Source organism: Streptomyces arenae (assembly GCF_022343545.1).
In the GTDB taxonomy this organism is placed as follows: domain Bacteria; phylum Actinomycetota; class Actinomycetes; order Streptomycetales; family Streptomycetaceae; genus Streptomyces; species Streptomyces humi.
This window is the reverse complement of sequence record NZ_JAKQYH010000088.1, coordinates 1-57,671: the sequence shown is the minus strand read 5'-3', so window position 1 is coordinate 57,671 and position 57,671 is coordinate 1. Positions and strand designations below refer to the sequence as shown.

At 66.3% G+C, this 57,671-nt stretch carries 41 protein-coding genes and 6 pseudogenes (1 of these 47 running past the window's edge); 25 read left to right on the top strand and 22 right to left on the bottom strand.

Annotation, left to right across the window (positions count from 1 at the left end):
• The 3 genes in view from MB828_RS41005 to MB828_RS40995 are tightly spaced (at most 20 nt apart) and all read right to left on the bottom strand, a layout consistent with a single transcriptional unit that may run on beyond the window.
• On the bottom strand, positions 1-97 hold the start of the coding sequence (locus MB828_RS41005) for an ATP-binding protein (protein WP_301652602.1). 1,361 nt of this gene lie to the left of the window's left edge; only the first 97 of its 1,458 coding nucleotides appear in the window; the start codon lies at positions 95-97; its stop codon lies beyond the left edge, outside the window.
• Positions 94-1,758 carry an FAD-dependent oxidoreductase gene (locus MB828_RS41000; protein WP_301652601.1) on the bottom strand — a complete coding sequence of 555 codons (1,665 nt, stop codon included), beginning with the start codon at positions 1,756-1,758 and terminating at the stop codon, positions 94-96. The genes MB828_RS41005 and MB828_RS41000 overlap by 4 nt, the downstream gene beginning before the upstream one ends.
• A gap of 20 nt (positions 1,759-1,778) precedes the next feature.
• A complete protein-coding gene (locus MB828_RS40995; RefSeq protein WP_301652600.1) occupies positions 1,779-2,039 on the bottom strand; it encodes a UBP-type zinc finger domain-containing protein in 261 nt (86 codons plus the stop codon).
• 201 nt (positions 2,040-2,240) lie between these two features.
• On the opposite strand from MB828_RS40995, the gene MB828_RS40990 reads away from it, so the two are divergent.
• From MB828_RS40990 to MB828_RS40980, 3 genes are all read left to right on the top strand, one after another.
• Positions 2,241-3,176, top strand: a complete 936-nt coding sequence (locus MB828_RS40990; protein ID WP_301652599.1) for an NADP-dependent oxidoreductase — start codon at positions 2,241-2,243, stop codon at positions 3,174-3,176.
• A gap of 122 nt (positions 3,177-3,298) precedes the next feature.
• Positions 3,299-3,490, top strand: coding sequence for a hypothetical protein (locus tag MB828_RS40985; RefSeq protein WP_301652598.1), 192 nt, complete (start codon positions 3,299-3,301; stop codon positions 3,488-3,490).
• 44 nt (positions 3,491-3,534) lie between these two features.
• Entirely contained in the window at positions 3,535-3,660 is a 126-nt protein-coding gene (locus MB828_RS40980; RefSeq protein WP_301652597.1) for a hypothetical protein, read from the top strand.
• A gap of 164 nt (positions 3,661-3,824) precedes the next feature.
• On the opposite strand, the gene MB828_RS40975 is transcribed toward MB828_RS40980, so the two are convergent.
• On the bottom strand, positions 3,825-4,370 hold the full coding sequence (locus tag MB828_RS40975; RefSeq protein ID WP_301652596.1) for a TetR family transcriptional regulator: 546 nt from the start codon (positions 4,368-4,370) through the stop codon (positions 3,825-3,827).
• A gap of 349 nt (positions 4,371-4,719) precedes the next feature.
• Here MB828_RS40975 and MB828_RS40970 point away from each other — a divergent pair, with 349 nt between their 5' ends.
• The 5 genes from MB828_RS40970 (at position 4,720) to MB828_RS40950 (ending at position 8,321) form a co-directional block, all read left to right on the top strand.
• Positions 4,720-5,595 carry an SDR family NAD(P)-dependent oxidoreductase gene (locus MB828_RS40970; RefSeq protein ID WP_301652595.1) on the top strand — a complete coding sequence of 292 codons (876 nt, stop codon included), beginning with the start codon at positions 4,720-4,722 and terminating at the stop codon, positions 5,593-5,595.
• Between the two features lie 81 nt (positions 5,596-5,676).
• Positions 5,677-6,585, top strand: coding sequence for an MBL fold metallo-hydrolase (locus MB828_RS40965; protein WP_301652594.1), 909 nt, complete (start codon positions 5,677-5,679; stop codon positions 6,583-6,585).
• Positions 6,586-6,765: 180 nt separating this feature from the next.
• Complete coding sequence (locus tag MB828_RS40960; RefSeq protein WP_301652593.1) at positions 6,766-7,314, top strand: carboxymuconolactone decarboxylase family protein; 549 nt, start codon at positions 6,766-6,768, stop codon at positions 7,312-7,314.
• Positions 7,315-7,447: 133 nt separating this feature from the next.
• Positions 7,448-7,714: a hypothetical protein gene (locus MB828_RS40955; protein WP_301652592.1), complete on the top strand. Its 267-nt coding sequence runs from the start codon at positions 7,448-7,450 to the stop codon at positions 7,712-7,714.
• Positions 7,596-8,321 (top strand): transposase, encoded by a 726-nt coding sequence (locus tag MB828_RS40950; protein WP_301652591.1) that lies wholly within the window; start codon positions 7,596-7,598, stop codon positions 8,319-8,321. The genes MB828_RS40955 and MB828_RS40950 overlap by 119 nt, the downstream gene beginning before the upstream one ends.
• 687 nt (positions 8,322-9,008) lie before the next feature.
• Here the strand turns inward: MB828_RS40950 and MB828_RS40945 are convergent.
• Genes MB828_RS40945 through MB828_RS40925 form a run of 5 tightly spaced genes read right to left on the bottom strand, consistent with a single transcriptional unit; the run spans position 9,009 to position 17,900 of the window.
• Complete coding sequence (locus MB828_RS40945) at positions 9,009-9,242, bottom strand: acyl carrier protein (protein WP_301652590.1); 234 nt, start codon at positions 9,240-9,242, stop codon at positions 9,009-9,011.
• Positions 9,243-9,274: 32 nt separating this feature from the next.
• The gene (locus MB828_RS40940) at positions 9,275-10,321 is read right to left on the bottom strand and encodes a beta-ketoacyl-ACP synthase III (RefSeq protein WP_301652589.1); all 1,047 of its coding nucleotides are present in this window, start codon (positions 10,319-10,321) and stop codon (positions 9,275-9,277) included.
• Positions 10,322-10,330: 9 nt separating this feature from the next.
• The gene (locus MB828_RS40935) at positions 10,331-11,881 is read right to left on the bottom strand and encodes an FAD-dependent monooxygenase (protein ID WP_301652588.1); all 1,551 of its coding nucleotides are present in this window, start codon (positions 11,879-11,881) and stop codon (positions 10,331-10,333) included.
• Positions 11,878-14,733, bottom strand: coding sequence for a beta-ketoacyl synthase N-terminal-like domain-containing protein (locus MB828_RS40930; RefSeq protein ID WP_301652587.1), 2,856 nt, complete (start codon positions 14,731-14,733; stop codon positions 11,878-11,880). The genes MB828_RS40935 and MB828_RS40930 overlap by 4 nt, the downstream gene beginning before the upstream one ends.
• A 32-nt stretch (positions 14,734-14,765) precedes the next feature.
• The gene (locus MB828_RS40925; RefSeq protein ID WP_301652586.1) at positions 14,766-17,900 is read right to left on the bottom strand and encodes a non-ribosomal peptide synthetase; all 3,135 of its coding nucleotides are present in this window, start codon (positions 17,898-17,900) and stop codon (positions 14,766-14,768) included.
• A gap of 610 nt (positions 17,901-18,510) precedes the next feature.
• On the opposite strand from MB828_RS40925, the gene MB828_RS40920 reads away from it, so the two are divergent.
• Entirely contained in the window at positions 18,511-19,701 is a 1,191-nt protein-coding gene (locus MB828_RS40920) for an IS110 family transposase (protein ID WP_301652585.1), read from the top strand.
• Between the two features lie 33 nt (positions 19,702-19,734).
• On the opposite strand, the pseudogene MB828_RS47045 reads toward MB828_RS40920, so the two are convergent.
• A pseudogene (locus MB828_RS47045) lies at positions 19,735-19,956 on the bottom strand (IS982 family transposase); the annotation flags it as partial.
• On the opposite strand from MB828_RS47045, the gene MB828_RS40915 reads away from it, so the two are divergent.
• Entirely contained in the window at positions 19,957-20,547 is a 591-nt protein-coding gene (locus MB828_RS40915; protein WP_343236244.1) for a tyrosine-type recombinase/integrase, read from the top strand.
• A 515-nt stretch (positions 20,548-21,062) separates the two neighbouring features.
• Here the strand turns inward: MB828_RS40915 and MB828_RS40910 are convergent.
• From MB828_RS40910 to MB828_RS40880, 6 genes and pseudogenes are all read right to left on the bottom strand, one after another.
• The gene (locus MB828_RS40910) at positions 21,063-22,748 is read right to left on the bottom strand and encodes an ATP-binding SpoIIE family protein phosphatase (protein ID WP_301652584.1); all 1,686 of its coding nucleotides are present in this window, start codon (positions 22,746-22,748) and stop codon (positions 21,063-21,065) included.
• Between the two features lie 1,361 nt (positions 22,749-24,109).
• A pseudogene (locus tag MB828_RS40900) lies at positions 24,110-24,968 on the bottom strand (IS5 family transposase).
• 351 nt (positions 24,969-25,319) lie between these two features.
• On the bottom strand, positions 25,320-27,491 hold the full coding sequence (locus MB828_RS40895) for a xanthine dehydrogenase family protein molybdopterin-binding subunit (protein WP_301652583.1): 2,172 nt from the start codon (positions 27,489-27,491) through the stop codon (positions 25,320-25,322).
• Positions 27,491-28,489, bottom strand: coding sequence for an FAD binding domain-containing protein (locus MB828_RS40890; protein WP_301652582.1), 999 nt, complete (start codon positions 28,487-28,489; stop codon positions 27,491-27,493). Before MB828_RS40890 ends, MB828_RS40895 begins: the two co-directional genes overlap by 1 nt.
• A 3-nt stretch (positions 28,490-28,492) precedes the next feature.
• Positions 28,493-29,008 carry a (2Fe-2S)-binding protein gene (locus MB828_RS40885; RefSeq protein WP_301652581.1) on the bottom strand — a complete coding sequence of 172 codons (516 nt, stop codon included), beginning with the start codon at positions 29,006-29,008 and terminating at the stop codon, positions 28,493-28,495.
• Positions 29,005-30,168 (bottom strand): XdhC family protein, encoded by a 1,164-nt coding sequence (locus MB828_RS40880; protein WP_301652580.1) that lies wholly within the window; start codon positions 30,166-30,168, stop codon positions 29,005-29,007. Before MB828_RS40880 ends, MB828_RS40885 begins: the two co-directional genes overlap by 4 nt.
• 906 nt (positions 30,169-31,074) lie before the next feature.
• On the opposite strand from MB828_RS40880, the gene MB828_RS40875 reads away from it, so the two are divergent.
• The gene (locus tag MB828_RS40875) at positions 31,075-34,437 is read left to right on the top strand and encodes a discoidin domain-containing protein (protein ID WP_301652579.1); all 3,363 of its coding nucleotides are present in this window, start codon (positions 31,075-31,077) and stop codon (positions 34,435-34,437) included.
• A 73-nt stretch (positions 34,438-34,510) separates the two neighbouring features.
• Here MB828_RS40875 and MB828_RS47040 read toward each other — a convergent pair.
• Positions 34,511-35,599: pseudogene (locus MB828_RS47040) on the bottom strand (IS630 family transposase).
• Between the two features lie 354 nt (positions 35,600-35,953).
• On the opposite strand from MB828_RS47040, the gene MB828_RS40860 reads away from it, so the two are divergent.
• The 11 genes and pseudogenes from MB828_RS40860 (at position 35,954) to MB828_RS40810 (ending at position 50,745) form a co-directional block, all read left to right on the top strand.
• A complete protein-coding gene (locus MB828_RS40860; protein ID WP_301652577.1) occupies positions 35,954-36,127 on the top strand; it encodes a hypothetical protein in 174 nt (57 codons plus the stop codon).
• A 426-nt stretch (positions 36,128-36,553) separates the two neighbouring features.
• Positions 36,554-37,315 carry a DeoR/GlpR family DNA-binding transcription regulator gene (locus MB828_RS40855; RefSeq protein ID WP_301652576.1) on the top strand — a complete coding sequence of 254 codons (762 nt, stop codon included), beginning with the start codon at positions 36,554-36,556 and terminating at the stop codon, positions 37,313-37,315.
• A 147-nt stretch (positions 37,316-37,462) separates the two neighbouring features.
• Positions 37,463-38,827, top strand: a complete 1,365-nt coding sequence (locus tag MB828_RS40850) for an ABC transporter substrate-binding protein (protein WP_430381499.1) — start codon at positions 37,463-37,465, stop codon at positions 38,825-38,827.
• Positions 38,828-38,912: 85 nt separating this feature from the next.
• Positions 38,913-39,875, top strand: a complete 963-nt coding sequence (locus MB828_RS40845; protein WP_301652575.1) for a carbohydrate ABC transporter permease — start codon at positions 38,913-38,915, stop codon at positions 39,873-39,875.
• A complete protein-coding gene (locus MB828_RS40840; protein WP_301652574.1) occupies positions 39,875-40,732 on the top strand; it encodes a carbohydrate ABC transporter permease in 858 nt (285 codons plus the stop codon). Before MB828_RS40845 ends, MB828_RS40840 begins: the two co-directional genes overlap by 1 nt.
• Complete coding sequence (locus tag MB828_RS40835; RefSeq protein ID WP_301652573.1) at positions 40,729-41,718, top strand: zinc-dependent alcohol dehydrogenase family protein; 990 nt, start codon at positions 40,729-40,731, stop codon at positions 41,716-41,718. The genes MB828_RS40840 and MB828_RS40835 overlap by 4 nt, the downstream gene beginning before the upstream one ends.
• Positions 41,719-41,762: 44 nt before the next feature.
• Positions 41,763-42,764: a carbohydrate kinase family protein gene (locus tag MB828_RS40830; protein ID WP_301652572.1), complete on the top strand. Its 1,002-nt coding sequence runs from the start codon at positions 41,763-41,765 to the stop codon at positions 42,762-42,764.
• 204 nt (positions 42,765-42,968) lie between these two features.
• Entirely contained in the window at positions 42,969-45,236 is a 2,268-nt protein-coding gene (locus tag MB828_RS40825) for an ATP-binding protein (RefSeq protein ID WP_301652571.1), read from the top strand.
• A gap of 304 nt (positions 45,237-45,540) precedes the next feature.
• Positions 45,541-47,403 (top strand): LamG domain-containing protein, encoded by a 1,863-nt coding sequence (locus tag MB828_RS40820; RefSeq protein WP_301652570.1) that lies wholly within the window; start codon positions 45,541-45,543, stop codon positions 47,401-47,403.
• Positions 47,404-47,523: 120 nt separating this feature from the next.
• Complete coding sequence (locus MB828_RS40815; RefSeq protein WP_301652569.1) at positions 47,524-49,764, top strand: pectinesterase family protein; 2,241 nt, start codon at positions 47,524-47,526, stop codon at positions 49,762-49,764.
• 112 nt (positions 49,765-49,876) lie between these two features.
• A pseudogene (locus MB828_RS40810) lies at positions 49,877-50,745 on the top strand (LacI family DNA-binding transcriptional regulator).
• 245 nt (positions 50,746-50,990) lie between these two features.
• Here MB828_RS40810 and MB828_RS40805 read toward each other — a convergent pair.
• The 5 genes and pseudogenes from MB828_RS40805 to MB828_RS40785 all read right to left on the bottom strand — a co-directional run.
• Positions 50,991-51,125, bottom strand: a pseudogene (locus MB828_RS40805) (helix-turn-helix domain-containing protein); the annotation flags it as partial.
• Between the two features lie 125 nt (positions 51,126-51,250).
• Positions 51,251-52,021, bottom strand: coding sequence for a transposase family protein (locus MB828_RS40800; RefSeq protein ID WP_301652567.1), 771 nt, complete (start codon positions 52,019-52,021; stop codon positions 51,251-51,253).
• A 219-nt stretch (positions 52,022-52,240) separates the two neighbouring features.
• Entirely contained in the window at positions 52,241-53,050 is an 810-nt protein-coding gene (locus MB828_RS40795) for an aldo/keto reductase (protein ID WP_301652566.1), read from the bottom strand.
• 10 nt (positions 53,051-53,060) lie between these two features.
• On the bottom strand, positions 53,061-53,867 hold the full coding sequence (locus MB828_RS40790; RefSeq protein WP_301652565.1) for an aldo/keto reductase: 807 nt from the start codon (positions 53,865-53,867) through the stop codon (positions 53,061-53,063).
• A 13-nt stretch (positions 53,868-53,880) separates the two neighbouring features.
• The gene (locus tag MB828_RS40785; RefSeq protein WP_301652564.1) at positions 53,881-54,264 is read right to left on the bottom strand and encodes a hypothetical protein; all 384 of its coding nucleotides are present in this window, start codon (positions 54,262-54,264) and stop codon (positions 53,881-53,883) included.
• An 852-nt stretch (positions 54,265-55,116) separates the two neighbouring features.
• Here MB828_RS40785 and MB828_RS40780 point away from each other — a divergent pair.
• The 3 genes and pseudogenes from MB828_RS40780 to MB828_RS40770 all read left to right on the top strand — a co-directional run.
• Positions 55,117-55,578, top strand: a complete 462-nt coding sequence (locus tag MB828_RS40780) for a DUF4038 domain-containing protein (protein WP_343236237.1) — start codon at positions 55,117-55,119, stop codon at positions 55,576-55,578.
• 139 nt (positions 55,579-55,717) lie between these two features.
• On the top strand, positions 55,718-55,945 hold the full coding sequence (locus MB828_RS40775; protein WP_301652563.1) for a DUF5605 domain-containing protein: 228 nt from the start codon (positions 55,718-55,720) through the stop codon (positions 55,943-55,945).
• 989 nt (positions 55,946-56,934) lie between these two features.
• Positions 56,935-57,671 (top strand): annotated as a pseudogene (locus MB828_RS40770) (transketolase); the annotation flags it as partial.

Here is a 57,671-nt window from a genome sequence, read left to right as displayed (position 1 = left end):
CATCGTTCAGCGACTCGAACAGGAAGAGACTGCGCAGCTCTGTCGGAGACAGCCGCTCCCGATCCTCCCGGCTTTCGTCGCCCTGCCGCCCGCTCACTGCGTCTCCAGGTACTGGTGCACCAGGGATACGGCCATCGCGCCGTCGCCGACGGCGGACGCCACCCGCTTGACCGAGGAGGCCCGTGCGTCCCCGGCGGCGAACACGCCAGGCACGCTGGTCTCCAGGTGGTACGGGGCCCGCGTCAGTGGCCAGCCCACTGGCAGACGCCCGTCGGTCACGAGGTCCGTGCCGGTGAGAAGAAAGCCCTTCGCGTCTCGGGTGACCACCCCGTCCAGCCAGTCCGTGCCCGGCTGCGCGCCGATGAAGACGAACAGGTAGGAGGCGTCCACGGTCCGCGTGGCACCGGAGCGGTTGTCCCGCAGAGTAAGCCGCTCCAGGTGGCCGTCGCCCTCCGCGGCCACGACCTGGGTGCTCGAGTGCACCGTGATGTTGTCGACGGCGTTGATCTGGCTGATCAAGTAGCTCGACATCGAGCGGCTGAGGTCGTCGCCGCGGATCAGGATGTGCACCTGCCGCGCGTAGCGGGAGAAGTACACCGCAGCCTGCCCGGCGGAGTTGGCGCCTCCCACCACGTAGACGTCGTCGTCCGTGCAGCTGGGGGCCTCACTGCGGGCGGAGCCGTAGAAGACGCCGCAGCCGGTCAGCGCCTCCAGGCCGGGCGCCTCGAGACGCCGGTAGGACACTCCGGTGGCCAGGATCACGCTCTGCGCCGTGGTGGCGGATCCATCGTCGAAGCGCAGCATCCGCGCGGAGCCGGCCGGCTCCAGCGCCACCACCTCGCGGGTGCTGAGAATCTCCGCGCCGAACCTCACCGCCTGGCGCCGGGCCCGGTCGGTCAGCTGGGCGCCGGACACGCCGTCGGGGAATCCGAGGTAGTTCTCGATACGGCTGCTCTGCCCCGCCTGCCCGCCAGTCGCCCTTCGCTCCACCAGGACGGTGCGCAGTCCCTCGGACGCCCCGTAGACAGCCGCACCCAGGCCCGCCGGGCCGCCCCCTACCACCACCAGGTCGTAGAGCTCGGCGGCGGGTGCGGTGCTCAGCCCGACATGGGCGGCGAGGTCTGCCTCCGTCGGCCTGACCAAAGTCGTCCCGTCGGCGGTGACCACCAGCGGCACCTGGGTGGCGGTGAGCCCGGCTGCGGCCAGCAGCCGGCCGCCCTCCGCTTCATCGGCCAGTAGCCAGCGATACGGCACCAGGTTCCGGGTAAGGAAGTCCCGCACCGCGAAGGACGGCGCCGACCAGCGGTGCCCGACCACCCGGATGTCGGATGCGGCCGGGTCCGGCGTCGCGCGCCACGTTTCCAGGAGGGTGTCGACGACCGGGTACAGATGCTCTTCCGGTGGGTTCCACGGCTTGAGCAGGTAGTGGTCGAGGTCGACCACGTTGATGGCGTCGATCGCCGCACCGTTGTCGGCATATGCGGTGAGCAGCACCCGCCGGGCGAGCGGGAAGAGATCCATCGCGGCCTCGAGGAACTCAACACCGTTCATCTTCGGCATCCGGTAGTCGGCAAGCATCAACGCGAGTGGCACACCGCGCAGTTTCAGCTCGCGCAGCGCCTCCAGGGCCTCCGCCCCACTGCTCGCGCGCACCACTCTGTAGCGGTCCCCGTAACGGCGCCTGAGGTCGCGAGCGACCGCCCGGGACACCGCCGGATCGTCGTCGACGGTGAGGATCGCGGGGTTGGGAACGTTCATTAGTCCCTCCTGAGCAGCCGTCACACCGGCTGCTCGTCGATGTAGCACCAGCGCCAGTCCTCACCGGGCTGGAAGGACTGGATCACGGGATGACCGGTCCTGCTGAAGTGAACGGTGGCGTGTTTGCCGGGTGAGCTGTCGCAGCACCCAACGTGTCCGCAGGTCAGGCAGAGCCGCAGATGCAGCCAGTACCCGCCGTTCGCCAAGCACTCCTCACAGCCATCCGGTGTGCGAGCCGTCGGCGGTTCACCGTCCGCTAGGTGTGCGCAGGTAGCGGTCATGGGACCCTCGTATCCTTCCAAGCCGATTTCGCGCTGCCTCCTAGCCTTGCATCTCTGGCAATACAACTGAGGGGGAAGGATTCTTACCCTGGTCACTCATGCCCAGGGATGAGAACCTCCCCTTTCACAGGCGCGCACACGGAAGGAACATGGCGAATTGCAGCGTCTGTACGCCAGATTTCTCCGGGAGCTACATTCTCTATGAAGGCTGTAGGACTGACTGAATTCGGCGGGCCCGAAGTGCTGCGGGTCCTGGAACTTCCCGCGCCCGAGGCAGGGCCCGACGAGATCCGCATCCGCGTGCACGCGGCGGCCGTCAACCCCGTCGACACCATGGTGCGCCGGGGCATGGCCTTCGTGTCCGATGCCGAGCCGCCGTATGTCCCGGGCATGGATGCAGCGGGCGTCGTCGACCAGATCGGCGAGAAAGTCGACGTCGGCCTCCGCATCGGAGACCGTGTCATGGCCGTCGCGGTTATCTCCGGCACCCACGGCGCCTACGCCGAACACCTAGTCGTTCCGGCCGATTCGGTGGTCCGCATCCCGACTGGCGTCCCCGACATCCAGGCCGCCACCCTGCCGATGAACGGCCTGACCGCCCGTATGGCCCTGGACCTGCTCGAGCTGCCCGCCGGCGCCACCATCGCCGTCGCCGGAGCGGCTGGCGCTGTCGGCGCCTACGCCGTCCAGCTGGCCAAGGCCGACGGCTACCGTGTAATCGCCGACGCCGCGCCAAAAGACGTACAGTTGGTCAAGGACCTTGGCGCCGACATCGTCCGGCCCCGCGGAACTGACTACCCCCAGCTCGTACGCAAGGAGGTACCCGAAGGTGTCGATGCACTCCTCGATACCGCGGGCATCGCCCAGCCTGCCTCCCAAGCCGTCCGCGACAACGGGCGCGTGGTGTCGACGGTTCGCGGCGTCGAAGTGTCCCGCGATCGCGGCATCGTGACGCAGACGACGTTCGTGCCGCGGTACGCACGTGAACACGCCAAGCTCGACCGCCTGCGGCAGCTGGTCGAGGAAGGTCGGCTCACCCCGCGGGTCGCGCAAGCCCTGCCCGCCGAGCAGGCTCCCGAAGCGCACCGGCTCCTGGAGGCAGGCGGCCTCCGCGGACGAATCGTCCTCACTTTCTAGCGTCCAACCGGTCGGTGCCGTGCTCCGAAGTCGCCCGAAAGCCGAACGCGCCCACAGCCGTAGGAAGTCGAAGCCGACCGCCCCCTATCGACATTGGAGACAATGCGGCAGGAGGTTGCGATATGGCTACCGAAATCGGCAAGCTCGGTATCTTCCGTCCATGGATGCAGCTCAGCACCCAATCGATCGCGGCGTCGTATCACCGGATCGTGGCCAGGCACCCTGGCCGGTTCCTGCTCGGCCTCGGTGCCGGCCATCCGGAAGTGACGCAGGAGTACAAGAAGCCCATCGGCGTCGTCAGCGGTGCTGGGTAAGCAGGCCGGTGCCCTGACATCCGCCGTCGGCAATGGTCGGGTGCGTGGCCGTCCCTGCGGAGACCTTCGAGGCGATGGAGGCCGGAGCGCCGATCGCCCTTCCCTGCGATGCCTTGGGCCCGGGATTCGACCGCATCCTGGAAGGCTTCAAAGGCTCCGCCATCGCGTGATAGAGCCTCGCAAGGCGGTGACCTGCCTCAGGGGCGCGATCAAAGTCTGGCGGGACCAGCAAGTCCACCTCGTCCATGGCCATAGGTGTTGATCTCCCATTCTCTGACCGCGTGTCGCGGCTGGCGTGGACGAGGAAAGCCAGGAGGTTCGATTCGTACACGGATCAGACTGCGGTGAGGGCTGCGAACGCTTCGTCGAGGAGGTCTCCGAGGTCCAGGTCGCCGTCGGAGGCGGCCCAATGGTCAACGGCCGCGTTGAAGCAGCCCAGAGCAGCGGCAGCTCGGACTGAGGCGGCCAAGCTTGTGGCCTGTGGAGTGCCGGCGCGTTCGGTCAGGGCTTGAGTCAGAGTCTGGCCCCAGCTCTGCTGATGCTCCAGGCGCCAGGCGCGCAGGGACGGAGTCTGTCTGACGAGGCGGCTGAGCGCGAGCGCCTTGTCCGGGCCTTCGTGATAGGCCTCGATGAGGATGTCCAGCGCGTGGCGCAGCGCGGTCCAGTCGTCCTCATCGGCAGGACGAGCGCACAGGGCGCCAGCGATCAGGTCGCCTTGGCCGTCGAAGGCACTCAGGACGGCCTCCTCCTTGCTGGCGAAGTACCGCAGGAAGGTGCTCCGTCCCACTCCGGCAGCCTTGGCCAGGTCCTCGATGGTGACCTTGTCAAAGCCCTCATCTCGGAACAGGTCGAAGGCCACCTGCGCCAGCTGCGCCCGCACGGCCGCTCGTGCGATCTCTCTCGTACTGGTCCGTGCTGCTCTGTTCACATCTCGATTCTATGCGCTCCTGCGGAACTCAGTCCTAAAAATGGTCATAGATCGCAAGTCTGATACGGAGATCTAAAGAACCTGACTGGAGGGCTCCGATTCGGCGCGACCCGCCTGGCAACTCCCAGGCCCGCCCCGCCCTGCCCACTGCCGGCCGCTTCGAGGAGCAGCGAGCCCGAGCCACGCCGCGCCACCGGAACCAGGGAAGCCCAAAGACGCCGAGTGGCTTCCGTTTCCCTTATTGGGCCTTCAGCCCTATGCTGGGACTCAGTCCCACAGTTGGATGTAAGGACCATGAGTGATGGTGAGCGAGAAAGTACAGCATCTGCGTGGCAAGACGGTCGTGATCACTGGCGCCAGCTCCGGGATCGGCGCCGAGGCGGCCCGCCGGTTCAGTGAGCTGGGGGCGACCGTGGCGGTGGTGGGGCGGTCCGCGCAGAAGACCGAGGCCGTCGCCGATCGGATCGGAGGCCGGCCCCATCTGGCGGACTACAGCAGCCTGGACAACGTGCGTCGGCTCGCTGCCGAGTTGCTGAGCGTCTATGAGCGCATCGACATCCTGGCCAACAACGCCGGCGGCATGTTCACCACCCGCACGGTCAGCCCCGATGGCCGGGAGATGACGTTCCAGGTCAACCACCTGGCACCGTTCCTGCTGACGAACCTGCTGCTGCCCAGGCTCACCGCCACCCCGGGCGGCGCAAGAGTGATCAACACCGCCAGCATGTATTACCGCAAGGGCCGCTTGAACCTGGCCGATCTCGACGGCTTCCGCCGCCGGTACCGCTCCCGGCAGGCCTACGCGGCATCCAAACTCGCTACGGTCCTGTTCACGGGGGAATTCGCGCGACGCGTTCAGGGAACGGGTGTCACCGCTTCATGCTTCCATCCCGGAGCGGTCGCCACAGACGTGGGCCGGGACAGCCCTGTCCTCCGGTTCGCCATGAACTCGTCACTGGGCAGGGCGGTGCTGTCCACCCCCGAGCAGGGCGCCGAGCCCCTGCTGCACCTGGCCACCGTCGACGACCCACAGGCCGTCAACGGCGCCTACTTCGACCGCCTCAAGCACGGGGACATCGCCCCAGGGCAGGCCCGTGACCTGGAGCTGGCACGGCAGCTATGGGACCACTCCGCACAACTCACAGGCCTGCAGCCCCGCCCCTCCAACACCGGATGAGCCTTCCGAACCCGTCAGGCCCCGTCCGGGCTCCCAGCAAGATCATAATCCGAACTCAGTTCCTCGAATTGGAGTCCTTCCATGACTACTCCTGACGTCAGCGCCGTGCCCGCGCCCCTGGTGCAGGGAGAGCCCGTTGAAGTCGCCGAGGGTGTCTTCGTCATCTCCGACCAGCGCAACCCGGCCGTCCCCAACATCGGCATCGTCCTCGGCGACCGCGCCGCCCTCGTGATCGACACCGGCATGGGCCCCCGCAACGGCGCCTACGTCCTCGACCAGGCCAAGCGACTGGCCGGCGACCGCCACCTGTACCTGACCATCACCCACTACCACCCCGAACACGGCTTCGGCGCCCAGGCGTTCCGCGGCTCGGCCACCATCGTCTACAACCGCACACAGCACCGGGAACTGCAGCGCAAGGGCGCCGACGACCTGGTCATGTTCATGAACTTCGCCGAGAGCATCGCCGCCGAACTTGCGGACGTCGAATTCGTGGACCCCGACATCGCCTACGACGGTGCACTCAACCTCGATCTCGGAGGGCGCACCGCAGTGCTGCGCGAATGGGGCGCGGCGCACACCCACGGCGACCAGACCGTGCTCGTCGACAACAGCGTCCTGTTCAGCGGCGACCTGGCCGTCACCCGCATGTTCCCGATCGTGCCCTACATGATGCACGGCCCCCACGACACCGACGCGGACGGCAACAACTGGATCGACATCCTCGACCAGTTGCTCGCCCTCGAACCCCGCATCGTCATCCCAGGACACGGCGAGGTCACCGACGCCACCGTCCTGCACGAAGACCGCGCCTACCTCACCTACATCCGAGACCGCGCCGCGGAGCTGAAGACCACCGGCGTCCCGTTCGAGGAGGCCGTGGCACAACTCGGCCAGGAAGCCGGCACCCGCTGGAAGGACTGGGACCGCGGCGAATTCATCGCAGCCACCGTCCTTGCCTTCTACAGCACCCCCCAACCCACCACCTGAGCAACGGCCCAACCAGTCCCTCCCGACATCTCACCCACCGAGCCCCCTCGCCGGGGGGCTCGGCCGGTAGCGCCTTACGAAATGGAGAAATCCACTATGTCAAGGAATTCAGCTCATTCACCAGTAAATCCGAAAGAACCGCGTATACTACCGCTTCCTTTTGATAGCTGGTCTCCCGAGATGAAGGAAAGTCTGGGGACTGTTCTCGATACCGTCCGGAAAGAAAGCGGACCATTGGGGCAGGCCGAAAACATGCCGCTGACCTTTGCCCGGCACCCGGAACTGCTCGCTTCCTGGCTACCTCTGATGGGGTTTATCGCCTACGGCGGCGCGCTGCCGAGTCGCATGCGCGAGCTCGTCATCGCACGCACGGCCTGGCTTGGGCAGTCTCCGCTGAACTGGGTGACCCACATCTACCCCGCCAGACACACAAAAGGCGGAAAGGAGGGCGGGGTCTACTTCACCGAAGACGAGGTGGCTCAGATCATCGTCGGCCCGAGCGACGAAGGCTGGTCTCCACAGGACGCTGCGCTGCTCGCAGGCGTCGACCAGTTCTACAAGCTCGGCGACATGGACGACGAAACGTGGAAGAACCTGCGCGAGAACTATGACGAAAAGCAAATCATCGAGTTGATGTATCTCGTCACCAATTATCGCATGGTTGGTGACATCGTGCGCACACTGCGCACGGATTTCGGCCCCGATTTTCCGGGGCTGCGCCAGCGTTAGCCGCGGTAGAGAACTGCCGCATGGTGCGGCCGCGCTGGCCCAGGCGCGTGCGGACGGCGGCGTCGCCGATGGGGTTCGCCACGACCGCCAAGCCGATGGGCACCGAGGCTACTCCGGGCTGCGGCTGCTGGCGATGAACGGCACCTGCTGGGACGGGGCCGACAGCGCGGCCAACGAGGCCGCCTTCGGACGCCCCGGAAACAGCCACGGCCACGACAAGTCCTGCTTTCCCCAGGTGCGGACGGCCTGCCTCATCGAGGTGGGCACCCACCTCGTCCTGGATGCAGAGCTGGCCGGCTGCCGCACCGGCGAAATCACCCTGGCCGGCCGCCTGCCCCACTCCTGCGGACCGGGTCAACTCGTCCTGGCCGACCCGGAGTTCCTCGGCGTACCGCTGTAGCGGGCCCTCACCGCCAGCGGCGCCGATCCGGTCACCCTGTGCGTGGTGGCCTACCACTGGCCGCGAGGGTGAGGACTACCGGCTGGTGACCAGCCTGCTCGACGCCCGTTGCTATCCCGCCCGCCAGCAGGCCGCGCTCTACCGCGAGCGCTGGGAGGCAGAAGCCATCTTCGCCAAGCTCAAGACCCATCGACGCGGCGCCCGCGTCGCCCTCAGCAGCAAAACCTCCGACGGCGTCCTGCAACAGATCTGGGCACATCTGCTGGTCCACCACGCGCTGCGCGAGCTGATGGCCAGAACCGCCGCCATCCGGGGCCTGGGTGCCGACCGGGTCTCCTTCACCGAAACCCTGCGCTCCGCCCGGCGCAGCGTGACCGTCACGCCGCGCAGCTTTCCCCCTGATCCGCTGGTCAGGACCCTCGTCGTGCTCCAGCGCGACCTACTCGAACGTCTCCTGTCCCGCAGCCAGCCTCGCGTCGCCAAACGCAAGATGTCCAACTACCGGCCCAAAACCACACCTGGCCCCAACCCACCCACACCGACGCCCAAGCAGTCCGTATCCAACGACCCCAACCCGCGAACGCGTAAAGCACAGCATTGCCGCTAAGCCATGACTGTGGGCAGTCACTCTGGGCTCGAACACGACACGGATAGGAGGGCCCCGGGAAACGTCTTCCTCGGCCTTCCAACAGCGACAACCCCCAGGGCAGTTGATGGTTCAGGCATCCAACCAACCCCGGAGGGCTCCCACCTTTGGTCAGTCGTGAGTGCAGCTCGCCCCGTCGGCGTGGTAGCCGGGCGGGCAACTGGGGGGTACATAGCCCGCATAGGCCGACGCCTGCGAGAAAACTACGGAACCGAGGATGCCACACAGTGCAGCAACCATCATGGCGATCTTGCGGGGCTTACTCCGAAGCGAACCCATAAACAACTCCTTTGAATTTTCAACGATACGGGCAATGGCAATCTTCACACGACCTCATACGGATAAAGTGAAGCAAATATGGATCTTTCGCCCAGGTAGGGTGTCCGGCGCTCGGCATGAACTCGCGTCCTAGGTGGGGAAGTCGCCTTCGGCAGGTCCTGACCGAGGCCGGGTTCCTCAAGCCGTAGGCGAACTGAGCAGACCCGACGCCGCGGACAACCCCCACGGGCGGCCCGCGGCGCCGCCATGTCCGGGCGCGCCCGCGCTGACGGGTGTGGCGACACGTTGGTGTCCGCAGGAATTGCGTCGGGCCGATCCCGGCCGGTGTGCCAAGCCCGAGACTGGTGCCAACTGTCTCGGACCCGGACATCAGGCCATGGTGCTCCGCTCGTTCATTAGTGCCGCGATGTCGCGCAGGGTCGGCGCATCGGTCAGTTCATCGTCACTGATCTTGATGTCGAGATCCTTCTCCAGGATGAGGGAGAGTTCGACGAATGCCAGGGAGTCCAGACCGATATCTGCCGGGACGGCCTCCGCGGTGATCTGGTCGGCCGGTATCTGAAAGCTGTCTACGAGGATGGTTTTCAAAGCATCCAACGACATTGAAGTCTCCTAAATATGAGGTTCGTTGGCTGTCAGGTCGCCGGAAGGACATCCAGGTCCGGCCATACGGCAGTGGCTGCGCCCCAGGTCAGGCCACCGCCGAAGGCGGTCATCAGAATCCGGTGGCCGGGGACGATGCAACCGCTCGCCGCCGCTTCAGCGAGCAGCAGCGGGATGGACGCGGCGGCGGTATTGCCGACGTGTTCGATGTTGGAGACCCGTCGCTCGGCCTCGATACCGAGCCGCCCGGCGACGGTGTCCAGGATGCGGGCGTTGGCCTGATGCGCGACGAGTCTGTCGACATCGTCCATGCGCCAACCCGCGGCTTCGACAGCCTGCTCCCCGGAAGAGGTCATGCGTTCAACCGCTTGCCGGTACGTCTCTCGGCCGCGCATGACGAAGTACTCCTCGCCTGCCATCGGCGACCGAGGGCTGGAGCGTTGGCGGGACCCGCCCGCCGGCACCTGGATGAGGTCGCTGAGACCGCCGTCGCTGCCTAGGACGATCGGCCCGATGGCCCCGCTCTCGTCCCTTGTCCCGGCCCGAAGCACTACGGCTCCGGCTCCGTCCGCGAAGATGACGGCGGTGGTGCGGTCTTCGGGGTTGACGATGGTGCTGAAGGTCTCCGCCCCGATGAGCAGCACCTGCTGCGCGGTACCGGCCGCGATCAGGCCTGCCGCGGTGGCCAGCCCGTACAGGAAGCCGGTGCACACCGCGGAGACGTCGAAGGCCAGAACTCCCCGGAATCCTAGCCGGGCTGCCACCTCCGGTGCGGTAGCCGGACACGGCCGGTCCGGTGTGGTCGTGGCCACCACGACGGCGTCCACTGGAGTGTCGCCCGCAGACTTCAGGGCGCGCAGCCCGGCCTCGACCGCAAGGTCCGAAGTCGCGATGCCAGGCCCGGCGATGTGTCGTTGGGCGATGCCGGTGCGGGTGCGAATCCATGTGTCGTCGGTGTCCAGCCTGGCCGCCAGGTCGTGGTTGGTGACCACGTTCGGCGGCAGCCATGCTCCGACCCCAGCTATGACGGCGTTCCGGTCGGCCGGCAGGCGAAGTGGCCCAGAAACGACCTTGCTCATGTCACCCTCCTAACCGTTCCGGCCCGGGATTTTGACCGTGTCCTCGGTTGCTGAGCAGTGAGTGGTGAGTGCGTTCTGTACGGCGGTGAGGCGTGCTCGTGTGTCAGGCTCGTCCGTGGCCCACCACAGGTAGCCGTCGGGCCGTACCAGCGAGACCCGCGGCCAGGTCCAGTCGCCGTGCGGGCCACCCTCTCTCGCTACGCGGACGACGGCTGGTGAGTAGGCCTGGGCCCTGGCCTGCAGGCCTGGAGTGTCCGATGCGACCACCAGCAGCGGCTGCCCCTCACGGAGGAGCTCGGCGCATCGCCGTTCCCCGCCATCGTCGCCGACGAGTGGGACGTCGGGGACGCGCGTGCCTGTCAACGGGTGCGCGTTGGTCTCCTGAGCCGGATAGCGCACGGCGAGCCCGGACAATCGTTTCGCCAGCCGACGCTGCACGCGCGGCAGTGGCAGCACTGTGGAGAACACGAGCGCCCGCAGCAGACGGTCCTTCGTAGTTCTGGCCAGGCTGAGCCGTAGCAGGCCACGGGTGCCCTGGACGACCTGTTGCCCGATCGGGTGGCGTTCCCCGTGGTAGGAGTCGAGGAGCCCGACAGGGGCCCATCCGTTGATCTCGGCGGCGAGCTTCCAGCCCAGATTCATGGCGTCCTGCAAGCCGGTGTTCAGTCCTTGCCCGCCGATGGGCGAGTGAGCGTGCGCGGCGTCGCCGGCCAGCAGGACCCGCCCCACTCGGTAGCGCTCGGCCTGCCGTTGCTCGCTGCGATACCGGGTGAGCCAGTACGGGTCCCGGATTCCCCTGTCCGTTCCGAGGAAGCGGATGAGCACAGCGCGTACGTCGTCCAGCGTGGCCGGCTGGTCGGTGGACAGGCCGGCCGCTGAGTGGTCGGCGGCTGCGATCCGGTAGCGCCCGCCGCCGTAGGGGAAGATGATGAGCATGCCGTGACGGGAGAAGCGGCTCAGCGCGCGCGGCTCTGACGGACCGTCCAGGTAGGCGTCGGCCAGCAGGACCGAGTCCGTGTTCGGTACCCCGGGAAAAGGCACTCCCAAGGCCTCACGGACGGCGCTGTACTTGCCGTCGCAGCCGACGACGTACGCGCTGCGTTCGGTGCGGCTGCCGGTCGCGTCCCGGATGGTCAGGGTGACACCGTCGGTGTCCTGTTCCACATCCTCCACGACGGTGTCGCGGAGGATGTGGACACCGAGTGCGCGGGCCCGGTTCTCGAGTAGTTCCTCGGTGGTTCCCTGCGGGAGGATGAGAAAGTAGGGGAATCGGCTGCCGGTGCGGCCGAGATCGATGTCGGCCCGTCGGGTTCCCATCGGGAACGATCGCAGTGGCAGGCCCGCGGCGAGGAACTCCTCGGCCATGCCGCGCATGTCGAGCAATTCCAGGGTGCGGGCGTGCAGGCCCAGGGCCCGGGACTCCGGTGAGCGCTGGGACCGCCGTTCCACCACCGTGCACTCCACCCCTGCCAGTGCCAGTTCGCCGGCGAGCATCAGCCCGGTCGGGCCTGCGCCGACGATGGTGACTTTGCGCGCGGGATCGGACGCGTTCGCGGTCATGCGCTCTTCTCCTCGCCGACCTGCGCCAAGACCTCGTTCCAGATCTCACCTACGCGCCGGACGTTCTCACGGCGGCTGAACATCGTGTAGTGATCACCGGGCACCGGGATCAGGCGCAGTTCGCCGGTGATGTGTTCCTTCCACTGCTCCTTGCCGAGGGGGGTGATGCCGAGCGTGGTCAAGATCTCTGTGGACTCCGGTTCGCTGGCTTGGAAGATGGTGACGTCGCCGGTGAAGGGCTGTTCTGGATAGTGGCCCTTGAGGGCGTCGTGGTTGCGGTGCCAGATCTCGAAGAACCGTCGGATCTCCTCGACCGTGGCATCCGTCCAGGTCGGCTGCCGCACCATCGCCAGCGCCTCGTCCACGTCGGCGGGCGGCCGGATGGCGGTGTCCGGCGCGGGAGCGCCGAAGACCGGTTCCATGAGCATCGGAAAAGCGGCCAGGAAGTCCTGTTCGCTCACCCGTGGACCTAGATACGCCTCCGGCGGGTGAGAATCGAACATGATCAGCTGCTCGACCCGTTCTCCGCGGCGCTGCAGCATGAGGGCGATCTCGAGGGCGGTGTTACCGCCGAAGGAGTAACCGCCGAGCCGGTACGGTCCAGTGGGCTGTACGTCAAGGATCGCCCCCAAGTAGAGCGCCGCCAGCTCACGGATGGTGCGGAACTCCTCGGCACGTTCCATGGGGAACGAGAACACGTACACCGGCCCGTCCTCGCGCAGGTGCTGGACCAGTTCGTAGTAGCCGAAGTTGGTCCCGCCGGCCGGATGGACCAGGAACAGACCTGGCCCGGCTCCGTCCTTGATCCTGCTCACCACGTCACGCGGCGGCCTTGTGTCAGGGGCCACCTGCAGGATGCGGTCGGCGATCCGTGCCGGTGTCCGCAGTCCCTCGAACTCGTCCAGTCCCAGGTCGATGCCGAGCTTCTCGCGCAGTGCCGTCACGATCTCGACGGCTGACAGCGAGTCTCCGCCCAGGGTGTAGTAGTCGTCGTCCGCTCCGACGTCTGCTATGCCCAGCGCTCGGCGCCAGGCCTCGAGGACGGTGTCGAGTGCGGCCGGCCAGCCGTGCGAAGTGGCCGGTCCCGTTCGCTCAGGTACGGGCGCACCGGGCGAGGAGTCTGCCTCCACCAGGTAGGGCTCACGCCGGAAGGGGTATCCGGGCAAGGACACTTTCGCGATCCCGGCCGTACCCGCGAAAGCAGCCATGGCCTCAGTGTCGTCGGGCACGGCGCCACCACGACTGGTTGAGTCGACGGCCCGTGTGCTCTGCTGGGCAGGGAACGCATCGAGCGCGTCGCGCAGTTCGTCGATCGAGCGGACGGTCGCCACCCAGCGGCGCGGGAACCGGGCGCGGCCGACCCACAGCGTGTACGCCAGGTCGCTGATCGCCGTATCCGGATGCAGCTCCAGGTGTTGGCGCAGGTCCTGTACGGACTTCGCCAGGGCGGTGTCATCACGGGCGGAGAGCAGAACTGGGTATGTCTGCTGGGCATCCCCCGATGCTGTGATGTCCGGTGTCCGGCCGACGGTGGCAGGGGTGTGGGGCGTCAGGACGCAGTGGCCGTTGGTGCCGCCGAGCCCGAAGGAACTGACGCCGGCCGCGCGTATCGGCTCCTCGGGCAGATGCGCCTGGGCATGGATGCGATATCGGGTGCTGTCCAGTTCTAGCTCGGGGTTGACCGTGGCGAAGTTGATCTGTGGCGGAATCACCTGGTGGTACAGGACGAGAGCCGCCTTGATCACTCCGACCACACCGGCGGCGGCGTCCAGATGACCGATGTTGGCCTTCACGCTTCCCAAGGCGCAATGGGCCGGCGGGCGGCCGTCCGCGGAGTGTGCCCGGACCAGCGCGCGTATCTCGATCGGGTCGCCGAGCCGGGTTCCGGTGCCGTGGGCCTCCACATACCCCACGTCGGCCGCCGGCACCCCCGCAGATCGCAGCGCCTGTGTGATGACTTCCGCCTGTCCGCCGACGCTGGGGCTGGTGAAGCCCATGCGCGCGGAGCCGTCGTTGTTCACGGCGCTGCCACGTAGCACCGCGTACACCCGGTCGCGAGCTGCCTCGGCGTCGGCCAGCCTCCGCAAAACGACGACGCCACAGCCGTTGCCCTTGATGGTCCCAGCGGCTTCCGTATCGAAGGCGCGGCAGTGCCCGTCCGGGGACTGGATGCCGCCCTCCTGGTAGAGGTACCCGGCAGCCTGCGGGAAGGTGACGCTCGCCCCGCCGACCACAGCGAGATCGCATTCTCCGTCCAGCAGCGACCGCCGCGCCAGGTGCAGCGCGGTCATCGAGCTCGAGCAGGCGGTCTGCACGCTCTGGCTGGGCCCGGTCAGCCCCAACTTGTAGGCCACCCGGCTGGCCAGAAAGTCCTTGTCGTTGCCGATGAGCACTGCGTACGGCAGATCAGCGGCGGCGAACTCCTGGTTGCGCAGGATGGTGCTGAGCAGATAGGTGCTCATGCTCATGCCGGCGAAGACGCCGACCCGCGCGCCGTTCCGGGAACCTGGCGCGGCTCCGGCGTCTTCCAGCGCCCGCCACGCGCACTCCAGGAAGAGCCGCTGTTGCGGGTCGGTGATGCGGGCCTCCTGCGGCGTCATGCCGAAGAAGCCGGCGTCGAAGTGGTAGGGGTCGTCGATCGGTGCGGCGTACGGGACGTAGGCCGGGTTGCTCATCAGGTCGTCCGGTACTCCGGCGGCGCGCAGTTCCTCTTCCGGCAGCCGCCGCACTGCCTCTCGGCCCTTGAGCAGGTTGTCCCACAACGCGGGCACGTCACTGGCACCGGGAAAGCAGCCGGCCATGCCCACGATCGCTATGGCACCGTCCACGGGGGCGTTCTCCCTCTTGGTCATAACCTTTGATCCATGTCGTGTGTCTTGTGCGGTCAGCGCTGAGCCGTCTCGGAACGAGCCAGGCGCCGCTCGATGTGCGCGGCCAGCTGTCGTACGGTGGTGTGCTCGAAGAGGTCGACGGGCCTCAAGTGGGGCAACTCGAATGCCTCTTGCAGCCTTCGGTGGACCTGGACGACGTGCAGCGAGGTGCCGCCGACGTCGAAGAAGTTGTCGTCCAGGCCGAATTCGGCGGACTGGATGGCCTCCCGCCAGATCCGGGCCACGCACTCGATGGTGCCGTCGGCCCCGTCCGGCTGGCTGGTCGACACAGGCTGGGGTAGTGACGGCAGCGCCGTCTCGTCCACTTTTCCGTTCAAGGTGATCGGCAGGGAAGGCACGCGGACCAGGAAGGATGGGATCATGTACGCCGGGAGAAGCTCTCGGATCTGCTCGCGAACTGTACCGTCCCTCAGGGGCCGTTCCTCGACGAGATAAGCGGCGAGGCGCGGGCTGGCGGGATCTCGGGGGTCCACGCGCACCAAGCAGTCACGGACACCTGGCACTCGGCGCAGCGCGGACTCGATCTCGCCCAACTCAACTCGGTAGCCGCGCAGCTGTACCTGTCGGTCGATCCGCCCCAGGTACACCAGTCGGCCGGATTCCTCCGCAAGGACCCGGTCACCGGTGCGGTACAGCACTTCACCCTGTATCAGGTCAGGTCGGAACCGAGCGGCCGTCAACTCCGGGGCGCCCAGGTACCCCTGGGCAACGCCGTCACCCCCGACCAGCAGTTCACCGGGTATTCCCAGGGGCACAGGCCGTAGTCCGTCGTCCACGATGCGCGCTCGCAGATCGTCCAAGGGACGGCCGATCAGGCTGGCGGTCTGTTCGTGTGCCATCTCCGGGGTCACGCGTTGGTAGGTCACATGCACGGTGGTCTCGGTGATCCCGTACATGTTGACCATCGTGGTCCGCTCCCCCATCAGGGCGAACCACGGTCGCAGGATGTCGAACCGCAGTTCCTCGCCGCCGAATATCACGTGCTTCAGGCGCAGTCGGGTGGCGTGGTCCGCGTTCAGGACCGAGACCAAATGACGGAAGGCGGACGGAGTTTGGTTGAGGACCGTCACTTCGTGCGCACACAGGAACTCGGCGAAGTCGGCCGGCGATCGCCGGATCTCCTCCGGCACGATGACCAGGCGTCCGCCGTACAGCAGCGCACCGTACATCTCCCAGACGGAGAAGTCGAAGGCATAAGAGTGGAAGAGACACCAGGTGTCCCCCACACCGAAGACGAACTGCCGCTCGGCGGCGCGGAACAGCCGCATCACGTTGTGGTGGCTGACCTGAACGCCCTTGGGGCGCCCTGTTGACCCAGAAGTGAAGATCACATACGCGGTGCGGTTGCGGTCGTCTGGACGTGGCACGTCGGCGTCGGACTCGGCGGTGGCGCGGTCGTGCAGGGCGGTGAAATCCAGTCGGTCCGCGCCGGTCACGTCCGGCAGCAACCCGTCTTCAGTGACGATCGGCAGGCCGCCTGATTGTCTGTCGAACTGCTCCCGAATGTGGCTCAGCCTGCTCCGCGGCCCCTGCGGGTCCAACGGCACGTACGCCTTGCCGGCTTTGAGGCAGGCCAGCAGTATCGCGATCAGTTCAGGGCGCCGCCGCATGGCCACTCCGACGAAATCGCCCTTCACCTCACGTTCGAGGCGGCGGGCCAGCATGTTGGCCAGTCCGTTCAGCGCGGCGTATGAATAGCGGACGCCGTCTCCCTCGGCCGCGTGATGATCAGGACGCGCCGCAGCGATGCCCTCGAACCAGGTCGCCAGCGACGGTGGGGTGCGATACGTGGTCCGCTTGCCCAGCAGCGCGTCAATGCGCTCTTGCTCTGCGTCGTCGAGTAGGTGCAGCTCGTGCAGGGGGATCGTCGGCTTCTCGATCACCGTGCGCAGGACCCGGGTAAAGCAATCCGCAGGACGGGCAGGGCGTAACGCGTCGGCGTACTCGGCGTGGACGGTGAAGCCGTCGGCTTGGTCCTCGACCTGGATACAGAGCGGGTACGTCACGTGACGCCGCTCCAGCGGTAGCCGGTCCACCCTGCAGCCCGGCAGGTGCAGAAGCAGCGGCTCGGGATAGTACGTGAACGCATTGTTGGGCGCGGAGTGCATGGCCGGAAGCGCGCTCGACGCCTCATCCAGGTTGGTGGACGAGTCGAACGTCCGGTGCGCCATCAGCATGGTTACTTCGCGCTTCACGGCTTGGTAGAGGCTGTCGAAGGTCGTGTGGTCGGCCAAGTCCACGGTCAGGGGCAACGTGTTGACGAAGTAGCCGAAAGCGCGCCGTTGTTGTGGTGTGAGCCGATCCCCGATCGGCACGCCTGTGATCACCTGCGTCTGGTTCGTCAGCCGGGCCAGCACGACCAGGTAGGTCGACAGGAGGAAGGGAAAGCGGCGGTAGTTGCGCGTGGCCAGTACTTCTTCCAGTCCGGACGCCAAGGCTGAGTCCGACAGCGTGCTTGAGCGCGCTCCGAGCACCGGTCGGCCTGGCGCCCCGAAAGCCTCCAACTCGGGCATGGCCAGATGGGTCAGTCCTGCCAATTTGAGGCGGAAATGCTCTAAAGCTCCATCGCCGGATCTCGGCGCAGACGCCGTGGTGACCGGGTCGGCGTCGACGTCCACACCCGGGGGAAGGGTCGGGTCTGCGTAGACGCGCTGCAACTCATCGTCGAAGTTGTGGAAGGTCTGGGCATCGGCGATGAGATGGGACATCAGAAAGGACACATATACGGCGTCCGAGCCCCGATACACGGCAAGCTTGTACAAGGGCCAGCGGTCCGGAGGCAACGGGGTGTCCGCCTGTTCAGCCAGGGTCCGTCGCAGTTCGCCCTCACCGCCTGGCGGCAGGACGCTCAACGGGACCTCGTATCGGTCCTCGGGGTGCCGACCCAGGTAACTCACGCCGTTCAACTCGTGGAACGTCACGTTGAAGGCGGGGACCCCTCGGGCTACTTTCTCCAGGGCGTCCCGCAACCGGTCGGCGTCGACACGCCCGGTGAAACGGAAGAGGTAGGCCAGGTTGAGCCCGGCGTCCTCGGGGTGCAACAGATGGTGCACATGCATCCGCCGCTGCGACCGGGTGGATGGAATGAGTACAGATGAGGACATCGCGGGGAGTGATAAGTCGAACATGTCTTCCTCGTGCCTCGGATCAATGAAGAGCTGATGAGGAACGGATGGGGAGGCGGCCGACATCAATGCCCGGACCGAACGCCTCGAAACTACTCCAGGCGCTGACTTACTCTCGCAGCGCAGGCGACAGACCGGCCCGCACATCTGACAGTTCCGTGATTCACGGCGCTACCGTCAACCGCCCAGCCCCTGGCCTCCGTCTCCCACTGCAATCGATGGGACACGGAAACATTTACATCCCTGGAACCCGGCGAACAGGGGAAGGATCTTTACCTCCCAGCGTTGGACGATACGAGGCCGAGGACGCACGCTGACTGTCAATCAGCGCCGTCCCGCTGCGCGAGCTGGCAGCCCTAGATGAGTAAGTCCGGTCTCCGGTCAGTGGTCCTTTCCTTGGTCATCGGTTTGGTCCAGCCATTCGTAGGGTTGGGGCATCCGAGGGGCGCGAGGTGTGGCTTTCAGTGGTCTGCCGACCGTGGCTTCCTATGACTGGCCGCCTCGCGCCCCGCGACGACTCGGCCGCTGATTGGGATTTGCGAACAGATCGCTGTGTAAGGACCTGCCGGCGAGGTCGTCTGCGGACACGACAGGCACGAGCGCCGGAGGGGCGATGGGCCGCATATGGGCCGGGGTGGACATCGGCAAGACGCATCACCACTGCGTGGTGATCGATGCAGAAGGCAGACACCTGCTGTCCCGCCGGGTGGCCAACGACGAACCCGAGCTGCTCGCCCTGATCGCCGACGTCCTGGACCTCGGTCACGAGACAACCTGGGCCGTGGACGTCACACACGGCGGCGCCGTCCTGCTGCTGGGACTCCTGGCCAACCACGGCCAGCCTGTGTTCTACCTGCCCGGACTGGCCGTCAATCGTGCAACAGCCGGCTACCGGGGCCAAGGCAAGACCGACGCCCGGGATGCGGCGATCATCGCCGACCAGTCCAGGATGCGCCGCGACCTGGAACCGGTCCGGCCCGACGCCGAAGCCATCGCGGAGCTGAAGATCCTCACGGCCCGTCGGGCCGACCTGGTCGCCGACCGCACCCGCACCGTCAACCGGCTGCGAGAGCAACTCCTGGGCATCTTCCCCGCCTTGGAATGCACCCTCGACATGACCAACCGCGGACCGGTGGTCCTGCTGACCGGCTACCAGACCCCAGCCGCCCTGCGCCGCGTCGGCGCCAAGCGGTTGGAGACCTGGCTGCGCAACAGCAAGGTCCGCAGCGCGGTCGACCTCGCCGTTGCCGCCGTGGAGGCCGCCGAACGCCAGCACACCGCACTGCCCGGCGAGACGATGGCCGCCCAGATGGTGCACGGCCTGGCGAAGGAGGTGATGGCCCTCAACGAGAAGATCGACGAGATCGACAAGCTCATTGAGGGACGGTTTCGCAGCCACGACCAGGCCGAGGTGATCGCCAGCCTGCCCGGGATCGGTCCCCTGCTCGGCGCCGAGTTCCTGGCCGCGACAAGCGGGGACATGAGCCGCTGCGGCACCCCCGACCGCCTCGCAGGCTTCGCCGGTCTGGCCCCAGCACCCCGCGATTCCGGGCGCATCAGCGGCAACCTGCACCGCCCAGCCCGCTACCACCGCGGACTGCAACGGGTCTTCTACACCTCCGCGCTGATCAGCATCCGCTGCTGCGAGGAGTCCCGCCGCTTCTACGATCGCAAACGCTCCGAGGGTAAACGGCACGTCCAGGCGGTGCTCGCCCTGGCCCGCCGACGAGTGAACGTGTTGTGGGCCCTGCTGCGTGACGGACGGTGCTACCAACTCACACCTCCCGTCCCAAAGGCAGCTTGACAACGTCATTGGGAGTCGTAGGCGACCGGAGATCGGTGCGTCGGTTGCGTTGTTGTGCCAGATCGCGGCGGCCATCGCGAGGACGCCCTGGGCGACGCGGATGCCGACCCCTTCGAAGGAACGGCCGCCGTGGTCTTCCAGGTCGAGCTGGCCCTTGAGAGTGTCGTTGACCGACTCGATCAGCTGCCGGACCTTCTTGAGCATTGGCTCGCCGTAGCGGGCCTTCTCATCCTTGCGGGAGGGTGCAGCATCGTGATGCCGTACTCGCCCAGCAGCATTTCGAAGTCCCGGCCCGCGAACCCCTTGTCGCAGATCAGGAGGATGCCGTTGTGCTCAGCCGTTGATGGGCCGCGGCTCCACTCCCTATGTCGAGATCGTGCCGCGCGAGGACAACACGAACGGGGCGAGGGTGAAGATGATGCGCCCCCGGCGGGTCTATGTCGGCTGCGACCTGGAGCGCCTGTTCGCCGACTGCCTCACCCAACTCGGTTGCAGGTCTGCCAAGTTGGGGATCTGGATCGATGCCGACTCGCCGTTGCTGGTGAACCTGGAGCGGCCGCCGCTGCTGGCCGCCCTTCGCGAGGGCACGGCGCGGGACAAGGTTTCCGCCTGCGCAAGAAGGGCATCGGACCGGCGTCCTGGACGCCGCACTGGTCCCGACACAGTCACGCGACCGCGCTGCTGCTGGCCGGGACGCCGGAATGGGTGGTCTCCCGCCGACTCGGTCACGCACACGTGCAGACCACACTCGACCTCTATGGCTGGGTCCGCGAGGACGAGGCCCTGCGCGCCTCGGCGAACTGGAAGTCGTACATCTCCGCCTGGCAGGTCGACGATGGCCGGTGAACAGCGTCATCGGCACGCAGCCGGCGACGAGGATCCGTTCTGGCGGCTCTGGCGGGAGCTGCCCAAGCCTTGGAAGGGGCCGGTGAACGGCGATGGCATCGACGACTGGGACCGGATCACCGAGAACGGCGACCTCCGCATCGACCTGACCGATCTGCCCGACCTGATCGCCGCCGAACTGGCCTGGATGGCGCACTGGCAGGCGATGGACGGAACCCGCTCGGCGGTACTGGGCACCAACCAGTTCGCGAACATCCTGCGCAGAGCGATCCGCGACAACCATCCCTTGGTCCGTCGAGGCTCAACCGACGGCCGACCACCGAAGTTCGACCGCGCGAAATACAAACTCAGACACAAGGTCGAATGCCTGACCGGATTGTTAAAACAGACCCGAGGCCTCACCCTCAAGCCGTACGAGAACATCACAAAAAGGCCTGAGCGGCAACGAGCCCAGCGACCTCGGCCGGTTTTCGGCACGGCGCGCCAGATCCGTGTTGAACAAGGCGAGTCTCAGGTCACTCTCCCGGCACGGGATGCGGTGCCCCGGAAACATTTCCGTGCGTGCGCACACGCTCCCCCAAGGTCTGCGCGGGTGGCAGATCCTGCTCCGTCCAGATGCATTTGCCATCGCGGAGGTATCGGGCGCCCCAGCGCCGAGAAAGAGAAGCAACAAGCTGCAGCCCTCGGCCGCCTTCGTCGGTGTAACTGGCGTGGCGGATACGGGGAGTGGTCAGGCTGCCGTCGTAGACCTCACACGTCAGGGATCGGCTGCGCAGCAGACGAAGGTGGATGGGGCCCTTGGCATGCCGGACAATGTTGCCGACCAACTCGCTCACCAGCAACTCGGTAGTGAGAATCAGATCATCGAGCCCCCATGCGGTGAGCTGCTCGCGAACGTACAACCGGGCCTGTCCGGCTGCCCTAGGGTCGTCCGGGAGACTGCACAAGGCGACGTCCTGGGCAGCGGCGCATCTGGTACGGACGATGAGCAGGCCAGCGTCGTCTGTCGTCTGCTCCTGATCGGGCAGCAGGCCCGACATGACCGTGTCGCACAATTCCTCCAGGCTGCGGACGTCATCGTCCTCGTCTGTATTCCGAATGCAGACGGTGTCGGCTGCGGCGTCAGAGAGAATCTGACGCAGTTCGACCAGCCCTTGGTCGGCGTCCCGGGTAGCAGATTCAACGAGTCCGTCGGTGTACAGGACGAGCAGGCTTTTGTCGGGCAAATGCAGCTGATGAGTCTCGAAGGGCAATTTGGCGGCGCCCAGCGGTGGCTCGGGAGTCACGTCAGGACTGTGGACGGTGCCGTCGGGGTGGACGACGACCGGCGATGGGTGACCGGCCAAAGAATACGAGCATATGCGCGTGACAGGGTCGAAAACGGCGTACAGGCACGTGGCGAAGAAGTCCTCGCCCAAGTCGCAGACCATGTCGTTGAGACGACTGAACAACTCGTCGGGTGGCATCTCAAGGTCGGCAAGGGTACGCACTGCCGTACGAAGACGCCCCATCGTTGCCGCCTCGGTGATGCCGTGCCCCATGACGTCGCCGATCACCATCGCGACTCGATCTGCAGACAGCGGAATAAGGTCGTACCAGTCGCCGCCCACCTCTTCACTCCGGCCCGCGGGCAGGTATCGGGCCACACCACTGGCAGCAGGCAGACGGGGGAGCTCCCTGGGGAGCAGACCACGCTGCAGCTCCTGGGCTCGGGCGTGTTCCACATCGTAGAGGCGTGCCCGTTCCAGCGACTGACCGACCAGACCGCTCAGAGCCGTCAGCAAGGCGCGCTCATCGTCGGTGAAGGAACGCGGCTCGCCAAAGGACACCACACACAAGCCTATGACGCGTCCGGAGGCCAGCATGGGCAGAAACGCCCATGCCTCCTTGGGTGACGCCTCATTCAGCCGCCTCAGCGTCGGATAGCGCCTCGAAAGCTCCGCCAGCGATCCGACGAACCGAGGCGTACGGCTGCGCACAGCATCGTGGAACGGGGCATGGGCGGCGATCGGGATCCCCTCTACCAGGTCGAGGAACTCCTGCGGATATCCGGCAGCTCCGACGACATGCAGGCGGCCGCCCTCCAGCAACTGAAACACCAGCCCGTCGGCGCCGAAGGGAGGCAGGACGAATGTCGCGACGGCCTCCAAGACGTCACGAGACGTTAGAGCCTCGGCAAGTGCGACGGTCAGCTCGCCCATGCGCACCGACCGCTCGGCCCCGACTATCCGTCGTTGACTGGGCGGCGGGCGGGTTCTGCCACCCAAGCGAGCACCTGCCCACCCCGCCAACACGCTCAACAGTGACCGCTGCGCCTCGTTCGGCTCAGCGGGCCCCGCCGTGAGCACGGACAACACACCGACCGGCTCACCAGGCCCGGGGACGGGTACCGCCACCGTGCCGACGGCGCCGGTACCCAAGCTGTCCCCGGCAACGCTGACGAAACCACCACGCCGCAGAGCAAGCGCCGGCGCCACGTCCTGCTCACAGGATAGATCAGCCCACTCCCCTGCTTTTGCCCCGGAAAGCGTGCTGGTCGCGACCAGACGCAACCGACCGGTGGCACAGTCACGCTGGTGAACCAGAGCACCAAGGCCTCCCAGGCACGTCGTGGCCTGCCGGAGCACGAGGGCCAACGTCTCCGCGCCTCGCCCTCCGCCCCCCCAGGCGTCTTCGGCTGGGGTCGTCAGGAAGCCAAACGGCAGCCGCTCTGGTTGCACGGCATCGCTCGCGGGGCCAGCCTTCTCGGCCGTCATCACGCCTCCTGCTCCCCCGTCCAGAGAGCAAGGACGGAGGTCACGCCCACCAAAAGCCATCCAATATCACTAGCTTAGCCGGGGTGCCGCCTCCCAGCAGAACGCAGATGTTCACTGATTCACATATATGTGGATCATATTGTCAGCCGTGCTGCCTGATGTGGCCCTGACCAGGGGTTTCTTGCGGGGTGGACGACGCCTTCGGGTCTCGCCCTTTTTGGTGCCGGGGGGAGGCGACCAGGGCACATTGCTTTCGCTGGGGGGCACTGATGCGCCCTGGGCGGTGGGTGGGTCGCCGTCGTCAATCGCCTCGGCTTCCGTTTCCGTGAAGGCGTCGTCGAATCAAATTATGGGTGCGGGTCTCGCTCGACGGCAGTAGATGCGTGGACGTCCGCAGCGTGAATCTCGGGTCCGAGTGGCCGAGGTATTAGGAGAGCGCCTTGATGCTCTTTCCCCTCTTATCCCGTCCAAGGGGCATCAACTCTCGACCAGCTGTTTGCTATAACAGTGACGAGAGCTACCGGTCTTATCTGGGCGATATAAAAGACGAAGTCCGATTGGAGCTCATCGCATCACGTTCTTAACTCGCCATAAAAGCTCGTAACGCGATCTTCTGCGTTGACCGGGGTGCAACCGAAGTGAAGCGGTCGAGGGATCTTCGCGTCATGGAACCTGACGGAGTGGCTCTCCCTTTACGCAGGGAAGCGTAAGGCGACCTGCGCTCTCTCGCCCAGGGACCATCTGCTGTGATCGCATAGCACTCGGCAGAACAGGATCGAGGGCAACTCCACCCCTAGGGTCCGTCTTCAAACGGATCTTGCCCAGAGCAGGAATGACGCGAGACTGACCGCTGCCTCGTATGAGGTGGCGGTCTTGTCATACCTGGTGGCGATGCCGCGGAAGCCTTTGAGCCGGTTGAAGCACCGCTCGACGATGTTGCGCCGACGATAGATCTGCCGGTCGAAGGCCGGAGGCCGGCCGCCGTGACGCCCTCGGTTGTGGCGGTGCCGCTGCTGATCGGTCTTCTCGGGGATGGTGTGCGGGATGCCCCGTCGGCGGAGGTAGGCGCGGAAGCCGCGGGAGCTGTAGGCCTTGTCGGCCACGACCTGGTCGGGCCGGCAGCGGGGCCGGCCGAGGCCGGTGCGCGGGACGCGGATGCGCTCGAGGAGAGGCTGTGCGCAGATGCCGTCGTGGCGCTGACCCGGGGTCAGCAGGATCGCGAGGGGACGTCCGCGGCCGTCGCAGGCCAGGTGGATCTTTGTGGTCAGTCCGCCTCGGGATCGACCGAGGGCGTGATCGTCCGGTTCGTCCGGCCTGTGGATCCCCCTTTTCGGCCGGTGGCGGCGGCGTGCTGATGGGCACGGACGATGGTGGAGTCGAACTGGACAAGCCAGTCGATGTCACCGGCCGCATCCGAACAAGCCTGGATCTTCTGGAGGGCCTGGGTGAACACGCCGGTCAGGGCGTAGCGCCGGAAGCGGGTGTAGACCGTCTTCCACGGTCCATAGCGTTCCGGCAGGTCGCGCCAGGAGATCCCGGTCCGGATCTTGTAGACCATCCCGTTGACGATCTGCCGATCCGCCACACGCGGTCGGCCGGTGGCGGCCCGCGGTATCAGCGGGGCGAGTAACCCCACTCCTGATCGGTGAGTTCATGGCGGCGTATCACCCCCACCATGATCCACCATCCGATGATCTTTGAAGACGGACCCTAGTCGCCGACGATGACGCCGACCGGCGCTTTTCCGCTCCGGGCCCAAGTTGATGACGGTGTGTTGAATGGGCGGTTGCGCATTCCGAAGATGTTCAGGTGACCGAATCAACGCGGCCCATCACCTCGGGTGTTTCTGTCGGTGCCACTTCACGCGGCCGCCTGTACCGCCAGGACCGCTCGCCAGTCACTTACTATTCCCCCTTCGACTCGTCTGCGCCGTGAGCAGGCCTACGCTGCTTGGGTGGTCAGTTCTGTCGGACCACCCAAACAGTAGACCCACAGCGAGCCCGCCATGTCGGCGGTCTACAGGACGTGCTCGAGTGTGATGGGCAGCTGGTGCTGTCGTTTTCCGGTGGCGTGGAAGACCGCGTTGGCGACAGCGGCTGACACACCGACCATCGCGACCTCGCCGAGGCCCTTCACACCGACGTCGTTGAAGAGCAGGTCGGGCTCGTCGATGAAGTCGACGTCGATCTGGTGAATGTCGGCGTTGACCGGAATGGGGTACTCCTCCAGCGTGGTGTTGAGGAACCCGCCGAAGCGCGGGTCGACTCCGTTCGCCTCCCGGAGCGCCCCGCTGATGCCCCAGACAACGGCCCCGCGGAGCTGGCTGGCCGCCGTGACCGGGCTGACGACCCTGCCGCCGTCAGCCACACTCACCACCCTGGGCACACGGATGCGGCGTGTTGTGGCCTCGACTCGGACCTCGACGAAGTGAGCGACCCAGCTGAATGCCGTGAAGTCCGGGAAGACCGGCCCGGCAGGTGCGATCAGGCCGGACCGCGCCACGTCAAGCACCCCGGCGGGCTGCCCCGGTCCCACGTTGGTCGCCTCCACCTCCACCGACGGGTGTCCAGTGGCTCGAACGGCTGCCGCCACATCCACCGTGCCCGTGTCGGCCGCGCCGAGCTGCTTGCGCAGCTCGCGCAGTGCCTTGTGCACGGCCGGCAACGCGGTCGCGCTGCCCCAAGACCCGGCGGTGAGGTGCTGCGGGGCGACGCGGGAGTCACCGACCTGTACGACGACGTCATGTACGGGAATGTCGAGGTCCTGCGCGACGAGGAGAGCGATGGCTGAGCGGATGCCCTGCCCCATCTCGTGGCCGTCGACGCCGACGGTCACCCGTCCGTCGGCTGCCGCGGACACCTTGGCTGTGCCTGGTGCCACCATGGCCGAGTAACAGCCGGCAGCGACGCCGAGACCCACGAACGAGCCGTCGTCGGCCCGCATCGAAGCAGGCCGCGGATCACGTTTCTCCCATCCGAACCGCTCCGCGCCCCTCTTCAGGCACTCCGCCAGATGACGTGCGGAGAACGGCAGACCGGTGACCGGGTCCGTGGCGGTGTCGTTGGCCAGCCGCAGCGCGACCGGGTCCTGGCCGGTGGCGTAGGCCAGCGCATCGATGGCCGACTCGAACGCGAACGCGGCCGCGCCTTCGTACGGAGCCCTCATGAATCCAGGCGTCTGGACGTCGGTCTGCACCAGGCGTTGTTGTCCTCCGAAGTTGGGCACCCCGTACAGCCTCGACGTCACCTCCGTGTACATGGCGGGGTACAGATCGTGCCGGGAGGTCTGCTGCTCCACGTCGTGCAGGGCCGCCAGGAGCCGTCCCGACGGGTCGGCGCCCAGCCGGACGCGATGGCGGCTGACCGGCCGGAAGCTCCCGGTGTGGAACGTCTGCGAGCGCGGAATGACCAGCTTGACCGGGCGCATCAGCTGACGTGCGGCAAGCGCCAGCGGCCCGATATGCGGTTGCAGGGAGTTCCGGGCGCCGAAGCCACCGCCGATGTAGGGGGAGATGACTTCAATGTTGGCCGGGTCGATGTTCAGCTGCTTGGCCAGCCCGTTGCGCAGCGCGCCGGCGGCCTGAGTGCTCTCGTGCACGACGAGCCGGTCGCCGTGCCATTCAACGACTCCGCCGATCAGTTCCAGCGGGACCTGGTGCTGAGCGGGGTGCAGGTAGGTCTCGTCGATCTGTACCGGGCTCGCCGCATACGCAGCCTCGGCGTCGCCCACCTTGATGTCGGGTAGCCCGATGGCCTCTTCCTGCAGGACCGACGTCACGCCTTCGTCGTCGATCCGGACAGCGAACGGCTCGGTCTCGTATTGTGCCCGGACGAGTTCCGCCGCCTCGGTGGCGGCGACCGGAGTGTCGGCGACGATCAGCGCGATCGGCTGTCCGCGGTAGGCGACGGCATCGCTGAGTAGCGGCTGCAGGCTCTGGAAGGCATAGCCTCCGGCCATCAGGAACCCGGGCCCTTGCAGTTCGTCGCTGCTGAACCGGGTCAGCACCAGACGGACACCGGGGACCGCCTCGGCCGCAGTGGTGTCGATGGCCACGGTGCGGCCCTTGCCGATCGTGGCCACGGCGAACGCCGCGTAGGCCAGATCTGGGGGGACGCGGTCGGCGCCGTATGTTGCGGTGCCGGTGACCTTTTCGTAAGCGTCGACGCGACGCATGTCTGCGTTCTTCATCAGATGGCTCGCTTCCCGGCGGTGAGCAGTGCGTCAGCAACAGTGCGGATGCCCAGCTCGACTCGGAACCCGCCGTATACACGGGGGCGCGCGTCGGCGAAGGCCACTTCGCCCGCGCGTCGGGCTGTTTGCCCGTTGAGGTACTCGCCGATCAGCGAACGTTCTGCCGCCGATGCCCGCCAGGGGCGTGTCGCGACCCCTCCCAGCCCGATCCGGCAGTCCATGACGATTCCCTGCGCATCAAGCGTCAAAGCGGCGGCGGCCGAAGTGAGCGCGAAGGCGTAAGACTCCCGGTCACGGATCTTGAGGTAGGCGGAGCCGCGGCCGGCAGGGGTGGCAGGAATTCTGATCCGCAGGATCAACTCATCTGCTGCCAGGGTGTGTTCGCGTTGAGGGTCGTCTCCCGGCTCTACATGCAGTTCACCCAGCGGCAGCGTCCGCTCGCCCGCAGGGCCGGCCACGTCGATGACGGCGTCGAATGCGATCAGGGCTGTGGCCATGTCGCTCGGGTAGGTGGCGATACAGGTGTCGCTGGTGCCCAGCAATGCGTGGCCACGGTCGAATCCCTCCAGAGCCGCACAGCCGCTGCCGGGATTCCGCTTGTTGCAGGGGAAGTCCTCTCCGCCACGGAAGTAACCGCAGCGTGTGCGTTGCAGCAGGTTTCCGCCGACCGTCGCCATGTTGCGCAGTTGCTGGGATGCCCCGCGCCACAGGGATTCCGACAGGGCCGGATAGTCGCGGCGCACGACCGGGTGGTCGGCAACATCGGCCATTTTTACTCCGGCACCAAACGACAACTCGTCCTCTCCCGTGCTGATCTCGGTCAGCTCGGGGAGACGATGAACGTCGATGACCGCTGGCGGCGCCTCGATGCCGATCTTCATCAGGTCGTACAGAGTCGTACCACCGGCCAGGATCTTGGTTCCGGGCTCTGCCACGGCCAGGGCGTCGACGGCTGCGGCCACGCTGTCGGGCACCATGTAGGCGAATGCGCGCATCCTCTACACCTCGCTCTGCTTGTTCTCGTCGGCTACCCGGCGAATGGCAGCGACGATGCCGACATAGGCGCCGCACCGGCACAGGTTGCCGCTCATGTACTCACGGATGTCGTCGTCGGTCTCGGCGTGGCCCTCGGCGATGCAGGCCAGGCCGGACATCACCTGCCCGGGCGTGCAGTAGCCGCACTGGAGGGCGTCGCAGTCGACGAACGCTTGCTGCAACGGGTGCAGCGTGCCGTCGGAGGCCGCGATGCCCTCGATGGTCTTAACTTCCTGTCCCGCGACCTGGACAGCCGGAGTAAGGCAGGACACGACGCGCCGACCATCGACGTGTACCGTGCACGCGCCGCATTGCCCCTGGTCGCACCCTTTCTTGGTGCCGGTCAGCACGAGACGCTCGCGCAGCACGTCAAGCAGGGACTCGCGAGGATCCAGGGCCAGGGTCACTTCCTCGCCGTTGACTGTGAAGGCCGTCTTGACCAGGCTGGCCTCCGCCTTGGTGGACGTCGACGTCTTCATGGCTTGGCCATCCTCTGTAGCAGAGACATGTGTGGATCCTCCAGTTTCATCGGGCCAGGGACCGCGTGGATCGGGCCGGTCAGATCGGACAAGGAAAGACCTGTCGTCTGGTTGCGGGTGGCGAGGATTTCTGCCACGACGGAGACTGCTGTCTCCTCGGGCGAGCGAGCGCCGAGGTCGAGGCCGATCGGGGAGCGCAACCGTGCCAGTTGTTCGTCAGAAACACCTGCCTCACGCAGCAATTGCATACGCTGTTTGTGCGTACGGCGTGAGCCCATCGCCCCGACGTACCCCACAGGGAGGGCCAGTACCTCGCGCAGCACGGGGATGTCGAACTTAGGGTCGTGGGTGAGGACACACACCGCGGTCCGGGCGTCTAGCGTTGTCTGCCCCAGATAGCGGTGGGGCCAGTCGACGACGACTTCGTCGGCATGAGGGAAGCGGGCGCGAGTGGCGAAGACGGGCCGGGCATCACAGACGGTGACCCGGTAGCCGAGGAAGCGGCCGGCCTGGCTGAGGGCTGCAGCGAAGTCGATGGCGCCGAAGATGAGCATCCGAGGAGGGGCGGCATGGACGTGGACCAGCACGGAGATCCGGTCCGGGCAGGCGACGGCGTCCCCTCCCACCTCCACCAGGGCCGTGCGCCCGGCGTGCAGCAGCGCCTGGGCCTGTGCGGTCACTTGTCGGCTCAGCACGGCTGGGAGGCCGCCGGGATCCGTGTCCGTGTCGTCGACGTACACCATGCGGCCCAGCAGGTCTTCCGGTCCGTCGACCACTTGGGCGACAGCGGCGGGTTGGCCCTTGACCACGGCGGCCAAGGCATCGGCGAGGTGCGGGTGCGCGGCCGGGTCGATGCGCCGAACGAGGACGTCGAGCTCGCCACCACACGTCAGACCGACTGCGAAAGCGTCGTCATCGGAATACCCGAACCGGGCTCGCTGCGCAGGGCCACCGTCCTCCAGCAGGCGTTGGCACATGTCATAAACGGCGCCCTCGACACAGCCTCCGGAAATACTGCCAACCGCGTTGCCATTGGTGTCGACAGCCAGGGAGGTGCCAAGCGGAAGAGGCGCGCTGCCCTGGACGCCGACGACTGTGGCCAGGGCGAAGGGCCGTGATTCGCCATACCAGCGGTGCAGGTCATCCGCGATGTTCAGCATGCTCGTGTTCTCCGTGAACAGTGGACGGGCCACTGCCGTACCCGGCGGGGAACGGATACGGCAGTGGCCCGAGATGGCCCGGCAGCCACACGGGGGCTGGTTGCCGCGCCAGTCGAGGTGCGCTTGTGACGCGCCCGCCTAGTCCCGTCATCGACGACCGATTGCGGGTGGTATTCGTTGCCGCCCGCCAGGCCTCCGATTGTCGACTCATTTCGGCGCCCACCAGGCGCGCAGCGCGCGTAGGACAGGCGCTCTACCCGCGTCCGCCGACCAGGATTGTGCACGTGCCGCAAGGCCGCGGTGTTGCAGCCCTCCTTCACTACGCTCAGCTGGCAGGGCACGTCCGGCACGTCCATCAGCGAGGCGCGGAGCTGCGATGAAGACGCGCCGCGTGGGCGCCAAAAAGACCTCGCTGGAACCGGTGAGGGCGGAAGACGAGACTCAAAGAGCTCAGCGGACATAGCTATTGCCTTCAGATCATGGGCAGATCAGCCGTGCGCCCAGTCACGGCAGGAAGCGGGTATTGCTGGCGCGCCGAGCACGCGCATCGTGCGGCTGCCATGCGGGGAGTCTTGCACCACCGGCAGCGTCCGTAACGGGGAAGGATTTCTACCCCCCACTCCTCCCCCTCTCGGGTGGGTCGCCTCTCGGCAAGACCTCGATTCGGACGGCCAACCAGGGCCGTCAACACAGCGCTACAGCGAGAGGGACTGCGAGCGCGTGTCGAAGAACCTTCCCCAGCGCTTGTTGCACATGGGTTGACATCCCGCTCGAAGAAGACCGAGTATCCCGTCTGCAAACGAGTAATTGAATCGATTCAATCGACACGAGTGCTCCACGTCATGCAAACGCCGGGAGCGCAGTCCGTACGCGTTGCCTCCGTATCACTGAAGCGAGGACTTTGCTATGCAGCACGTCTCCCGCCGCTCCGCCCTGCGCTCCGCCATAGGCGTGGCCCTAGCGCCCACCTTGGGCTCCCTGCTCCTGCCCGGCCTCGCGCCCCAGGCGTCCGCGGCGGCGGTCTCCTGGGGCGCCAAATGGATCTGGACTCCGACCAGTTCGGCGAACCAGTGGGTGGCCTTCCGTAGATCGTTCACCCTGAGCTCCGCCCCCTCGAAGGCAGTGACGCAGATCGCCGCCGACTCGAAGTACTGGCTGTGGGTCAACGGCACGATGGTGGTCTTCGAAGGCGGACTCAAGCGGGGCCCGAACCGCACCGACACCTACTACGACGAGATCGACCTCGCCCCTTATTTGACCGGCGGCAGCAATACGATTGCGCTGCTGGTCTGGTACTTCGGCAAGCAGGGCTTCTCGCACAACAGCAGCGGCAAAGGCGGTCTGCTGTTCCAGTCCGATATCCAGGCCAGCTCAACCACCCGGCTGGTCAGCGACACCGGTTGGAAGCACACCGTCCACCCGGGCTACGCGAACAACACCAGCGGCACGCAAGTCAACTTCCGTCTGCCCGAGTCCAACGTGTACCACGACGCCCGCAACGCCAGCGCGATGGCCGGCTGGGAGTCACCCGGGTTCGACGACAGCGGCTGGAGCGCGCCGACCGACCTCGGTGCGGCAGGCGCGGCGCCCTGGAACGGCCTCGTGCCGCGGCCAATCCCACAGTTCCGCTACTCGGGCCTGAAGTCCTACAGCAACGCGTCCTCGCTGCCGTCCAGTGGGCAGGGCTCCACCGCGATCTCGGCCACGCTGCCGTCCAACCTCCAGGTCACCCCGTATCTGAAGGTGGACGCCCCGGCGGGTGCGGTGATCGGTGTCCAGACCGACCACTACGACGACGGCGCGGGCCTGACCGGCATCCAGCCCGGGACGCAGTACAACATGCGCGCCACATACGTCTGCACGGGAGGAGTGCAGGAATTCGAGGCTCTGGCGTGGATGAGCGGCACTGCCGTGCGCTACACGGTCCCCGCGGGCGTGACCATCCTCGACCTGAAATACCGGGAAAGCGGCTACGACACCGACTTCGCCGGCTCCTTCAGCAGCAGCGACGCCTTCCTGGACACGCTGTGGGGCAAGGCCGCGCGCACCATGTACGTCAACATGCGCGACAACTACATGGACTGCCCGACCCGCGAGCGCTCGCAATGGTGGGGCGATGTGGTCAACCAGCTCAAGGAAGGTTTCTACACCTTCGACTCCCGCTCGCACGCCCTCGGAGCCAAGGCCATCTCCCAGCTCGCCGCCTGGCAGAAGTCCAGCGGTGCGCTCTACTCCCCGGTCCCCTCGACGATCTGGACGTCCGAGCTGCCCGTCCAGATGCTCGCCTCGGTGTGGTCCTTCGGCACATACCACCTCTACACGGGCAACACTGACGCGGTCACCGGCGCCTACCCGGCAGTCAAGACCTACCTGAACCTGTGGAGCCTGGACTCGGACGGTCTGGTCAACCACCGCGCCGGCGACTGGGACTGGGAGGACTGGGGCAGCAACATCGACGCCCGCGTCCTGGACAACTGCTGGTACTACCTGGCCCTCGGCACCGCCATCACCCTCGCCGGCCTCAGCGGCAACAGCGGCGACGTCGCTGCCTGGCAGGCCAAGCGCGACAGCATCAAGACCAACTTCGACCGCGTTCTGTGGAACCCCTCGAAGAACGAGTACCGCTCCCCCGGCTACAACGGCGACAGCGACGACCGCGCCAACGCCCTGGCCGTCGTCGCGGGCCTCGCCACCGCCTCCCACTACCGCGCGATCACCGAGGTACTGCGCAACCACCTCAACGCCAGCCCCTACATGGAGTTCTACGTCCTGGAGGCGCTGTACCTAATGGGCGCGGCCACCGTCGCCGAGGAGCGGATGCGCAACCGCTACGCCGCCCAGGTCGCCGACCCCGCCTGCTACACCTTGTGGGAGGTGTGGGACAAGGCGGCCGGCACCGACAACCACGCCTGGAATGGCGGTCCCCTGTACGCGCTGTCCGCGTACGCCGCAGGGATACGTCCCACCAAGCCGGGCTGGGAGACGTATGACGTCATCCCGCAGACTGGAACCCTGACGAAGGTCAACACAGTTACGCCCACGGTCAAGGGCGACATCCGCTTCGGCATCACACGGGACGGCGACCAGGTCACCCTAACGCTCACTTCCCCGAGCGGAACGACCGCGCGGATGGGTGTCCCGACGTACCGCGGCGCCTCCCCCCTCATCAAGGCCAACGGCACCACCGTCTTCACAGGTGGCTCCTCCACCGGCAGCGTCTCCGGCCTCAGCTACGCGAGCAAGGACTCCTCCTACGTCTACTTCACCCTGCAACCGGGCAGTTGGACCTTCGCGGTGAGCGGCGCTGGACGCTTGGACAACGTCGCCCTGAGCGGGCCGGTCTCCAGCAACAACAGCCTGGAGAACAGCGACTGGGGCAAGAGCCGACTCACCGACGGCAAGCTCACCAGTGTGACCGGCGCCAAGGGCTACACCAGCAACGACTTCCCCTCCGCCGACGTAAGCGCCAACCCCGTCTGGGTCGAGATCGACCTCGGTGCCGACACCGACCTTGACGCCATACGCCTCTTCCCGCGCACCGACACTCCAGCGGCCGGCGGCGGCACAGCGGGCTTCCCTGTCGACTTCAGCGTCCAGGTCCGGACCGACGGCGGCTCCTCGTACACCACCGTCCGCGCTGTCACCGCCGAACCCAACCCCGGCGGATTGGTGCAGACGTACGGCTTCAAGACAACGACCGCCCGCTACGTACGCCTGCAAGCGACCAAGCTCGGTGCCCCAGCTACGGACGAGTCCACCAAGTACCGGCTCCAACTCGCCGAACTCACCGTCCCCACGGCCTCGACCACCGTCACCGCCGACTACACGCTGGAGAACGCCGACTGGGGCAAGACCCGTGTGCTGGACGGCACCATCACCAGCGTGACCGGCGCCAAGGGCTTCACCAGCATCGACTTCCCCTCCTCCGACGTCAGCGGGACGCCCGTGTGGATCGAGGTCGACCTCGGCGCCGACCGAGCCATCAGCTCTGTCACCCTCATGCCCCGCACGGACACCGCCTCAGCCGGCGGCGATACCGCAGGCTTCCCCGTCGACTTCACATTGCAGACCCGGGCCGATAACAGCAGCACGTACACCACCGTCCGCACCGTCACCGGCCAGCCCAACCCGAAGGGAGCCGCCCAGACCTACACCCTTACCGCCGCCACCGGCCGCTATCTCCGCCTCCAGTCCACCAGACTGGGAACACCCGCCTCGGACGAGTCCACCCGATACCGTCTCCAACTCGCCGAGATTCGCGTGAAGTAACACGCCGTGCCGACAGGCCCGCTCCGCAGACACGTTGCGCGAAGCGGGCCGCCTACCGAATGCCACATCTCACCTACTGAGCTCGTCGGGTTGTTGTCGGCTGTTGGGTGAGTGTGAGTCCGGTGCCGGTGAGGCAGCCGTCGATCAGGTCGGGGCGGAGCTGGATGTGGCGTATTCCCCGGCGGAGGGTGCGTTCGAGGTGCTCGTCTTCGGTGAACGCGGTGTTGGCCAGTGGGCCGCGCCGTAACAGCGACCAGACGCCCTCGGCCGGGTTCAAGTCGGGTGCATACGAGGGCAGTTGCACGATGGTCAGCCAGTCGTGTGCGTCCGCGTACTCGCGCATCCCGGCGGCCCGGTGCGTGTTCAGTCCCAGATCAGGACGATGGGAGCCTGGAGCTGGATGTGGGCGCGGACGACCAGGTCGCGGTAGTCGCTCCAGGCGAAGGTGTCGCGTCCTTTGCTCCGGTGCTTGGGGTGGCAACGCGGCCGGTAGATGAACCGGGAGCTCTCGCCGGCTGGTAGCAGCACATCGCGGCGATCGACCAGCGGCGCCAGGACCGGCCCCGCACCCGTACCACCGGCGTGTGCCCGCGCCGGCCCCAGGTGCGGGCGCGTGGCGGTGTCATCGAGAACCCGGCCTCGTCCTCGAAGACGATGTACGCGCCCAGCGCCGCCGCAGTCATTCCGCCTGCGGCCACACATCCTTCTTCCACAGGCCCACCGCCTGCTCGTCGCGCTCGAGGGCTCTGCGGGCGGGAGATTGCCAGGACCAGCCGTGCCGGTGCAGCAGCCGCCGCACGGCCGCCGACGAGCAGTCCAGCCGGAATGTCCGGGCGATCAGCACTCTGATCCGGGTCAGGGTCCAGCGCTGGTCCTCCCATCCATGGGCGGCAGGCCCTCGCGCCAGTTCCTTCTCCAGCTCGGCGAACTGCCCATCGGACAGCTTGGGCAGTTTCGGTGGGCCTGCGGACGCGAGGGCGGCCATTCCGCCCTCCCGCCAGGCGCGACGCCAGCGTTCCACCGACCGCTCGCTGACCCGCAGATCCTTCGCGATCACCGCAGTTCTCTCACCACGAGCGAACCGCTCGCCCGCCTCGTACCGGATCCGCTCGCGAAACCGTCGCCGCTCCGCGGTCAGCCCACCACCCTGCGCATACCGCATACCACATACCACCGGCCTACCGCAGGGATCACCACACGTCACCACCCCCGACAACAACCCGAAGAACTCAGTAACCGCTCAGGACGGGCATTGCAGCGCGGGCCCTACGCGCCGGGCAGGCGGTGCTCAGCACCTGCGGCGACCCGGGACCTCGAGCGCTGGCTACAGGCCGTGCCCACACGGGCCGCGAAGCTACGCGAAGGCCGGGCACGGGGCCTGACCGTCACATCGCTTTTTGCAGTCCCGCCCATCGCACGCAGCACAACCCTCGGCGTCGCAACCCTTTTCAAGAAGCACAGCGGGACGGGAGCGGCCCAGTCCCGGTTCACGCAGTGGCAGCCTGTGGAGTTGGGCGTGGCAATACCTAAGACCACCAAGAGCGCCGACGCCAGCTCGAAAATCATGCTGTGGGCCTTGAGCAAGAAGTACGAGCAGTTGGCCGGAGCCAAGCTCGGCTGGGCGCGTGTCCTGGCCGGCAAGCGGACCAGGACGTACAGATCCCGCAGTGCCAGAAGGCCATCGCCCTGAAGTCCATCGAGGGAGGTGCCGACGCCCCTTCACGTGGCCGCCCATCGCCGTCGCGGAAGCCGTCCCATGGACCGGCCCATACGGTCTGGACGGCGACGCATCCGACATCGTTCAGCGGTCCGATCAAACCTGCCGAATCGCGCTGCCCCGGCCTTTCCAGCACGGACGAGCACGAACAGTGATGAGGTTGGTCACAGTCCGCTGTTTGCCCGAACCGGGCACTGCAGGTAGCCCACACGGGCAACGATGAATGGGATAAAACGTACGACCTCGCCGTGACCTGCGGATTTACGTAATCCAATCAGGCGCCATCGGGCGATTTCACGGCCTTTGTGGGCTGCTTTGCTCCAAAAGCTGATTGGTATAAATGTGCGGCAAGACCGGGCACGTCGCGCCCGGACCGGAACGGAAGGCGAGGTGAGCGCAATGAACGCCGAAGAGCGTCAGAGCCGGATTCTCGCGCTTGCCCGGCACCAGGGCCAGATCATGGTCACCACCACGGCCGTCGACCTGGCCGTGGCGCCGGAGACCGTCCGCCGCGATCTCAGCGTCCTGGAACGCAGGGGCCTGCTCCGCCGTACCTACGGCGGCGCCTACCCCGTCGAGGGTGCGGGCTTCGAAACAGGCCTCCCGGAACGGGAGACCTTGCATGTCAAGGACAAGCGCCGTATCGCCGCGGAGGCGGTCAAGCTCCTCGGCGATGCGGAGACGGTATTCGTGGACGAGGGCTACACCCCCCAGCTCCTCGCTGCCCTCCTCCCCGGTGACCGGCCCCTGACTGTGGTCACCGCGTCACTGTCCACCGCGGCCGCGATCGTGGACTCCCCCCAGCTCAACGTGTTGCTGCTCGGAGGCCGAGTCCGGGCGCGGACGCTGGCCACGGTGGGCTCATGGGCCTGCGCCATGCTTGAGCGATTCGTGATCGACCTGGCCTTCCTCGGGTCGAACGGCATCTCCCGGGAGCTCGGCCTGACCACCCCCGATCCGGTGGTGGCCGACGTCAAGGCCAAAGCACTGGCCGTGTCTCGCCGACGCGTTTTCATGGGGCACCACAGCAAGTTCGGCGCGAGCAGCTTCTGCCGTTTCGCCGGAGTAGACGACTTCGAGGCGATCGTCACCGACACCGGACTCTCCAGTGCCGAGGCGCACCGCTACTCGCTGATGGGGCCCCGCGTCCACCGGGTCTGACCCCTCCCAGCCCCGACACCAGGGACGGCTCCGCCAGAGCCGCTCCCACGGCACCCCATTGCCTGCGTAGGCACACTTCATCCGCCTGTCCGACCCGCACCCCTTCTCCCCGCTGCCTATACCCGATATTTCATGAAAGGGACGATCATGACTTCAAGAACGAGTGTTCTGCGGCGCACTGTGCCGCTCGGCGCGCTGGCCATGTGCGGCGCACTGCTCACGGCCTGCGCGGGCGCGGGTGGCTCTGGGGGCGGCTCTGGCTCGCACTCCATCAACGTGCTGATGGTGAACAACCCGCAGATGGCAGACCTGCAGAAGCTCACCGCGGACAACTTCACCAAAGAGACCGGCATCAAGGTCAACTTCACGGTGCTGCCCGAGAACGACGTCCGCGACAAGATCACCCAGGACTTCTCCAGCCAGGCCGGCCAGTACGACGTGGCCACGATCAGCAACTACGAGACCCCGATCTATGCCAAGAACGGCTGGCTCGCGCCGCTCACCTCGTACACCAAGAAGGACACCGCCTTCGACCAGAGCGACATCCTGCCCGCCATGCAGGAGTCCCTGACGGCGTCCGGACAGATCTACGCCGAGCCGTTCTACGGCGAGTCGTCCTTCCTCATGTACCGCAAGGACATCTTCAAGGAGAAGGGGCTGACCATGCCGGCCAACCCCACCTGGCAGCAGGTGGCCGCCCTGGCCGCCAAGGCCGACGGTGCAAAGCCAGGAATGAAGGGTATCTGCCTGCGCGGGCTGCCCGGTTGGGGCGAGGTGATGGCACCGCTGACCACGGTGGTCAACACCATGGGCGGCACCTGGTTCGACAAGGACTGGAAGGCCCAGGTCGACAGCCCCGCCTTCACCAAGGCCACCAAGTTCTACGTCGACCTCGTCCGCGCCCACGGCGAGGCAGGAGCCCCGCAGTCCGGGTTCGCCGAGTGCCTCAACAACACGGAGCAGAGCAAGGTCGCCATGTGGTACGACGCGACCTCCGCCGCCGGGTCACTCGAAGCCAGTGGGTCACCGGTGGCCGGAAAGATGGGCTACGCGCCCGCACCGGTCGACCAGACCAAGAGCTCTGGCTGGCTCTACACCTGGGCCTGGGGTGTGCAGAAGGCGAGCAAGCACCAGGACGACGCCTGGAAGTTCATCTCCTGGGCGTCCAGCAAGAAGTACGAGGACCTGGTGGGCGCCAAGCTCGGCTGGTCCAACGTCCCGGCGGGCAAGCGGACCTCCACCTACGCCAACCCGAAGTACGTCGCCGCGGCTTCAGCCTTCGCCACGGCCACCGCGAACGCGCTGAAGTCCGCCGACCCGAGCAACCCGGGTGTACAGCCCCGGCCGGCCCCCGGAATCCAGTTCGTCGGCATCCCCGAGTTCACCGACCTGGGCACACAGGTCTCCCAGCAGATCAGCTCTGTCATCGCCGGCAAGACCAGCGTCGAGAAGGCACTGAAGGCCAGCCAGGCGCTCGCCGAGAAGGTCGCCGCCAAGAACGCGGCCAAGTGACCCCTTCCCGATCCACCCCACGCTCGCGGCCTCCCGGTCCCGCCCCCGCGGGACCGGGGCACCGGAGCCCAGCGGAGATGTACCGATGACCCTCACTCACTCGCTCGCCAAGCGTGCCCGGGCGCCGCAGACCGCCCACCCGGCGGCACCCCCACGGCGATCCCGCGGGGCCTGGGACCGGCGGGCCCCGCTGCTCCCGGCTCTGATTTTCATGATTGTGGTTACCCAGCTGCCGTTCGTCGGCACCGTGGCGATCTCGTTCATGCGCTGGAACGCCCTCGACCCGAACAGCAAGGCCTTCGCGGGTCTGCAGAACTACAAGGACGCGGTGACCGACCCGCAGCTGCGTTCCTCCCTGCTGACGACCGTCACGCTGACCGCCACGGTGGTTCTGGTCAGCCTGGTACTGGGCCTGGGTCTGGCCTTGCTCCTGGACCGCAGGTTCCGCGGCCGCGGCCTCGTGCGCACCATGCTGATCACCCCGTTCCTCGTGGTGCCGGTGGCCTCCGCTCTGCTGTGGAAGCACGCCCTGTACAACGCCACCTATGGGCTGATCAACGGCTCGCTGACCTGGCTGTGGAGTCTGTTCGGCAGTGACCACGCGCCGCAGCCCGACTGGCTGTCGTCGATTCCTCTGATGTCGGTGGAGGCGTCGCTGATCTGGCAGTGGACGCCGTTCATGATGCTGATCCTGCTCGCCGGACTGCAGAGCCGCCCCATGGACGCCGTCGAAGCCGCTCGCGTGGACGGCGCGAGCACCTGGCAGGTGTTCCGCTTTCTGACCTTCCCGCACCTGCGCCGCTATCTGGAGCTCGCCGCACTGCTGGGCAGCATCTACGTGGTGCAGAACTTCGACGCCGTCTTCACCCTCACCGGCGGCGGCCTGGGGACCGCCAACCTGCCCTACACCGTCTACGAGACCTTCTACCAGGCGCACGACTACGGGCAGGCCTCCGCGGAGGGCGTCATCGTCGTCCTGTGCTCTCTCCTCGTGGGCAGCTTCGCGCTCAGGACCGTCTCGTCCCTGCTCCGAGAGGAGACCCGCTGATGGCCACTACCATTGACACTCCCGGGGGTCTTACGGCTCGCCGCAAGCGCGGCGCACTCGGCCTGCTGGCCTGGCTCTGCGGCATCGTGTTCTTCCTCCCGGTCGCCTGGATGGTGCTCACCTCCCTGCACAGTGAGCCCGACGCCGCGACCAACCCGCCGAGTATCGGGGCGCCGCTGACCGTTCAGGGCTACCGGGAGTTTTTCGGCGCGAGCACCGGGGTCTCCCCCTGGCCGCCGCTGATCAACTCCTTCTCCGCGAGCCTCATGTCGACGCTCCTGGTGCTGGTGCTGTCCATCCCGGCCGCCTACGCGCTGTCCATCAAGCCCGTGCGCAAGTGGTCGGACGCGATGTTCTTCTTCCTGTCCACCAAGATGCTGCCCGCGGTGGCTGGCCTGCTGCCGATCTACCTGATCGCCAAGAACACCGGTCTGCTCGACAACGTCGCGCTGCTGGTCATCCTCTACACCTCGATGAACCTGCCGATCGCGGTGTGGATGATGCGTTCTTTCCTCTCCGAGGTTCCCGTCGAGATCCTGGAGGCAGCCTCCATCGACGGCGCCGGACTGCCCACCGTCCTGGCCCGGATCGTCGCCCCGGTCGTGGCCCCCGGCATCGCGGCAACCTCGCTGATCTGTTTCATCTTCAGCTGGAACGAACTGCTCTTCGCCCGGGTGCTCACCGGGGTCGTCGCCGGCACCGCACCCGTCTTCCTCACCGGCTTCGTCACCAGCCAGGGCCTCTTCCTGGCCAAGGTGTGTGCCGCCGCCGTCTGCATCTCCCTGCCGGTTCTCATCGCCGGATTCGCCGCCCAGGACAAGCTGGTCCAGGGCCTGTCCCTTGGAGCAGTCAAGTGAAAGCCGCCGTCATCAGCTCGCCCGGCCAGGTCGGCGTCGAGAGCGTCGACGACCCCACACCGGGCCCGGGGCAGGTGGTCATCCATGTCTCTGCCTGCGGTCTGTGCGGCACCGATCTGCACATCCTGCAGGGCGAGTTCGCGCCCACCCTGCCCATCATTCCCGGGCACGAGTTCGCCGGCGAGATCGTCGCCCTGGGCTCCGGAGTACGCGACCTCAAAGTCGGCGACCGGGTCGCCGTCGACCCCTCGCTGCACTGCCACGAGTGCCACTACTGCCGCATCGGACGCGGCAACCTGTGCGAACGCTTCAACGCCATCGGAGTCTCCGTCCCCGGCGGCGCCGCCGAGTACACGGCCGCCCCCGCCGCCAACTGCGTCAAACTCCCCGAGCACGTACGCACCGAGGACGCCGCCCTCATCGAACCCCTGTCCTGCGCGGTCCGCGGCTACGACATCCTGCGCTCCACGCTTGCCAGCAACGTACTGATCTACGGCTCCGGCACCATGGGCCTGATGATGCTGGAACTCGCCAAGCGCACCGGCGCGGCCACCGTCGACATGATCGACATCAACGAGGACCGCCTCGCCACCGCCCGCACCCTCGGCTGCAGCAACGCCGTGACCACCGCCGACGAGATCGAGCGCCCACGCGGCTGGGACGTGGTCATCGACGCCACCGGCAACGCCCACGCCATCCAGGAAGCCCTCGGCCGAGTCGGCAAGGGCGGCACCTACCTCCAGTTCGGTGTCGCCGACTACGAGACCAGGGCCACCATCGACCCATACCGCATCTACAATCAAGAGATCACCATCACCGGCTCGATGGCAGTCCTGCATAGCTACGAGCGCGCCGCCGAACTCTTCGCCGGCGGAGTCCTCGACCCGGAGATCTTCATCAGCGACCGACTGCCCCTGACGGACTACGCCGAGGCCGTACGGCAGTTCCAGGCCGGCAAGGGCCGCAAGATCCAGGTACTGCCGTGACCAGGAGTACCGAACCCGAACCCGACCGGGCCCGTACCGAGCCCATGCCGGCGGTCCCGACCGTCCGAAGGCTCACACCGGCATCTAGGCTCCCGGCGCTCGTCATCGGCGAAGCACTGGTAGACATCATCGCCGGCCCCGACGGCCCGCAGCGGAGCCATCCCGGCGGCAGCCCAGCCAACGTGGCGCTGGGCCTGGGCAGGCTGGGCCACCCGGTCCGACTCGCCACCCGCTTGGGGCGTGATCACTTCGGCAGCCTGGTGCAAAAGCACCTGGAAGACAGTGGTGTCGACCTGGCACCGGGATCAGTGGTCGACGCCGCCACCTCCACAGCGACAGCCGTACTCGATTCCGCTGGCGCCGCGAACTACACCTTCGACATCACCTGGGCACTCTCGAAGGCCGTCGAGGAAGCGCTGCGCGACGGACCACCGGCGCACGTCCACGCCGGTTCGATCGCCACCGCCCTAAGTCCAGGGGCCGACCAGGTCTTCAGTACCCTGCACGCCCTGCGAGCCTCAGCCACCATCTCCTACGACCCCAACCTGAGGCCCGCACTGCTCCGCCCCGCGGAGCAAGAGCGTGAACGGGTGGAACAACTCGTTGCCATCAGTGACGTGGTGAAAGCGAGCGAAGAGGACCTCGCCTGGCTGCATCCGGACGAGAACCCCGATAAGACAGCGGCCCACTGGGCACAAAACGGCCCGTCGCTGGTCGTCCTCACCCTGGGAGCGAAGGGCGCTCGGGCCTGGTGGCGACACGGCTGCCAGGACATAGCGCCGGTGCCCGTCCAGGTTGTGGACACCGTCGGGGCAGGCGACGCCTTCATGGCAGGCCTGACCAGCCGACTGTTGCACGCCGGCCTGCTGGGAGGGGGCCTCGGAGTCAAGGCGGCGACGGCGCGTGTGGCACTGCACGCGGCTACGGACACCAACCGCCTGCCCGCGGTTCTCGGCGACGCGCTGGCGGTCGCCGCCCGAACAGCCGCTCTCACGTGCACCCGTGAAGGAGCGGACCCACCCACAGCAGCAGAGCTGATGGTGTGAGCCGACGATGAGTCATCCGTCCCGCTCTGGCGTGGCAGGACGGGACCGATGGGTTATGCGATCGCGTATCCGGCAGTACGGCGCGCTTCGCCCGGTGCGACATCACTGACGTAGACGCCGTCGCTGACTCATCCAGGGCATGATCGCGGAGTTTGGTCAACTTGACTTCGCGACGAACGAGTTGGTGACTGGAAGGCGACAGCTATGACCACTGTGGCATCACGGACGGGGAATCTGCCGGCAGCGTTCACCAGTTTCGTCGGCCGGCAGCCTGAGGTCGCCGAGATCGGCGGCCTACTGCGGACAGCGCGGTTGGCGACGCTCACTGGGCCGGGGGGCGTGGGGAAGACGCGGCTTGCCCTGGAGGTGGCCGCCGGGTCAGCAAATGTCTTCCCGGACGGGGTATGGCTGGTGAACCTGGCCCCTGTGCAGGAGCCGGCCGCGCTGGCCGGTGTGGCCGCCGCCATCCTGGGGGTACCGGAACTCGGTGCCCTGTCTGTCGTGGAGCAACTTGCCCGGTACATGGCGCAGCGGCGGGCACTGATCGTGCTGGACAACTGCGAGCACCTGGCCAGTGCTTGCGCCGAACTCGCGAAATCCCTGCTCTCGGCCGCCCCCGAGCTGCACATCCTGGCAACGAGCCGCCATGCGCTGGGCCTCACGGGCGAGCACATCTTCGCCGTGGCTCCCCTGTCTCCAGCGGAGGCAGCCGGTCTGTTGCAGGACAGGGCGGGCGCTGTCCGTCCCGGTTTCCGGATCAGCGATACGAACCAGGCGCAGGTGTCCCGGCTGTGTGCCGATCTGGACGGGCTGCCGCTGGCGATCGAACTGGCTGCCTCCCGACTCCGCACCCTGACGGTCGGCCAAGTGGTGGACCGGCTCGCAGATCGCTTCGCACTGCTCACCAGCGGCGACGCGACCGCTTGGCCGCACCAGCACACGCTCCGCAAAATGATCGACTGGAGCTACGAGCTGTGCACCACGGCCGAGAGGCTGTTGTGGAACCGGCTGTCGATCTTCGCTGGGGGCTTTGATCTGGACGCGGTCGAGAGTGTCTGCGCGGGGGACGGTATCGCGGAGCACGAAGTGCTGGACCTCCTGGACCGGCTGGTCGCCCAGTCCGTCGTCCTAACCACTGAGGGCGGGGGCCTGCCGCGCTTCCGGCTGCTGGAGACCATCCGGCAGTACGGGCGGGAAAAGCTTGCCGCTTCCGGAGAGGAGGAGCGGCTGCTGCTGCGGCACCGCGACTTCTTTCTCACCCTGGCCCAGCGTGTCGACCAGGGCTGGTTCGGCCCCGGCCAAGCGCAGGCCCTGAACCAACTGCGCGCGGAGCACACAAATCTGCTGGCGGCCCTGGACTGCGACGCCGACCCGCAGATCAAGCTCGTGCTGGCCGCGGCGCTGGGCTTCCATTGGTGCGCTGGCGGCTTCCTCAGTGAGGGGCGCCGTCAGTTCGACCGGGCGCTCGCGGCGGCGCCCGAGTGCACACTGGCGCGCGGCCGTGCGCTCCTCGGTGCCTGCTGGGTTGCACTGACGCAGGGCGATCTCGCGGCAGCCGACCGGTGGTTGGACGAGGCCGAAGCACTGGCCGAGCAACTGGGCGATCCGGAATTGCGCGCCCAAGTAAGCGGCTTCCGCGGCTTGTCAGCGCACTACCGAGGGCAGCCGAAAGAAGGCATGGCCCCGTATGAGGACGCGAGAGCCGCTCTGATGGCACTGGGTAACGAGCGTGAAGCGACCTCCTGGCACCTGTCGCTGGCCTGCGTCCAGGCATACACAGGAGACCCTCGCGCGGCGGAGACGGGCCGGCAGGTGATCGCCGCCTTCGAGGCAAGCGGGGAGCGGTGGGGTCACGCGCAGGTTCTGACGGCACTGGGCCACAACGCCTGGGAACGTGGTGACAGAGAGGCGGCCAAGGCGCTGGCCCGGTCCGCGCTGGAGAACATGCGGGGATTCAACGACTGCGCGATGATCGCGCGCATGCTCGAACTGCTCGCCTGGGCCACAGCCTCCGACGGAACTCACGAGTGGGCGGCCCGGCTGCTGGGCGCCGCTGATGCTCTGTGGAAAGAGACTGGCAGCTCCATCCATGCGTTCGGCCCGCGGATAGCTGAACATCACGCGCGCTGCGAGAAGGCGGCCGCAGATGTCCTGGGCCTGGCGGCATACCTGCAGGCGCTAGCGGAAGGCAGCTGCCACGACAGTCCCAGTCAGGCCATCGAGTACGCCCTGGCCTCTGCTCATGAGCCGGTCTCGTCGGCCACCGCTCCTGGCCCACTGACATCCCGGGAGCGTGAGGTGGCGGCACTGGTGGCCAAGGGCCTGAGCAACCGGCAGATCGCCTCCACACTCAGACTCTCGCCGCGTACTGCCGACCGGCACGTCCAGAACATCCTCGGCAAACTCGGCTTCGGCTGCCGCGCCCAGATCGCTTCGTGGTGGTCCGCGAACCCGGTACCTACTGAGTTGTAGCCCGATACCCACTGTCCGGCGCCCCGCCCCGTGGGTAGAAATGCTTATCGCGCAAGCAGCGGTTGCCCACGATGCTCCTTGCATCAATGTCCGCTCCGACGCCCTCGGCTGCCGCGCACAGACTCGGCCTCAGTCACTGACCAGGTATTGAGCCAGAACATGCCTGCCGTCAGGTGCACACCCCCGGACTCCAGCGTGGCCGTCCCAAGCCGCAGCGCCTCAAACGCGGCGGCACGGATGCCGCTCAGGCCGTCGGACCACACGGCCGTGCACCGGTGTGGAAGTCCTCTGTAGGAGGAGAAGCATGCGAATAAGAAACATGGCCCAGGCCGTGCGTGCCCGCATACGGGCCGCGCTCTGGCGTGACCCGGCCTCACCAGCCGCGTCCGCCGACCCCGGCACGGTGTGGTCGGGCGGCTCGCCGCGCCGACGGCGCGTCGTCGCGGGCGTTGCCACAGCTCTGTCCGTGGTGGCGACGGCCGGTGGACTGACATTCACCGCCACCGTGCCGGCCCAGGCGGACGTCACCGACGGCTTGATACTGGACTACCCACTGGACGAGTTCAGCGGCAACGTGGCCTACGACTCTTCCGGCAACAACCGCGACGGCACCGTCAACGGCACTGTCAGCTGGAAAGGAAACGAAGGCCTGGCCTTCAACGGCTCCGACACCTACATCAAGATGCCCGACAACCTGATGGCCGGGCTCAGTTCGATCACCGTCGACTTCGACGTGTGGATTGACCCGACTATGGGCAAGCCGTACTTCCTGTACGGGATGGGCAACTCCAGCAACGGCAGCGGTAACGGCTACCTGTTCTCCACCGGCAACCAGTTCCGCACTGGCATCACCCAAAGCGACTTCCACGCGGAGCAGCAGACCCGGCCGTCCACCTCGTACCAGCTGGCGCGCGGCATGTGGAAGCACGTGACGTATACCCAGACCGGCAGCACCGGCATCCTGTACGAGAACGGTGCGGAGAAGGCCCGCAACACCTCCGTCGCCATCACCCCGGGCGCGATCGGCAACGGCACTACGGCCGCCGACTACATCGGACGGTCGCTGTACTCCACCGACCTGTACTTCAAGGGTCGGATGCGGGACTTCCGCCTCTACAACCGGGCCCTGGCCGCGAAGGAGGTGGCCGAGCGGGCCAACTGGCGCGACGTGCAGTGGCAGCAGTTGCAGGCCTTGGCCGACAACAACGGTGTCCTGGCGATGTGGCAGGCGGACACTGGGGTCACTGGGGGGAACGGGGCTTGGATGATCGTCCCCGCGGACTACCCGGACGACAAGTACTGCGCTTGGTGCCTGGTGGCCCCTACGGGATGGACCTCCGACTACGGGGTGGTGCCCACCGAGTGGCCCCAGCCGGATGTCCTGGTCCGCAGCCAGTTCACCCAGCAACAGATCAATGACATCGAGGACGCGGTCGTCAACCGGGTGCAGCCCACCTCGGACACACTGGTCCGCGACACCACCTACAACCTGAAGTATTTCTACGACGGTCCGAGCGACACGGTCGTGGTGCAGACCGATGCACCCACGTCGGTCACCGACCCGCTGAAGACGGCCTACCCCGGCAAGGTGACGATCCAGGCACTCCCCGGCGCTACCCCGGCGGGCAGGTGCACCAATGACACCGGGACCGCGGGCGAGGTTTCGGAGCTCCCCGCCGACCCGACAGAAGGCATGGACAACGACCGTACGGATCTTGAGTGGCAGCAGGTGGAGGCCCTGCGCGACTACAACTGTGCCCTGGCCGCGTACGACGACCCGACCACCGGGCCGGTCCTGGTCTTCCCATCGGACAGCACCGACCTCAGCGTGGTCAGCCCGTCGAACTGGACGTCGCCCTTCGGTCAGAAGCCGACTGACTGGCCGAAGCCGACCACTAAGAAAAGCGCGCAGTTCACCCTGCTCAAGATCAAAGAGATCCAGGCCGCGGTCCTCGATCAGCTGTCACCCGAAGACGTCGCCGACGGCAGCCCGTCATACGTCGTGTCGGTCTACTACGACGGTCGATCCGACCGGGTGGTGGTGGAGACCGACGCACCGTCCTCGGCCACGGATCCGCTGGTGACCGCCTACCCCAACCAGATCACCATCAAGCCGTACACGCCGCCCACCGCAGCCCCTGAGCCAGCCGAACAGGCCGTGAACTAAAGCAGGTCGTCCCCGCCGTGGGGTAGGAAAGGACAATCGATGAGACATTGCCTGTCCAGGACACGCTGCAGAACGCAGCGGCGAAAGAGAAGAATACCCAGCATCATGGTTGTCGCAGCCATGATCGCCAGCACCCTCAGCGCGGTCCTCTTCTGGGTGACGCAGCCGGCCTCCGCCCTGGTCGAGGACTACAGGGCCGCCAACTGGAACATGCAGGGCGCCCAGAACCAGCAGGACAACAAGTGGCAGTCTGGTGTCCGGGCTCTGATCAACGCCGGTCACAACGTGATCGCTTTGCAGGAAGCCGGCCAGGCGCCCGCGTCGGCAGGAAGCTTCAACGCCGCAGGCCAGTGGGTGTCGGGGCAGCCGGATCAACATTGGACATTCCTGACCGACCTGCGCAACGGCGCAGGCTACACGGTGTATGAGTACGAGTGGCGCCCCAACGGAACCCGTGGCGACGCCTACTACATCTACTTCATGCAAACCGACTTCGGCGCGAACCGGGTCAACCTCGCCATCGTCACCCACCGCAGGGCCGATGCAATCAACGTCGCCCGACCGTTCGTTAACGCCAACACCGGCACGACCGGCCGGCCAGCTTTGGGCATCAGGCTCGACAACACGTATTTCTGGAGCGTTCACGCATCGGCCAGCCGTGGATACGACGCTGCCGTCCTGCTCGAAAACATCGATGCGGCCTCGAATCACCGCCCGTGGGCTGCCTTGGGCGACTTCAACCGCGAGCCCCAAACCCTGCAAGCACACGCCGACCAGCACAACCTGTTCATCTACAGCACCGGCCAGGTCACCCATTACGGCGGGAGCGGAAACAACCGCGAACTCGACTACATGGTCACGAACGAACTGGTCCCAGGTTTCACCCCTGGTACCACAGACCTCGGCTCCGACCACCGCGCCGTCTTCTACTACACCCTACGCGCCAACGCAGACGTGCAGATCAGGGTGCCCAGTTTCGGCAACGCCACGCTCGCCGGCGACACATCCGAAGACGACCGGGTACGAGCCTGGGCCGAAGACACGTCCGGGTGGCCTGATGTGAACTGGCGTTACACCCAGGTCCAAGGCAGCGTGGTGACCATCAAGAATGACGACACGGGCCTGTGTCTGGATGCCTCCGACACGGTACTGAGAAGCAAGTCGTGCAACGGCAGCACCGCACAGCAGTTCTACGCCGATCTCTCACAAAACGGGCTACTTGAACTGCAGCCCTTTGTAAAACCCAGCATGTGCGTTGCACCAGTCGGCCGCCTTATCACCGGCCTTTCCTCCTACATGTCAACCACGGCCAGCTGCGGCGACCCGGGGGCTCACCTCGGCACCCGGTACAACGGCGACCCTGGATCCGGTGCGGCGCCCGCGATCTTCGGCCATCTGCAGGTTCCGTCCGCACTCACGGTCGCGGCGGACGGCTCCGCCCAGTACCGCACTGTGCAGGACGCGATCAACGCCGTGCCCGCGGACGGAAACCCTCACACCATCGTCGTCAACAAAGGCACCTACCACGAGGTCGTCAACGTCCCGAGCAACCTGACCAACCTCACCATCAAGGGCGCCACCGGCAATCCCGAGGACGTCAACATCACCTACGGCAACGCCCACGGGATGACCAACCCCGCGACCAGCCAGCCGTACGGCACTGACGGCAGTGCCACCGCCACCTTCAAACCGACCAACCTCAGGGTCCAGGATCTCACCATCACCAACTCCTTCGACCCAAGCCAGCATCCAGAGATCGACCAGTTCTCGACCCAGGCGGTAGCGCTGCTCGCCAGGGGTGACCGGCAGGTGTATACCAACGTCCGCCTCATCGGCCGCCAGGACACCGTGGAGGTCAAGTCTCCGGTCGCCACCGACCAGACCCGGCAGTACTTCCGCAACGTCTACGTGCAGGGCTCGATCGACTTCATCTTCGGCAACGCCACTGCGGTCTTCGACCACGCCAATATCGGTCTCGCCTCCTGGCCCGGCGGCACGATCACAGCACCCAACACCGATCAGGCGAAGCAGTACGGAATCCTCATCACCAACAGCACCATCTCCTCCTCGGCCGGAGCGAACACCATGTACCTCGGCCGGCCGTGGCACAGCACCACAACCGCCCAGCCCCAGGCGGTGATTCGGGACAGCTCGCTGCCCGCCGCAATCACTGCCGCCCAACCCTGGACCAACATGGACACCACCTACACCTGGCAGCAGGCCCGGTTCTTCGAGTACCACAACTCCGGCGCCGGAGCAGGAGTGAATTCCAACCGACCGCAACTGACCGACGCCCAGGCTGGGAATTACACCGCCCAGAAGTACCTGGCCGGCACCGACGGCTGGAACCCGACTTGGTGACCGCAGCAGAGTCCGCCCTCACCGAGCGGTGAACCACAGCGGGGCCGAGACAGCACAACCCTCCCGGCCCCGCCACTGCGAAGATGCCTCGTGCCGAGTGCATGCCCTGGTCATGCCCACCCCGAGGGTCACGATCGCGCAAGTCGCAGCCGAGGCCGGTGTGTCCGCCATGACCGTCTCCAACGTCATAAACGAGCGTCCCGGAGCCTCTGTGTCCACCCGGCAGCGCGTCCTAGACGTCGCGAGACGACTCGGCTACACCCCGCACGGCAAGCGCGGCCGGACCGGCCTCATCGGCGTTCTCACCCTGGATCTCACCGGGGAGTACAGCCTCGAAGTCGTCCGTGGCATCGCCGAGGAAGTCGCCGACGACGAACGCGAACTCCTGCTGAACGCCTCCCTCGACGCCATCCGGGAATGCGACCGCATCGCGTTCTTCGCGGGCGGTCTCGTCGAAGGTCTGTTGCTCATCGCGCCCGTCCTCGAACCGGACACGTTGCGAGAGGTCCAGGAGGCGGATCTCCCGGTCGTAGTCATCGATCCGCGTCGCCTCGATGTGGACCTGCCCAGGGTGACAGTCGGCAACTACGACGGTGTCCGGGCCGGCACCCAGCACCTGATCGAGACCGGCCACCGGCACATCGCCTACATCCGCGGCGAGGACGACCACGAGAGCACCGAGAAGCGCTACCGCGGCTGCACCGACGCCCTGCGCCTGGCCGGCATCAAGCCAGACCCCACCCTGGTGGCCTCACTAACTTCAACCGCCAGGGCGGCGTGCACGCGGCCACACAACTGCTGAGCGCACAGCGCCGCCCCACCGCCATCGTCGCCAGTGCGGACCTCATAGCCGTGGGCGCCCTCGATGCTGCCCGAGCTCTGGGACTGTCCGTACCCGACGACCTCCCGCAGTACCCCGCTGCTCACCACCGTGCGGCAGCCCCCTGCACGAAATGGGCCGCGCGGGCACCCGGGCCCTGATGTTCCTCATCGCACGCCAGCCCCTCCCCACAGACGACATCCTCCGCGCCACGACAGCACGCCCTGCACCAGGGGCGGGACCACCTCCCCAGTCATGGCGCGAGTGCGTTCAGCAGCCTCGGCGATGCCTGGAGCGCCGTTCGTTGCATCAGGTCCACGACGCCACGCGTGCCCGCCATCTCCGATCCTCCGCCGGCTCGGCCGGGGCCGCCGTGACGCAGGGCAGGGAGGGGGGATCCGTGGCCGGTTACGTGCCGGTACGCGGACCGCCGCTCCTCCAACGCACCGTTGTAGAGGGAACACTGCTCCCGCAGCATCTCGCCGAGCGACTGGGCCTGACGGACGGTCGGATACATCAGGAACTTGTACGCACGGATCAACGAGATCACCCCCTCCGACTGTTGTGATCATCCTAGTGCGGGTCACTGGCAACGGCGGTCCCTCTAAAGGGTGTTGCACAAGGCTGGGTGTGGGCAGGTCAGAGCCCGTGATCGCGGTCTTCTGGTCATGATGCGAGGGCGAGGTTGTGCATGCGGGCGACGGCCTGGACCGCGTGATGGAGACCGTCGCCCCGCTGGCGGCAGTCCCGCAGGATCTTGTAGTTCTTCAGCCGGCCGATGACGTGTTCCACCCGAGCACGGACCCTGCGGTGCTCGGCGTTGTCGTCCTCCTCGCCCGGCAGCAGGGCCCGTCCCGGGCGTTTGCGATGCGGCACCGCCATTCCGCAGTTGAGATAAGCGCCGTCGCCCAGCACCGTCACACCCTCGCAGTACTGGCTCAACCCGGACGCCCGCCAGGCATGGGCGTCCGCGGTCGTCCCCGGCACCGGCCGCGCCGCCGCGATCACCAGCCGGGTGTCGGCATCCACGACGACCTGCACGTTCGCCGAGAACCGGTAGTTACGGCTGGAAGCCGCCACGCTCCGGTCCCGCAGCGGGATCAGCGTGCCGTCCACGATCCACAACCGGTCCGCGGCATCCGCCGGACGGGCCACGGGTTCGATCGCGAGCAGGGGTCCCAGCCGCTGGATGACCCGGCACACCGTGGAGGAGGAGACACCGAACAGCGGACCGAGCTGCCGCATCGTGAGGTTCGTGCGGTAGTACACCGCGACCATCAGCACCCGCTCGGCCAGCGGCAACGACCACGGCCGGCCCCGCAACGTGCCGTTGCCGCCCCGCTCCCACACCACCTTCAACAGACCCGAGAACTGCGCCACCCGCAGCCCCGTGAACGTCTCCACCCACACCCGCTCAGCCCTTAACACCCCAGCCATACAAGGGATATGCCCAGCTCAGAGCCTTACGCAACACCCTTTAGAGGGGGTCTAAGCGCCCCTACAAGTCACGTCATACGACAGCGACGGCTGCGTGGCGGACACAGCTGATCAACTTGCCGACCTCCGCAATGGACGCTGTCGCCGCCCGGCCCACCTATCCAGACACGAAGAATAAAGGCGTAGCTGAAAGCTGGGCATCGCCCTCAGAGGCAGAGGTCACTCGTGTTTGCCAAAGCCGTTGAGATACTGATTTTTATCCATGGCACGCACCTGATTCATCTCTTCGTCAGTCAGTTCGAAGTCGAAGATGTCGATGTTCTGCGCTAGATGCTCCGGGTTGGTTGAACTGGGGAAGATTATCGTGCCCTCCTGGATATGCCAGCGCAAGATGATCTGAGCATTCGATTTGCCGTATTTTTTACCCAGGTGCGCGAAGACCGGCTCTTCAAGCAGGCTCCGGTTCCCCCGCCCCAACGGATACCAGCCCTCGATGGCAGTTCCAGCTGGCTCTATGAGCGCGGGAAGATTCTTCTGCTGATAGTAAGGATGCGACTCAACCTGCAAAACTTGCGGTTTGACCGTCGCGAAGTTCAGCAGATCTTCGAGCCGCTTTCCGTTGAAATTGGAGATGCCGATGCTTCGCGTCTTCCCTTCCGCCAGGGCCTGCTCTAGAAGTCGCCAGCCACTTTGCCAGGTAGCTGAATAGGTATGGAGCAGTACTAGATCAACATAATCAGTGTCTAGACGTTCCAGCATCTTGTCCATCGCCCGGACATCCTTGTAGTCGCCAGTGAAGAACTTACTGGTGACCCAGACCTGATTACGCGGGATGCCTGATTCACGCACGGCTTTGCCAACAGATGCCTCATTGCCGTAGATATGCGCGGTGTCAATGTGGCGGTAGCCCAGCTCAAGCGCCGTCCTCACCGTAGTCTCGCTGACATCGCCTTTTTTGACGCGGTACATACCGAGACCAAATTGAGGAATCTTTACACCGTTGTTCAGCGTGATTGCTGTCTGCGCCATGGGTGTCCTTCTATTTCCCGTATTTATTTAGGTACTGGTTTTTGTCCATGGCCTGGATCTGCGCCATCTCGCCATCCGTCAGCTCAAAGTCGAAGATGTCGATGTTCTGCGCTAGGTGCTCCGGGTTGGTTGAGCTGGGGAAGACCACGCTTCCCTCCTGAATGTGCCAGCGCAAGATGATCTGAGCATTCGATTTGCCGTATTTGGCGCCAAGTTGGGCAAACAAAGGCTCCGAGAGCAGTCCACGGTCGCCGTGCCCCAGGGGGTACCAGTCCTCCAAAACTGTTCCGTATGGGGCCAGGAAACCTCTCAGCGACTTCTGCTGGTAATAAGGATGCCGCTCAACCTGCAGTACGTGCGGTTTGATGGTGGCGAAATCCATGAGGTCCGACAGGTTCTTGCCGTTGAAGTTGGAGACGCCAATACTGCGCGCCTTCCCCTCCGACAATGCCTGCTCCAGCAATTGCCATCCGTACTTCCAGGCTGGCGAGTATTCATGAAGGAGGACAAGATCTACATAATCCGTGCCCAAGCGCTCCAACATCTGATCCATCGCCGCAGGATTTCGATAATCGTTGGCGTACGAAGAGAACTTGCTCGTGATCCACACCTCTTCGCGCGGCACACCCGCCGCACGAATCCCCGCCATGACTGAAGCCTCATTGCCATAGATATGCGCCGTGTCAATATGGCGGTATCCCAGCCCCAGGGCCGTTTTCACTGCACCCTCTGTCACCGATCCCCGAGGAACCTGGTACACACCGAGGCCAAACTGGGGAATCTCTCTGCCGTTGCTCAATGTCACTGCGTTACGCATTTTTCCTGTCCCCTTACTTCGTGTTATCCGTGGCGGTCAGAACGACCGTCACCTGATTATCCGCCCAGCTGTAGGCGGCGGTCACGACGGGCTCTACGGACACGTGCTCTCCATGGTCTTTGAGCGTCGCCATCATCGCTTGATAGTGGCTGGCAGAAGTCCAGCCCATACCCCCTTCCACACCCTTAACGTAAAGTGTCATAAAAGTGTGGCGATCAGTATCGTCGGTCACGACAGTAATGCTGGTGACCTCGTCTCCAGCAAGCATGACTTTCATCTGGGCGCTGTCATCACCCACTGCCACAACATCCCCAATCGGTTTGGCAGGGAGTTGAAACTCAGTAGGCACCTTGGCATTGAATCCTCTGACCAGGTCTGCGTACGCGGCGAGTTTCATATTCACATCTCTCTTTCTTGGTGGTACGAATCGTTGAGATGGCACCACGGAGGCCACACCGAGGGCGGCACCAGCTCACTTACTTCGCAGGCCCGCAACCCTATCGGCCGTTTTCCGTGAATTCAATCGTTGTGGTACTGCAGAGGGGGGTAGATTTTCTTCCCCCCCTGTCGCCAGATCAAGTGTGCAATCATGCGCGCAGCAAACGTAGGCGGCACACCATTGACCTCCTGACCAGGCCGTTCACCGACGAACGCACCCATCGGGGTACGCGGGCCGGTACCTGCCTCCACCCGGTCAGAAGGAAAATCGGGTTCATCGAAGGTGATAAGGAAAAGAGGAAAAGGTACCTCTAGATTAATGCGAGCGTTGGAGCGTGAGGTGGCCTTCGGGCGGGGCACGGCCTGTACCCGCCTGGCCGGCCCTGACCGAGTCCCAGCAACATGCGAGGGGCATCCCCGGGCCACGCCCTGGCCGCGCTCCTCGACATCGCCGCCGCCGCGCTGCCTGCAGAAGCGGCCATGAGCCCCTGGTCTGCTGCAACGCAGCGTTGCCGTCTGTGCGGACAACTACACGGATGCCTCGGCTGACCGGGATAGCGCGGTGGCGTCGGGTGTCTGTCTGGCCGCGTGCCCGATGGCTCCACCCGTGTTCAGCAGCCTGATGAAGATTTCGAGGACGACGTGCGGCTCGCGCGGGACATCATCAGCCATGCCGAGAAACCGCCGGTCACCGCCAGGCATTGCGGCCAGTCCTCTCAGGCTCAGCACAGCACCATGGCCTCGCATCCTGTTCCACCCGTACGACCGATGGGGTTTCGCTGGGCTCGACCCCGCGGTCGACGAGCAGTATGTGCGCTACGTCGTGCGGCGACTCGCGGCGCTCTCGAACGTGTGGTGGTCGATGGCCAACGAGTACGATTTCGTATGGGCCAAGGACGAGGACGACTGGGGGCGGCTGGCGGCAATCGTGTCAGCGGAGGATCCCTTCGGGCATCTAAACTCCATCCACAACTGCCAGCCGTTCTACGACTACTCGAAGCCCTGGATCACTCACGTGAGCATCCAGCGCGTGGACGTCTACCGGATCGCGGAGAACACCAATGAGTGGCGCGATCGGTGGGGCAAGCCCGTCGTCATCGACGAATGCGCGTATGAGGGCGACATCGACCAGGGCTGGGGCAACATCACCAGCGAGGAGATGACGCGCCGCTTCTGGGAGGGTGCGGTGCGCGGCGGGTATGTCGGCCACGGTGAGACCTACCTCCCCTTCCCGCAGGGCGAGGCGGAAGCCCCCCGGGCGGGCCGGCGATGACGCCGAGGTGCTGTGGTGGTCGAAGGGGGCGTGCTGCACGGCGGCTCGCCCGACCGCATCGGTTTCCTCGACCGGATCCTCGCGGAGGTACCGGAGGTACCGGAGGGAGCGCTGGAGCCGCGCCCTATCCGACTGGGACGTGCCCTGGGCGCAGCCAGCGGACGGCACCATGCGGATCGGCTACTTCGGCTTCAACCGCCCACGGTTCCGCAACCTCGTGCTGCCCAAGGGCGAGTGGACGATCGATGTCCTCGACACCTGGAACATGACCGTCGAGCGCGTTCCCGGCACGTTCTGCGGCACGGCGCGCACGGAGTTCCCCGGTCGGCAGTTCATGGCCGTCCGCCTGTTGCGCGTTGCTGACTGAGGACAACCGAGCGGGTGCGCGCGGCAGTTCCCCTGTGGAGGACGAAGCGAGCGCTACGTTGATCCGGCTCGAGCGGGAGCCAGGGCCGACGTTCCTCTCGTGAGAACCATATGATCCTCCGCATTTTGAGAAACCTCAGAAGGGAAGTTTTCTCTCCCAGGGGCGGCCCCTACAGGGGATAGATTCCTCCCCCCCTTGCGGCGATGCAGTTTCGATGGGTGGTAGCTATCGTCAGTTGCGTCACGTGCCCAGCTAGAGGAATCGGCGGATGGTATTTCTACTGACGATTCAGCAGGCGAGGACGTTCGGAGGGGTTGGTCGGCGGGAAGCGTCTCAGCCCGATACGCGGGTGCTGCTTGTCGCAGACCGCCTCCGGGAACGCGTCTTCGCCCACCCCAAGCATGTCGGATCGGACTCATTCCGCGTGCGATTTCCCGCAGGCCGCTGTTACATCGGTCGGCTGCGGGCTGGGACGGAATTGTCTCCTTCCCGTCATGACCGGGATGGATTTTGCCCATCGAGACTTTCCGGCGTGATGCCGCGCCCGTCAGAGGCCCGACTTGTTCGGCCAGGAGAGCGCCGTGCTCAACGCCGACGAGGCAACGTCGCTCACGCCCGTGGGCTCTGCGGCTCCAAGCCCGGCCTGGCTATGGCCGAAAGGAGCAGCGAGGGTGGGTCATTTCGCCGTTGGTCGGGCCGGGGAGTCTGCGTGCGCCCGGGGTGCGGCTCCGGGGTTCGCCTCGAGCTGGGCGCGTTCGTTGTGGGGCCGCGGGTGGCCTTGGGCCAGGGTTGACTCTCCCGGTGTCACAAGCATCTGCGATCACAGGGAGAGACCCCCTGCGCATCAAGGCACGCAAACCAGGGGGCGGGGAGATCTTCGACCCGCTTGGCGGCTGGATTCCCTGCAGGATTTGGTCGACCAACAACGGTCTTTAGCTACGCAGTGAGAACGTCGGCTCGGCACTTGGCGGAACGGAGCAATGAGCACTATGGCACCCCCCTCTCCAGCGATCACTTCAGACCTCGAGTGGACCGAGTTGGACCAGCGGGCCGTCGACACCGCCCGCGTCCTGGCCGCCGATGCCGTACAGAAGGTCGGCAACGGCCATCCGGGTACGGCGATGAGCCTGGCGCCGGCCGCGTACACCCTCTTCCAGAAGGTGATGCGGCACGACCCGTCCGATCCCGACTGGGTGGGCCGCGACCGCTTCGTGCTGTCCGCCGGTCACTCGTCGCTGACCCTCTACACGCAGCTGTACCTGGCCGGCTTCGGCCTGGAGCTGTCGGACCTCGAAGGCTTCCGCACCTGGGGCTCGAAGACCCCCGGTCACCCGGAGTACGGCCACACCAGGGGCGTGGAGACCACCACCGGCCCGCTCGGCCAGGGTGTCGCCAACGCCGTGGGCATGGCGATGGCCGCCCGCTACGAGCGCGGCCTGTTCGACCCGGACGCCCCGCAGGGCGAGTCCCCCTTCGACCACTACATCTACTGCATCGCCGGTGACGGCTGCCTCCAGGAGGGCATCTCCGCCGAAGCGTCCTCGATGGCCGGTCACCAGAAGCTCGGCAACCTGATCCTGCTGTGGGACGACAACCACATCTCGATCGAGGGCGACACCGAGACGGCCGTCTCCGAGGACACCGTCAAGCGGTACGAGGCGTACGGCTGGCACGTGCAGCGGATCGCCCCGAAGCCGGACGGCGACCTGGACCCGCACGCCATCTA

Bases quoted from the DNA above. Each gene is read 5' to 3' on its own strand.
- MB828_RS41000 (WP_301652601.1), bottom strand. From the start codon at position 1,758: ATGAACGTTCCCAACCCCGCGATCCTCACCGTCGACGACGATCCGGCG.
- MB828_RS40995 (WP_301652600.1), bottom strand. From the start codon at position 2,039: ATGACCGCTACCTGCGCACACCTAGCGGACGGTGAACCGCCGACGGCT.
- MB828_RS40990 (WP_301652599.1), top strand. From the start codon at position 2,241: ATGAAGGCTGTAGGACTGACTGAATTCGGCGGGCCCGAAGTGCTGCGG.
- MB828_RS40985 (WP_301652598.1), top strand. From the start codon at position 3,299: ATGGCTACCGAAATCGGCAAGCTCGGTATCTTCCGTCCATGGATGCAG.
- MB828_RS40970 (WP_301652595.1), top strand. From the start codon at position 4,720: ATGGTGAGCGAGAAAGTACAGCATCTGCGTGGCAAGACGGTCGTGATC.
- MB828_RS40965 (WP_301652594.1), top strand. From the start codon at position 5,677: ATGACTACTCCTGACGTCAGCGCCGTGCCCGCGCCCCTGGTGCAGGGA.
- MB828_RS40960 (WP_301652593.1), top strand. From the start codon at position 6,766: ATGAAGGAAAGTCTGGGGACTGTTCTCGATACCGTCCGGAAAGAAAGC.
- MB828_RS40955 (WP_301652592.1), top strand. From the start codon at position 7,448: ATGAACGGCACCTGCTGGGACGGGGCCGACAGCGCGGCCAACGAGGCC.
- MB828_RS40950 (WP_301652591.1), top strand. From the start codon at position 7,596: ATGCAGAGCTGGCCGGCTGCCGCACCGGCGAAATCACCCTGGCCGGCC.
- MB828_RS40945 (WP_301652590.1), bottom strand. From the start codon at position 9,242: ATGTCGTTGGATGCTTTGAAAACCATCCTCGTAGACAGCTTTCAGATA.
- MB828_RS40940 (WP_301652589.1), bottom strand. From the start codon at position 10,321: ATGAGCAAGGTCGTTTCTGGGCCACTTCGCCTGCCGGCCGACCGGAAC.
- MB828_RS40935 (WP_301652588.1), bottom strand. From the start codon at position 11,881: ATGACCGCGAACGCGTCCGATCCCGCGCGCAAAGTCACCATCGTCGGC.
- MB828_RS40930 (WP_301652587.1), bottom strand. From the start codon at position 14,733: ATGACCAAGAGGGAGAACGCCCCCGTGGACGGTGCCATAGCGATCGTG.
- MB828_RS40925 (WP_301652586.1), bottom strand. From the start codon at position 17,900: ATGTTCGACTTATCACTCCCCGCGATGTCCTCATCTGTACTCATTCCA.
- MB828_RS40920 (WP_301652585.1), top strand. From the start codon at position 18,511: ATGGGCCGCATATGGGCCGGGGTGGACATCGGCAAGACGCATCACCAC.
- MB828_RS40915 (WP_343236244.1), top strand. From the start codon at position 19,957: ATGCCGTACTCGCCCAGCAGCATTTCGAAGTCCCGGCCCGCGAACCCC.
- MB828_RS40910 (WP_301652584.1), bottom strand. From the start codon at position 22,748: ATGGGCGAGCTGACCGTCGCACTTGCCGAGGCTCTAACGTCTCGTGAC.
- MB828_RS40895 (WP_301652583.1), bottom strand. From the start codon at position 27,491: ATGAAGAACGCAGACATGCGTCGCGTCGACGCTTACGAAAAGGTCACC.
- MB828_RS40890 (WP_301652582.1), bottom strand. From the start codon at position 28,489: ATGCGCGCATTCGCCTACATGGTGCCCGACAGCGTGGCCGCAGCCGTC.
- MB828_RS40885 (WP_301652581.1), bottom strand. From the start codon at position 29,008: ATGAAGACGTCGACGTCCACCAAGGCGGAGGCCAGCCTGGTCAAGACG.
- MB828_RS40880 (WP_301652580.1), bottom strand. From the start codon at position 30,168: ATGCTGAACATCGCGGATGACCTGCACCGCTGGTATGGCGAATCACGG.
- MB828_RS40875 (WP_301652579.1), top strand. From the start codon at position 31,075: ATGCAGCACGTCTCCCGCCGCTCCGCCCTGCGCTCCGCCATAGGCGTG.
- MB828_RS40855 (WP_301652576.1), top strand. From the start codon at position 36,554: ATGAACGCCGAAGAGCGTCAGAGCCGGATTCTCGCGCTTGCCCGGCAC.
- MB828_RS40850 (WP_430381499.1), top strand. From the start codon at position 37,463: ATGACTTCAAGAACGAGTGTTCTGCGGCGCACTGTGCCGCTCGGCGCG.
- MB828_RS40845 (WP_301652575.1), top strand. From the start codon at position 38,913: ATGACCCTCACTCACTCGCTCGCCAAGCGTGCCCGGGCGCCGCAGACC.
- MB828_RS40840 (WP_301652574.1), top strand. From the start codon at position 39,875: ATGGCCACTACCATTGACACTCCCGGGGGTCTTACGGCTCGCCGCAAG.
- MB828_RS40830 (WP_301652572.1), top strand. From the start codon at position 41,763: ATGCCGGCGGTCCCGACCGTCCGAAGGCTCACACCGGCATCTAGGCTC.
- MB828_RS40825 (WP_301652571.1), top strand. From the start codon at position 42,969: ATGACCACTGTGGCATCACGGACGGGGAATCTGCCGGCAGCGTTCACC.
- MB828_RS40820 (WP_301652570.1), top strand. From the start codon at position 45,541: ATGCGAATAAGAAACATGGCCCAGGCCGTGCGTGCCCGCATACGGGCC.
- MB828_RS40815 (WP_301652569.1), top strand. From the start codon at position 47,524: ATGATCGCCAGCACCCTCAGCGCGGTCCTCTTCTGGGTGACGCAGCCG.
- MB828_RS40800 (WP_301652567.1), bottom strand. From the start codon at position 52,021: ATGGCTGGGGTGTTAAGGGCTGAGCGGGTGTGGGTGGAGACGTTCACG.
- MB828_RS40795 (WP_301652566.1), bottom strand. From the start codon at position 53,050: ATGGCGCAGACAGCAATCACGCTGAACAACGGTGTAAAGATTCCTCAA.
- MB828_RS40790 (WP_301652565.1), bottom strand. From the start codon at position 53,867: ATGCGTAACGCAGTGACATTGAGCAACGGCAGAGAGATTCCCCAGTTT.
- MB828_RS40785 (WP_301652564.1), bottom strand. From the start codon at position 54,264: ATGAAACTCGCCGCGTACGCAGACCTGGTCAGAGGATTCAATGCCAAG.